Raw genomic sequence first — 57671 nt, forward strand, 5'->3', positions numbered from 1 at the left:
ATCGAATTCAGCCAAACAGTGAAATGCTGTTTAGTAAATTTACGATCCATCATATAACTCAATACGCACCAATCTTTACGCTTCACAGGCATTACCACTGAATCAGTATGAATGACCAATTCACCATCAACAAACTTAAATTGTTTGAGAAGTGCAATATCATCCGCAAACTGTTCAGCATCTAAAAACTCATAAACTTTTGTTGTTGGTGTCGCGACAATCACGCGATCAAATAAGTCAGATTCACCTGCTTCATTTTCCACATAGACTAAATCACCCTGCTCTTGTACACGAGTAATGGGCTGCCCACTTCTTAAATCGATATCTTCCAGCAATTTATCAACGAAAGCTGGCGTCCCACCTTGAATTCGAAGGAGTGCATCTCCATCCGTCAGTTGGCGTAAGAAAATCAACAATGGTTTTGCTGGCCATTCACCAATGGTTTTTGCATCACATGTACAAATGGTAAATAGGACAGGCATGACTGCCCCATTCCAAAATACTTCTTCTATTTGGTTATATTTAACGAACTCATCTAAAGTGATATCTTGATTTTTAGATTTAAAAAACTGCTTCAATGCAGATCTAAGTTGTAACATCCCTTTCACTAAACGGATGCCATATTGCTTTAATCCTTTTCGATTGTTAATGATTGGAAAGTTGCCTATGCGTGAACGTGATGTTGTCAGCCAAGTATCGATTTTATCTTCAAATAACCAGCTACATGACATATAGGTACGTACTGGAAAAGTATTGAGACCCAAATGTGTGGCAAGACTCAATGTATTTTTCCAGAGCATTGGATTCATGACACGTAATGGCGAATCAATAATCCCACCTTCATACTCAAGACTATAACTATCCATACCACGCCCTGGAAGCGCCTCGAAAACTGTGATCTGGTGACCAGCATCCTTGAGAATTCTCGCAGTTGCCAACCCTGCCATACCACTTCCAATCACTGCAATTTTCAAAATTATGATCCAAGCATTAAAAATTTTTTTAATTATGCGATAGAACACTTTGAAACTTGCTATTAAAAACTTCCAGATTTTATTTGTTTTTGATTAATTTTTAATCAAATAAATTTACGTAAAATTCTTGCGACACTATTCGTCATACGCTAAATATTTAATACACTTGTATTTTTTAAGAAATCAAAAAATATGTTTAAAAACAAAATAGATATTTTCACCAATAATTTAATTTTTTAGTTTACAGCTTAAAAAAAATGCATTATCATTGCTTTGAAAATGAGAACTACATCACATTAATAAGAAGCACAAATAGAATGTGATCTAGAAAATAAATATAAATTACAGCGTATAAGGACCTCTGTTGTGTGGGATAGAGGTCCTTTATTTTTTTAAAATGATGATCACAAAAAAAGCGGAAATGATATTTCCGCTTTTGTCGTTCCAATTAACGTGCAATTTCACCAAATTTACCATTATTGAAATCATGAAAAGCTTGAATGATTTCTTCTTTGGTGTTCATGACGAATGGTCCATGCCCTTGAATTGGCTCATTTAGTGGCTCACCTGTAAGCACTAAAAATTGTGTATCTTTATATGCTTGCAATTGAATTGCTGCCTCACCATCACGAGCAAACATCACAATTGAACTGTCTAGAACTTTTTGAGTCCCATTAATTACGAGTTCACCATTCAACACTACAACCAATACATTGTGATCTACAGGAACATGTATGAATGTTTCATACTCAGCTTTAAGCTGACCATCCCACACATTTATTGGAGTAAATGTTTCAGCAGGACCATAATGACCACCAAACTCACCCGCAATTACACGGATGTGACCAGCACCATCATCCATGGTAATTGTTGGAATATCATGAGATGTGATCGCTTGATAACGTGGTTGAGTCATTTTATCTTTGGCTGGTAGATTGACCCAAAGCTGTGCCATTTCAAGAATTCCACCTTTTTGAGCAAATTCAGGAGAATGAAACTCTTCGTGAACCAATCCAGCCCCAGCAGTCATCCATTGCACATCTCCTGCCTCGATAACACCACCACCACCACTGGAATCCTTATGTGCCAAACCACCTTGGTAGGCGATAGTCACTGTTTCAAATCCGCGATGAGGATGTGAACCAACACCTAACTGACGTGTCGTTGGCTCAAAGTGATGTGGTGCACCATAATCTAATAACAAAAAAGGACTAAGTGCTTGACCTAAGCGATCATAAGAAAATAAGTTACGCACTGGCAGACCATCACCAACCCAATGTGTATGTTGGTTACGATAAACCCCAATTACTCTTTTCATCTTTTACTCCTATATTCGATAGGATGAACATGCGCTCATTTTAGACTTTGCACAGAAAATAAAAAGAGCTTTACTGCCACACAGATTCCTATTTTTATGATTATAATAATCTAAATTAATTCATATATGTGACTATTCACTGAAATTTGAAATTCATTATTACAATATTCCTATTAATAAGACTAATTATCCTAAAAATGGTCACAAATTTATCTCATTTTCAGTCTAATATAACTAGTGACTGAATACGAGTTCATTGATACGTATTCACACTTACTAACATCATAGAGGCTAATAATAATGGGCAAACCTTACGTTCGTTTAGATAAAGATAATGCAGTAGTGCTTTTAGTCGATCACCAAACAGGTCTTCTTTCTCTTGTACGTGATATCGATCCTGATAAGTTTAAAAACAATGTTTTAGCACTCGCAGCAGCAGCAAAATACTTTAACTTGCCGACAATTTTAACAACAAGTTTTGAAGATGGTCCTAATGGTCCACTCGTTCCAGAATTAGTTGAAATGTTCCCTGATGCTCCATATATCGCGCGTCCAGGTCAAATCAATGCTTGGGATAACGAAGATTTTGTAAATGCTGTTAAAGCGACAGGTAAAAAACAACTGATCATCGCTGGTGTTGTGACTGAAGTATGTGTTGCATTCCCTACACTTTCAGCTCTTGCTGAAGACTTTGATGTATTCGTGATTACTGATGCATCTGGTACATTCAACCAAATTACGCGCGATGCTGCATGGAACCGCATGTCTCAAGCAGGTGCTCAACTTATGACATGGTTTGGTGCTGCAGGTGAGTTACATCGTGACTGGCGTAATGATATCGAAGGTTTAGGTGCTTTATTCGGTGAGCATATTCCTGACTATAAAAACTTAATGGTTAGCTATGTAAAGAACACCACTAAAAAATAATATTTAATAAAAGCGACCTTTGGGTCGCTTTTTTTTACCATATTCAAAACCCAAGATGATTTCTTGAACGGCTTAGTTTAACCTATGCTTAAACTTTATCAGATCAGGCGTCGAGGTGAAAATTGCATTCATTTGATGACTATTACTATTTTTATTTGGTCGTTAAATACGGCGGTTTCAGTGCTGCTAGTGACGCGTCAAATATAACTAAATCAAAGCTTAGTCGACGTATTTTAGAACTCGAAGCAAAATTTAATGTCACACTCATTCAACGTTCTACTCGCCATTTCAAAGTAACGCCTTTAGGTCAAGAATTTTTTCAAGAATGTGAAAAAGTAATCAACCAAGTTGATTGCGCTCATAATGTTTTACTTAAACAGAAAAGTGAACCTCAGGGTCTAGTTAAAATTAGTTGCCCACCCGTAATGATGCGTTATCAAATTCGCTCTTTACTCAATGATTTTTTGAAGCGCTATCCACAAGTTCAAGTCGAGATGGAATTAACCAGCCGACGCGTAGATGTATTGCACGATGATATTGACTTGGCGATCAGAACTAATTTTTCTGCCAATGAAGACTCCACCATCGTGGTTCGTGATGTCATCAAAACCACTCATTGTTTAGTGGCAACCCCTGAGCTTTTACAGGGTCGCGTTTTAGAATATCCAACTGAAATCAATGATTTTCCAACAATTGTTTTAGGAACTCAAAAAACTCATTATCAATGGAATTTGCACCGAATTGAAGGGCATGATCTCATTGAAATTCCATTACAACCACGTATTAAAAGTAATGATTTGGCTGGTGTGTATTATTCAGTAATGGATGGATTAGGTATTGCAGATCTACCTTATCTTACAGTGCAAAAGGATTTGGCAGCAGGACGGCTTATACACATCTTGCCTGACTGGTGCTCAAATATAGGGACTGTGCAACTCGTTTATGCATCACGTAAAGGACAAAGACTCGTGATGGAAAAACTCATCGACCACTTGGTTGAAGGTTTACGGCAAGCAGCACAAAATCAAGAAGGTTATGCCTCTTAATAAAAAACCAGCACATCGTGCTGGTTCTTTACTTTTCAACTTAATTTAGATCTTACCAACAAGATCGATTGATGGTGCAAGTGTAGCATCACCTTCTTTCCATTTCGCAGGACATACTTCGCCTGGGTGAGCATGAACATATTGAGCCGCTTTCACTTTGCGAAGAAGTTCTTGAGCATCACGACCAATACCACCTGCATTAATCTCTACAATTTGAATTTTTCCTTCAGGATCAATTACAAATGTACCACGATCTGCCAAACCTTCAGATTCAATCAATACATCAAAGTTTTTAGACAATGTCCACGTTGGGTCACCAATAAGTGGATACTGAATTTTACCAATCACATCTGAAGTATCATGCCAAGCTTTATGTGTGAAATGAGTATCTGTAGATACACCATAAATTTCTACACCTAACTTTTGGAATTCAGCATAGTTATCAGCAAGATCGCCTAATTCTGTTGGACATACAAATGTAAAATCTGCAGGATAGAAAAAGACAACAGACCATTTACCTTTAAAATCTTGCTCAGAAACTTCAATGAACTCACCATTTTGATAAGCAGTTGCATTGAATTGTTTGACTTCAGTATTGATTAAACTCATGTGTTTTCCTCTATTTCTTTGTGAGAGTGTTGCTTCGTTGAAATAGAGAATACAAAATATGATTGGATTGGTAAAACCGAAAGTATTTATAAAAACAATCGAATTTCTAGATTTAAAAGTTAATATATTTCTTTAAGAGAATAAATTAAATATAAAACACTGATTATTTTTTTTAAAACTTATTTAATTGGTTTCAATTTTTTGAAAATAATACTTTTCTTTTTTCATCCCAAAGAGAAAGATCATTCACTCTGTATGACCATAAACGATTCGAGTAATATCCATTGGGTTTAACCTCACACTATGAAAGCTCACTGTTCGAGGCTTACGATTCACCATCTTTCCCCAGATCATTAATCAAACGCTGATCTATTTCTATAATCATTATAAGAAACGATTGAAAATCTTGCTGCTCTAGCTCATTAAACTTCCTCTTCTGCACTCACCTGATGATAAGATCGATTAAAATAGACAAGACTTTCCTCTTGCGAGCTTTGTTGAATGGCTACAACTCGGCAAATAAAAATACTGTGTGTGCCCACTCGTTGAATTTGCTCAATCTCACAATCAAAACTGACTAAAGCATCCTTTAAGACCGGGCAACCTGTTTTCAATTTACCCCATTGGGCTAATCCAAAACGTTGTTCTGCACTCAATTGACTCGATGCAAAAGCATTTGAAAGAGACTCATGTTGAGAACTGAGCACATTGACAGATAAAACTTTGTTCTCAATAAAATACTGATGAGATCGGGATGATTGATTCATACACACCAAAAGCGTAGCAGGTGAATCAGTAACGCTACATACAGCAGAAGCCGTGAAACCATGCTGTCCTGTTTCACCAGCTGTTGTAATAATATTGACTGCAGTGGTTAATAAAGACATTGCGTTTCTGTAGTCTGAAGCTTCAACCATTTTTCTCTTCTCAAATATAAATTGCTAAACTCGTGCGAACCTAGGATATAGGTGATTGCACAGATGATCCATCTTGAATGTAGAAAATAAACTCAGCTAAAGCACTAACTTCTTAGTTTAAGATCGCTGAACCCATACTTAAGGCTTCAAGTTTGTCACGTCCCACGTGACGAGACAGTGGTATCATTCCACAGTGGGTTGAAGGGTATAGCTTATCAGCATCGACAAATTGCAAAACTTTACGCAAAGTGTTCACCATTTCGTCAAGTGTTTCAATTTGATTGGTTGCTACATCGATTACACCGATCATGACTTTCTTCCACGAATCAGTTCAATAAGATCCATGGATATATGTGAGTTTTGCACTCTAAAGAAATGATACCCCAACTTAGATTTTTGTAGTATCGGGAGTGACGTTTCAAAAGGACACCGTTCATTACTCAAAGTTTGTTTCCCATTTTTATTATCTTTCATAGAATTACTTTTACAAATATGTATGGCGGTTTCACATTTCAAATTTTCAAGCGCTAGCTCAAGAATAGCAATTCTCTAGACAAATCAAAATTAACTTTGTATCAAATTACTCAAGGTCATCAATAGAAATAAATCAAGTAGCGATCTAACGTCGCTCGAATTACGAGTCTAAAAGCTCTATGATGAACTGTGCTCAGATTATTCACGGTATATTTACTTAAGACCAATCAAAATAATTCGATCAATAAACCTATCATGACTACCTAAAAAAAGAGCCTAGATAGTGAATCTAGGCTTCTCTTATTTTTATGCTGGGATACTTGCTACTATATCCTCTCGAGACCAGAGTCTGTGATTTTGTATCGCTTTCTTAAATTTATCTTGATGATCTTTAAAGGTTTTACTACTAAAAATAGCATCATTTATGAAAAATATTTTTAAATCATAATCTTATATAGATTATTAAATCCCAAGAAAAAAGATCGGCCATCTAAGTTTATTTCAAATACTTCACCTGATTCGACTTCAACTTGTTTAGAAACTTCTACAAGAATTTGCCCTCTCATCGTATTTTGAACTTTATGAAATGGGATAATGTTAATTCGAATGGTTTCACCATTCACTGCTTTTGCTGTAGTCCAGCCATTAGAGATATTCATTTTCACTTACTCATTAATGAGCTCATGTAAAATTAAAAATAATATTAAATATTTAAATCGAGAGTATGGATTCTGATATCGAAGAGGCTCAAGCCTATAATTCAAATTACAATTTTACATTAGCATGTATTTAATTATAAAAAGCCCACAATGAGATTGTGGACTTCTAAGATCGGCATGGTGCGAGTTCATGCTCTGCGTTAACTGTTTAGACATCATAGATATTAAAATCTATAAATTGAGAATACGCAATTCTAAGTTCTATCTAAACACTTCCGTTTCGCTTACGGATTCGATCAACAATGATTATACCATAAAAAATACTTTATGGTTTAATTTTAATATTTAAATGAGCTGGTAAATTTTACCAGTATTTAAACTATGAAAATTTAAATCAAAACTAGGTCTTATATTTTCATTATCAACAGTGATAAATTTAATATTTATTTGAGATAAGTTCGAAGCATGCTGCGAAGTATTAAATGTACCTATCACTGCATATTTAACTTCAAACTGATCTTTCACCTCAATTAATGAGGTATTCATGAAATAGCTACAATATCACTTGCTTGTAAGCCACGCTGACCTTGTTGTACAACAAATTGAACTCGCTGTCCTTCGACTAGATTCTTGAAACCATTTGCTCGAATTTCACTAAAATGAGCAAATACATCTTGACCATTATCTACAGCGATAAATCCGAAACCCTTAGTTTCGTTGAACCACTTAACTGTACCAGTTGTTAAATTAGACATCATTTATTTCCTATATTATGTAATGAATAATTAGAAAATAATTTTGAAGATAGACTTTTAATAGAATGAAAGATGTAATTAATATCAGATCAAAATAAAATTAGTAAACAATAAAATTATAATTCTAGAAAACCAATATAACACATATTTAATTGATTTATTGATTTAATTTTCTTTAATAAAAAAACCTAACTACAGATCGACCGCAATTAGGTTGTAAACTTTTAAATTAGTTTTTAATTGGTAGCGGGAGCTGGATTTGAACCAACGACCTTCGGGTTATGAGCCCGACGAGCTACCAGACTGCTCCATCCCGCATCAACAAGTGCATTTGTACGCTAATTTGAGATATATAGCAATCTAAATAATTTATTTTTATCAAAAACTATAAAATCATTATCGTTACTAGATAAATTATTCAGATAATTCTGTTTTAAATTTTTGATGTAAAGACCTATACAAATTGAGTTTAAATTTTTCATTATTTAGTAATAATGTCGACTCTTCAGCCCAAGTAGCCTTTCCCACATCTAAACCAGAATGATTCAATGCCCAATCAGATATATACCCATAGATAAAAGAGTTATCAGCAAAGACCCATTTTACGATCTTATTTTGTTCATTCAGAAACACCTTATATGTAGGTAATGAACCAAAAAAACTAAATTTAGTGTATATATATTTGTAATGTTCGTTCATAGAATTATTTTAAAAAAAAAGATGAACCATAATAGCAGTTTTATGTGTTTTAACTCATAAAAAAAATATCGCTTGTAAAATCAATTCGAGATTGATTTTAAAATACGGATTCACTTTTTTTCAAAAAAAATTAATGATCACATGAAGGTCTTCTCGATCACTTTTTCAAGAATAATTTTAGAATTAATGTTGGCTATGCCTTTAATTTTGTTTAACTTATTAATAATAAACTGGGAAAACCCATTTAAATCTTTGGTGGCCACAAAGAGAACGTAATTCGAATCCCCTGTAATGATAAAAGCATTGATCACTTCATCAAAATTACGAATCTGGCTCAGAAAATGCTGATGATCTGATTCGGTCAGCTGATTGAGTTTAATTTCGACAATCGCCTCAACCTGAATACCCAATTTTTCATAATTAATTTTTGCTTGGTATTTTTCGATGACTCCATTGTTTTCTAAAATTTTGACACGGCGATGGCAAGCTGAAGCAGAAAGATTCACTAAATCTGCCAATTCCTGATGACTTAGTCGTGCATTTTGTTGTAACAGTCTTAAAATTTTATGATCAATGAGGTCTAAATTCATTCCTAAATATCATCCTGATTTTTTATATTTAATTCGAATACTATCCAGTTTTCATGCAATTTCAAGCATAATTATCGGATAAATATGAAAAAATGCCGTGATAAAATCGAATGAAATAACACGGACCGAGTTAGGATAAAAATGATTACCTTAGATCAATGCAAAGCATGGGATGCTGAAGACGAACTGAAACATTTAAAAAATGAATTTGCTTTACCTGAGAATACTATCTATCTAGATGGAAATTCCCTTGGTGCACGCCCTAAATCTGCTTTAACACGTGCTCAAGAAGTGGTGAGCCAAGAGTGGGGGGAAGATCTCATCAATAGCTGGAACAAAGCGGATTGGTGGGGATTATCGACTCGGTTAGGTGATAAGGTGGCTCAGCTCATTGGGGCAAATCCAGGCGAAACGGTGATCTCTGATTCAACCACACTCAACTTATTTAAAGCACTCTCTGCTGCTGTCAAAATCCAAGCTGAAATCGCTCCTGAACGTAAAGTGATTATTGCGGAAAAGGACGTCTTCCCGACTGACCTCTATATTATTGAAGGTTATATTGACCTTGTTCAAAAAGGCTACCAACTGGTTTTAATCGAACATCCTGATGAATTAGAAACCATTCTGAAAGCCCATCAAACGGCAGTTGTGGTGTTGTCACATATCAATTACCGCTCAGGATATTTCTATGACATGGAACAGGTCAACCAAACGATTCATCAATATAACGCTTTGGTCATCTGGGATTTATGTCACTCTGCAGGTGCTGTGCCAATCGATTTAAACAAGACCCAAAGTGATTTTGCCGTAAGTTGCACATATAAATACCTTAATGGTGGACCAGGTTCTCCTGCTCTCATCTGGGTAAATGCAAAACACCAAAATAAATTTTGGCAACCTCTTTCAGGATGGTGGGGGCATCAACGTCCTTTTGATATGGCTGATCACTACGAGCCAGCTCAAGGCATTCGTCGTTTTTTATGTGGCACACAAAGTATTTTGTCCATGAGTTTGATCGAATGTGGTTTAGATGTGTTCTTAAAAACTGACATGCAAAAGATCCGAGAAAAATCTCTAAATTTAACAGATCTCTTTATTCAATTGGTTGAACAGGAATGTGCTGAATTTGGTTTTGAGTTAATTACACCAATCGATCATTTACAGCGTGGTAGTCATGTGAGTTATTGCCATGAACACGGTTATGCCATTGTCCAAGCGCTTGTTGCACGTGGTGTGATTGGAGATTACCGAGAGCCAGCCGTGCTCAGATTTGGGGTCACACCTTTGTACCTAAGCCATGAAGACATTTGGCATGCTGTTCAACATCTTAAACAAGTGATGCTGAATGAAGAATGGAAAAATGAAAAATATTCGGTGCGAGGTCAAGTAACTTAATTCAGTTACTCACTTTATATCACCATGGCCAGGAGGGCTTATGAGTAACTTCGATAAAATTCAAACACGCGAAGCAGGATTACATAAAAAATTAACCGCTAAACAAATGGGCATGATTGCAATAGGCGGTGCCATTGGCACCGGTCTATTCATGGGTAGTAAATTTGCCATTAGTTTTGCAGGACCTGCTGTCATTCTAAGCTATGCGATCGGCGGATTAATTGCTTTTGCACTAATGGCTTGCTTGGCAGAAATGACTGTACAACACCCCACTTCAGGCTCGTTTGGTGCTTACGCTGAACATTATATAAATCCACTTTCTGGTTTCTTAGTTCGTTATAGCTACTGGGCATGTATCGTGTTGGCTGTAGGCACAGAAATTACCGCCGTGGCTGACTATATGAAACTTTGGTTTCCTCATGTCGGTTCAGGTATTTGGATCGTGTTTTTTTCAACCGTACTTCTCGCAGTAAATGCTTATAGTGTCAAGGCATTTGGCTTAGTTGAATATTGGTTTTCGACGATCAAAGTGTTTGCCATCATTGTGTTTATTCTGTTGGCAATAGGTATTTTGACGCAAGATCCAAATCCTCATCAAGCGCTAACTCACAATCTCACTGCACATGATGGCTTTATGCCAAATGGATTTAAAGGTGTTTGGATTGGTGTCATTATTTCTATTTTTAGTTATCTCAGTATCGAAATGATCGCGGTTGCTGCAGGTGAAGCCAATGATCCTGAAAAAGCAGTTAAATACGCTTTCAAAAGCACTGCGATTCGCTTATTTCTATTTTATTTACTATCGCTGAGTTTAATTGTCACTCTCGTTCCATGGACTCAATTGATAGCACCAGGTGCAACCAGTCCTTTCGTGTCTGTTATGCAAATTGTCGGCATTCCTTTTGCTGATCATATTTTAAACTTCATTGTGATTGTGGCAGCACTGTCCGCAATGAACAGCATGTTATATATCTCAACGCGTATGTTATTCAGTTTGTCACGTTCAGGAGATGCACCTAAGCTGTTTGGTAAAATTCGTAAAAATGGGGTGCCCATCAATGCCTTGCTACTTTCGGCAACAGGTATTGCCGTGGCGAGTATTGTTTATAGCATTAATCCCGAATCAGCATTTCCAATCATGATTGCACTGTCCATGTTTGGAGCTTTATTTACTTGGGGGGCGATCTTTGCCACACACTATTTCTTTAGAAAGAACTTAGCAAAAAATAATATCCACCTCAAATACAGCATTCCTGGTAGTCGTTATATTTCCTTTATTGGTTTGTTTGCAATTCTTGCAATCACGCTTACCACATGGTTTACGCAAGAATTTAAATCAACTCTCCAGTTTGGCGTGCCTTTTATCGTGATGTTAATCATTTTCTATCAAATGAAGAAATCATCGTTAAAGCATCAATTAACTGAAAATGAACAAGCCTAGTAAAGGAGCTGTAAATCATGCTCTATGACAACTCGAAAACTGTGGTGGATGAAAATCAGATCTTGTCTGATTTTAAAAAAATGAGCCAAGCAACTTATGAACAACACCATCATATTGCCGATTTACAGTATGACTTTCAGCGAAGATCTACACTGGATTTTTTCCCCACGCCTGTTGCCACCAATACTACTGTTATTTTTATACATGGTGGTTATTGGCAATGGTGTGAAAAAAGGGATTTTGCCTTTGTTGCTGAATTTGTTTTAAAGCAAAATGCTCAATGTGTGTTGGTTGAATATGATTTAGCACCTCTAAGTAGTTTAAATCTGATTAATCTACAAATTCGCAAAGCGCTCGATTATATCCACAAACAAACTTGGATCAGCTCCAATGTCATTGTGGTTGGGCATTCTGCCGGTGCCCATTTAGCTGCTTTAAATTTAGATCACCCCCTGATTGGTTCAGCAGTATTACTCAGTGGGATCTATGACCTAAAACCGATTCAAGAAACACATTTAAACAAGGCGCTAAATTTATCTGAGCTAGACATTAAAAACTTAAGTCCAGTTGAACATTCTACGCACTTTGCTAAGCCCTGTACGATTGCGTATGGACTCGATGAGTTACCAGAACTGAAATGGCAGAGCCAAAAATATTATCAAATTCGACAGCAACTAGAGCCTGAATTCACGCATCTATTGAGTTTTGTAGACACTAACCACTACTCCATTTTGGAACGATATTTTAAATCGACAATGACCACCTAATTTCTACTCAGCTTTAATCAGCAGAATCACCAGCTTAATTTATATTTAGTCACACGGATGTTACTATGTCAAAACCATGCTTTTACAAGCTATTGCTTTCCTGCACCTTTATTTTTTCAAATCTTACATTTGCCGAGATAACACTCATTGATGAACAGCAAATTGTGAGTGAATCCGATCGTTTAAAACTCACCACGTCTGGTAGTATTCGCCTACAAGCCTTAAATTTCGATCATTACGATAAATCTAACGAAAATCAGAAATATCGCAGAGATGGCTATAGCTCAAATAGCCGTATGTATGCCAATGCTGATTATGCATGGAATGAACGTTTGCATTTAATTGCAGGCTATCAAAACTATATCAATCTTCCCAAGATGCTGGATTGGGACGGTCATTACCGTTCCTCTGATGAAAACATCACCACCGAACAGGCGTATATTGGTCTGCGTGATTCAGCGTACGGTACCGTTAAATTTGGAAAAATCTATAGTATTTATTACGACATTGTAGGTGCCAAAACTGACCTATGGAATTACTCAACCTTGGCTCAGCCCCAAACGTGGAGCCCTGTCGCTTATACAGATGGTACGCAAGCAGCTCATAAAACTTTACGTTATGAGCTCAAAACGGATAAAGCAAACTTATATGCCAGCTATTTGTTCAAGGATAGTACGACGGTCGCAGATACGGATGTGCAATATCAACGTAAAAATGGTGCCGAATTGGCAGTTGATGTGCATTTAAATAAAAATTTAAGTTGGGCGACCTCATGGAAGTACAACGATGCTAGTCTGAATAATCAACAAGATAAACATGATTTAAAGCAAGAAATTTGGGCAAGTTCATTATTTTATTTTGATGGAAAATGGATGCTTAGCTTTGGCGCTGGTTGGTATAAAAATCTAGTTCCAAATTTTGATGCTTACAGTGAATCGAGCGATTTTCAACTTCAATCATTGCTGAATACTGAGGCTTATGGCGTTGAATTTTATGCGGGACAGCACTTCAAGATTGAAGAATACGGTATCAAATTCATTCAGCCCTATATCATGGGAAATCAACTTGAATATACCAGTGGCTCAGAGTTTAAACGCCGTGATCTCGGTGTTGGTATAGCAGCTAGATTTAACCATGGTTTTGGATTTGATTATGAACGTTTATATACACATGATACGTTCCAAACCCCAGATATGCATTTATTCCGTTTACGTTATGAATGGTAAATTCTAATTTTAGGTTAACTATCCTTCAAAGCCTTGTTATTTAAAAAGGCTTTGAAGGATCACTCATGGATTCGCATCAAATCTCAATAAGTTGTAGCGTTATACAAAGTCTTTAATAAATTTTATTTAATGCATAACATTTCAATTAACTTAATATTTTTAGAAAGTTGCATTGACATGGGTTCAAAATAAATCGTATCGAATGAATTATTATCATCTACGGCTTTACCTTGCGGCGTAAAACGCTGGCTTTTGACATAGGCTCTGGCTTTATTTTGACAATCAATTTGATGAACGGCTTGTATGTAGCCCTTGGGTTTGATGTTTAATGAGGGTACGCCATGTTCATACACATATTTATAGTCAATTTCAAAAATATGCGAGGCTTGATCGAGTGATTTAATAGTCGTTTTATCAATATATGACCAGCCCCCATCATCCCGATCAAACATGGTCCATTGTGGTGATTGTGCTAAGCTCATGCTGCTACACAGCACACAAGTTAAAAATATAATCCCGTCTTTCATTCAACTATCCCTAATTCAACTATGAACAAACGTTTTACTATATCACCATAAAAACAAAAAACCCTTTGTTATACAAAGGGTTTTTAACTATTTGATCCATTGTTAAATAATAAAAAACATTAAAATTTAACAAAAACTACTCTCAGGTATGTGTCAGAACGGTAAATCATCATCTAAATCAGATGGTGCTGTCGCCATTGGCTTCGGCGCTGGTTGATTTTGTGGCTTTTGGAAGCCTTGGTTAACGTTGTTATTACCATAACCAGCTTGGTTACCATAACCGCTACCTTGATTATTATTGTTATAACCACCTTGGTTGCCATAACCACCGCCTTGGTTGTTATTAAAACGTGGTTGATTATAACCTTCACCACCATTTTCACTTTGCTGACGATTATTAGAATCTAACATCTGCATTTGTTCGCCACGAATTTCAGTCGTGTAACGTTCTTGACCATTTTGGTCTGTCCACTGACGGGTACGTAAAGAGCCTTCAATATAAACTTTTGAACCTTTACGTAAATATTGCTGTGCAATTTCACCTAAACGATTATGTAAGACGATACGGTGCCATTCTGTTTGTTCTTTGCGTTCACCTGAGTTTTTATCTGTCCAAGATTCACTTGTCGCAATTGAAAACTGCGTTAATGAACCACCATTGGGAAATGTTTTTGTCTCAGGATCTTTACCTAAAGTACCAACTAAAATAACTTTATTCACGCCGCGCATGTGCTCTAATCTTCCTATTCGATTCTATGTTTTACTTTATAAGAGTTATGATTAAATGGCTACCTCTTTACCCAACAAGTGCGTTAAATGTTGTCGCGCAGTGTCATCTAACTGCTGCTTATCAACTTTGACATAGACCACTTGTTGATCAGTCATCACCACGACCTCTTCAATACCACGAATTGCCAGTAACTGAGAAGTCCATTCATCTGTTTCTTGGACTTTGGGCAAACTCAAAATCAGTGATGATAAATAACGTGGCTGCTTTAATCCAAAGCTAATCAACAGCCAAAGAATGGCAATTCCTGTCAGTACCCCCCAGCCTAGAGCAGTGTTATTTAACATCAGCAATTGCCCACCCAGTATACCGCCAAAAAAAGCACCTAAGAATTGACCACTGGCATTCACACCCATTGCTGTCGCTTTGGATTGGATAGGTGCTGCCTTCGATAACCAAGATGGCAGTAGTGCTTCCATCACATTAAAGGCAATAAAGAAAAGACCTAAACCAAGCAACAAAATGTATTTCGATTCAAATCCAAAAATCATCACGATCAAACCGGCGATGATCCCAGCAATCGCAGTCAGAAAAATACCTCGCATTTTTCGATATTTTTCAGCAAGAATGATACTAGGAAAAGCAAAAAATAAACTGATTACCAATAAGGGAAGATAGATCAAACCATGCTGAGCTAAAGGAATATCTGCAAAGTCAATCAATTGAGAAGGCACATAGATGAACATCGCCGTCAGCAATAAATGCAAAGCAAACACAGAAACATGTAAGCGATTTAAATCGCCCATTTTCAAAACTTGTTTTAGCTGAGTGAGATAACCTTGCTGAAAATTTTTATGATGACGTGTTGTTTTGGGAACAAGAAATAGCATTGCAATGGCAAGTAATCCCATGAGTGTGGTCACCCAGAATAAGCCTGAAATACCCACCACGCTGGTCAACCATGGCCCTAAACTAAATGCAATAACGAAAGAGAGACCAATACTCATCCCCATCATTGCCATCGCCTTCATACGATTTTCTTCACGCGTAACATCTGCCAATAACGCCATGACGACAGCAGAGACAGCTCCACCCCCAGCTATTGCACGACCTATAATCACACCATAGATTGTGTCTGACATTGCGGCGATTGCACCACCCAAGGCAAACAGCAATAAACCCAATACGATCAGCGGCTTTCGGCTATAACGGTCTGCAATCAAACTAAAAGGAATTTGTAGTATTGCCTGAGTCAAACCATACACACCTACGGCCAAACCAATCAAAGCAGGTGTTGCATATTCATAAGCCTGTCCCGCAACAGAAAAGACCGGGACAATCATAAACAGACCTAACATTCGCAATGCAAAAATGCTGCTCAATGCAAATGTGGAACGGCGTTCTAAGGCATTCATCATAAAATTTAGGTAATCGCGTGATTTCTATGTCTACTTTGATTATAGAATATTCGGCTGATGAACAGGCATGAATTTTATTTGAAATAAAGATCAACACCATCTGTTTTCCCTAGGGCAAAAGCCTTAAGCCAAAAAAAGCACAGCTTGTGCTGTGCTTTTTTGATTTATTCATCTAGCCTTGTAGCGCTTGACGCTTCTTATATTGAATAGATGCAATCACTGCCCAAACAATAAATGCTACACCAATCAGACCTGTAACCACTTCAGGAACATGTACGCCTGTACCACTCGCAATCATAATGAAAGCCAATGCACCAATTGCATAGTGCGCACCATGTTCTAAATAGATGTAAGCATCTAAAGTGCCTTTCTCAACGAGATAGATGGTAATAGAACGAACAAAGATAGCACCAATCGCAAGACCTAACATAATCACCACAACATCTGAGGTAATCGCAAAAGCACCAATCACACCATCAAAACTAAATGATGCATCCAATACTTCTAAATACAAGAACCCGCCGATACCTGCCTTGACTACGCCTGTTGGCACACCATTACTATCGTGACCAATTGCATTACCATTTTCATCAATTTCAGGCTCACCACCCAGCAAATGGCTCAGTACTTGTACCCCAATATAAATGACGATGCCCCAAATACCCGCCATAGTCACGACTAAGCGTTTAGCTTCATCAACATTAGCAGCCATGATCAGTAAAGCCACTAAAGCAACAAATACAGATAGTGCAGGTACAGATGCCAATTTCGCTAAACGACGCTCAATCCATTTGAACCAATGCGTGTCTTTACCATCATCCAAGAAAAAGTTAAGGAATACCATCAATAAGAATGCACCACCAAATGCTGCAATTTCAGGATGATGATTCATCAGTCGTGCCGAATATTCTTTAGGGTCATTTAATGCCAAATTGACAACTTCCATCATGCCCATATCCGCTGTGACCGCGACGATCACAATTGGGAAGATTAAACGCATACCAAATACTGCAATGAGAATACCCACAGTCAGGAAAAGCATTTTCCAAAAGTGATCCCAATGACGAAGCACTGAAGCATTGACGACAGCATTATCAAAAGAAAGTGAAACCTCCATCACAGCTAAAATTGCAGTGATGGTCAGTACGGTGAACATGGTCTTGAGGCCAGCTTCTGGACCATGGGTATAACCCCAATAGGCAGACAGCGCAAGACACACGATCGTGAATACGATAGAGAAACCAAAATGTTTCCACATAATCTAGCGACCTTATAAAAAATGAGGTGAATCAATAAAAATTTTACAAAACATAAACTTAGGATTTTTATATGACGAATATTAAGTGAAGTCTGTGCTTAGTGATTTGTAAAAATTCTATAAATTGAATGTCTGATCTCTAGCGCTAAAAGACACTCAATTAAACTGTGCTAATTATGACGAGTTTTCAAAATTTATCCAAAGTTCTTCGTATGATTTTTTTGTTGAAGATGATGTATCGCTCAAGCTAGTTTTGTAACGACAAATTGATATGATCTTAGCTGATACCTAGAGATGATTTTATTCAGGATGGATTTATGCGTTTTTCAGAAGCCGTTTGGCAACGAAACTACGATTTATATCAAAAAACATTAGCACTCCCTTTTAACCAAGAACTGGCGCTTGGAACACTGAATCAAGAAGCTTTTTGCCATTACGTCATTCAGGATGCGCATTATTTGGTTGCCTATGGTCGAGCATTGGCTATTTGTGGTGCTAAAGCATATGACTCCGATGCCATTATTCAATTTACGCAAGGTGCTAATGAAGCAATTGTGGTTGAGCGTGAACTGCACAATGGTTTTATGCACGAATTTGGCATCACTAAAGCTGATTTTGAAAATACACCTTTGACTGCTGCTTGCCATCATTACACCTCATTTCTGACAGCTACTGCATGGTCAGAGAGTTATCCTGTCGTTTTAGCTTCATTACTGCCGTGCTATTGGATTTATGCGGAAGTGGGCAAAGACATTCTTAAACGTAATATTGCAAATAATCCTTATCAAGCGTGGATTGACACTTATGCTGGCGAGCATTTCAACGAAGAAGTACGCAAAGTCATTGAAATTATTGACCGTGTTGCGGCAGAAAGCGATCAACATACCATTGAAAAAATGCATCAAGCTTACACACGGGGAGCTGAACTCGAATATTTATTCTGGGATAGTGCCTATCATCAACGTCAATGGTTAAGCCTAGATCACTCATGATGCTATCACCTGCATAACCAAATTAAAGGTCGGTGATCTAAACTGCATTGCCGACTTTCAAGCTCATTTCGATTTAAATGGATTTAAGACTGGATTTTAAAGCAAACTTCAAGCACAATTATTATTGATAATAATTCTCATTATCATAAATAAAATTTACTTGAGGTTTTCTATGCAACATTCACTGGGAACAGAAGCAATCCGTGCATATTTCACTTTACAATGCTGTTGGTTAAATAATGAAGAAGTTTATTTAGAAAAAGGATGTATACACTGTGGATCTGCTGCCACATATCTCATTTATTTTACCAATCATCATATTCAAAATTTAATGCTCGACTTCATTGCACAATACTCTTGTTCAAGCTCTATACGTTTTGATTTTCTAGATTTACAACATTTCGAAACCGAATATAATGATTTTCTTCAACACTTAGAAAAAGAAGTAAATTTTTACGCACGTCAACATCATGCTATTGAAAGACATATATGTTTTGAACAGGTGGACTCTATTTTCGAACGTCACTATTCACGTGCTTGCTGATCAATATTCACCCGAAATTCACTTATATTTAACATCCTATGGCTCATCATGACATCAAATTTGCGAATTGATTATGTCTTGTTCATCTATTTAAAATCAGATTACAGGAGCTCTCAAAGCACTTTACATTGGACTTTTGCTGTTCAATGAAATTTTACCGACATAATTTGTCGTGTTTTATTTTTCATTTGTGCTTGAACAAAATTAAATCGCTATCATATATCACCTTCACTCAGCATATTTTCGAGATGTTTTATGAGCCAAAGTCATATCCGTATTCGAGGCGCACGCACCCATAACTTAAAAAATGTGAACCTTGATATTCCACGCGATAAGTTCGTGGTGATTACGGGACTTTCAGGTTCAGGTAAATCTTCACTGGCTTTCGACACCTTATATGCAGAAGGTCAACGTCGCTATGTTGAATCTTTATCTGCCTATGCACGCCAATTCCTATCCCAAATGGAAAAACCTGAAGTCGATTCGATTGAAGGTTTAAGCCCAGCTATTGCCATCGAGCAGAAATCAACCAGTCATAACCCACGTTCAACGGTCGGTACGATTACTGAAATTTATGACTATTTACGTTTGTTGTATGCTCGAGTGGGTACACCCTACTGCCCTGAGCATGACTTGCCGATGGTGGCACAAACTGTGTCGGAAATGGTTGATGCGGTTAAAGCACTTGAAGAAGGTACAGCTTTATTGTTACTTGCTCCTGTTGTACGTGAGCGCAAAGGTGAATACACCAATTTATTTGAGCAATTACAAAGCCAAGGTTTCGTCCGTGCACGTGTAGACGGTGAAATCATGGAAATTGATCCACCGCCTGAACTGGATAAGAAGAAAAAACATACCATTGAAGTCGTGGTCGACCGTTTTAAAGTCCGCGATGACCTAGGCAACCGTATTGCAGAAAGTTTTGAAACCGCACTGCGTTTAGGTGGCGATATTGCGATTTTGTCATGGATGAAAGGCGAACAATCTGATCGTGTGTTTTCAGCAAAACACTCATGTCCTGAATGTGACCGTGCCGTTGCCGAATTAGAACCTCGTCTGTTTTCTTTTAACAACCCATTTGGTGCTTGCCCAGTCTGTGATGGTTTAGGGACACGCAGCCATTTTAGTTCTGACAAACTCATTCCAAACCCTGAAGTCAGCATTAGCCAAGGGGCAATTCGTGGTTGGGATCGTCAGCGTCCATACTATTACAGCATGATTGAAAAAGTCGCTGCACATTTCGACTTTTCTCTTGATACGCCGTGGAATGAACTTGATGCGGAAACCAAAAAGAAATTCCTTTACGGTACAGGCAAAGAAAAAATTGATTTAAGCTATATCGATGAACGTGGTCGCCGTCATAACCGTGTGATGGCTTTCGAAGGGGTTTTACCACATTTAGAACGTCGTTACCGTGAAACTGAATCAAACTATGTACGTGATGATTTAGCTCAGTATTTATCGAATGCTGCATGTGACGCTTGTGGCGGTTCACGTCTCAATGAAATTTCACGTCATGTGCGTGTCAAAGACAAAACCATTGCCGAAATCACCAAAATGTCGATTGGCGATGCTGAAAGCTATTATCAAGATCTCAATCTTGAAGGCGCCAAAGGTGAAATTGCCGATAAGATTTTTAAAGAAATTCGTGAGCGTTTGCACTTCCTTGTATCAGTCGGCTTGAACTATTTAAGTCTATCTCGTTCAGCCGAAACCTTATCAGGCGGTGAAGCACAGCGTATTCGTTTAGCTTCGCAAATTGGTGCTGGCTTAATGGGCGTGATGTATGTGCTGGATGAGCCATCGATTGGTTTGCATCAACGTGACAATGACCGTTTGCTTGAGACTTTGGTTCGTTTACGTGATCTCGGCAATACCGTTTTAGTGGTTGAGCATGATGAAGATGCCATTCGCGCAGCGGATCATATTATTGATATTGGTCCGGGTGCAGGTGTGCATGGCGGTCATGTCATTGCCGAGGGGACTTATGATGAATTGGCAGCCAATGAAGACTCTCTGACCGGTAAATACCTTTCAGGTAAGTTAAAAATTGAAGTGCCAAAAACGCGTGTGCAACCGCCAAAACCTGATGAGCAAATTAAACTGATGGGTGCATGTGGTCACAACTTAAAGAATGTTGATCTCACCATTCCTTTAGGTGTGATGACCTGTGTGACGGGTGTATCGGGTTCAGGTAAATCGACTTTAATTAACCGTACTTTATTGCCACTTGCTGCAACACAATTGAATGGTGCAACGACGTTAACGGCAGAAAAATTTGATTCGATTGATGGCTTACAATTCCTCGATAAAGTCGTGGATATTGACCAAAGCCCAATTGGACGTACACCGCGCTCAAACCCTGCAACCTATACAGGTTTGTTTACGCCAATTCGTGAACTCTTTGCTCAAACCCCAGAAGCCAAAGCACGTGGGTATGCCGCAGGTCGTTTCTCGTTTAACGTGAAAGGTGGTCGCTGTGAAGCCTGTGAAGGCGACGGCATGATTAAAGTGGCGATGCATTTCTTACCGGATATGTATGTGCCATGCGATGCCTGCCACGGCAAGCGTTATAACCGTGAAACATTGGAAGTCGGCTATAAAGGCAAAAACATTTCTGACGTGTTAGAGATGACGGTTGAAGACGCCATGCATTTCTTTGATGCGATTCCTGTTATTCATCGTCGTTTAGAAACTTTACATCAAGTTGGTTTAGGCTATATCCGTTTAGGTCAGTCTGCAACCACGCTTTCAGGTGGTGAAGCACAGCGTGTGAAACTTGCACGTGAGTTGGCGAAGCGTGATACAGGTAAAACCCTGTATGTGCTTGATGAGCCGACTACAGGTTTACATTTCCACGATATTGCCAAACTTTTAGATATTCTTCATGAGCTACGCAATAAAGGTAATACCATTGTGGTGATTGAGCATAACTTAGATGTGATTAAAACTGCCGACTGGATTGTGGACTTAGGTCCTGAAGGTGGTGCTGGTGGCGGTATGATTATTGCTGAAGGTACGCCTGAAGAAGTAGCGAAAAATAAGGTTTCGCATACTGCACGTTTCTTAAAACCAATGTTGAAATAATCTCCCCCCTTACGGATTAATGCTCCTCATCTTTGAAAAGGAGGGTTAGGGAGGTTTCAAAATAATAATTTATTATGCTAATACGGTGATTCATTCACCGTTTTTTATTCTTATGACTTTATTAGAAATATTAGATACAGCTATTAAAATTGGTTTAGGTGCGCTCATTACAGGGATCATTACTTATTTCAATCAAAAGGCAAATTTGAAGGCACAACAAAATAAGGAAAACAAAGAATTTAATCGTAATCTTTTAACAAAAATTTCTTCTGATATAGAGGAAATAAATCATTTAATTTTAAAAATTTGGGCTATATTTGATTTTGAAATTAAAAAGCCTGTATTAGATAAAGAAGTAATTAGCGACAGACTCTCTCCTCTGCGAGAAAACCTATTTGATGACTTTAATCTATTAAGTAAAAATGAAGGGCTTTTACTTTTATATGACTATAAAGATCAACAAGAAATATTGAGAAGATACGGTGAACTTGTAGGTGCTTTTAATTCCTATACATGTTTTCGTAAAGAATCTGTTTCAATTGAGAAAACTGCTGAATATAAAGCAAGTATATTAGAGACTAGAAAACAACTTTATCAAAGTTTAAATAAAGCCATTCCTAAATAATTTTTAACTGAAATCCAATCACATGAAAGCGACCTGGATGTCGCCCGTTTGATTAAGATATAAGGATGTATCCTCAATCAAACAAAAGCATTTTGCCTACTTTTTTCTTTCAAAAGTAGGAAACTACTACGCAAATTTAATAAAAAATCTAACTGACAATTGAGGACGTGATTACAGCCAATATTCACATAATCTTAGCTTGAAACCGTATTGCGTCCCTGCGCTTTTGCCCTAAACAAAGCTCGATCCGCTTTCGCAAATAATGCTTTCCAAGAATCAGCACCTACCGCAACACCCACACTGATCGAAACCGTAAATGATTGACCTTGCTCATCTGTAAATTGTAAATCACCAATACCCTTACGCATCTTTTCTGCAGCACGTAACCCATGTTCAAGGTCTAAATTTTCAATCAACACCAAAAATTCATCCCCACCAAAGCGAACGACTAAATCAGTTGATCGAACATTATGACTTAAACAATTTGCCACCTGCTGAATCACTTGATCCCCTGCCACATGACCATACTGATCATTAACCTGTTTAAAATAATCAATATCTACAATCATCAAACACGTTTGGGTAAACTTATTGGGCTGAGCTTCCATAAGTTTGGTATAGGCTTCTAAAGCAAAACGATTTGAAACACCTGTTAATTTATCGGTATTAGCAATATTCTTTAATTCAAATTCAAACTCATCACGTTGATGCAACATTTTCTGAAGCTTTTGCATCGCTTCGTGTAATGAATGTACTTGCTTCTGCTGATCTTCAATAAAATGACTATCGACCAAAGCATTGGCATACGACAATTCAACTAATTTATCTCTCACCATGATAAGCGGCGAAATAACTTTACGTTGAACATAGATCATCGTAAATAAAGCAGCCAATAGTGAAATTAAAGAGACTATCAACGTGAGTAGGAAGTTCAATTGATTCGCGTCTTTTTCTGACTTTGCGATTTCAACGCTCTTATTGAGCAAATAGTCTTGTAAATCGATAACTGTTAAGAATTTACCAGATACAGCTACACTTAATTCAGTCCCTGATAAAAAATAAGGTTGTCCCTTTCGGCTTTCATCAATTAATCGCATGATGATAGGTAAACCTTGATCAATAAACTGAGTTTTCACTTCTTGGTGTAAGCGAGCGAATTCAGCTGTACGATGGCGTTCGGGTTGGATGGTATTCACTAAATCCCACAAATAGCGAACTTGTTTTTGCGTTTGTAATGCGCGTGCAATATTGTCACTTGGTAACGGCTGCTGAAATGTCACATGTGCAGTTACATTTGAAGCAACACGTCCAGCCTGATCTCGCAAATCAGCCAACACCAAAATCATGGTGTAATAATGCCCCATCGAACTGTCTTTACTTTTAGACTGCATTACCAGTTTCTTCAGTAAATCATGACTGCTATCCCACGCATTAAACATTGTAAGAATAGCTTGATCTAAAGCTTCAGGCGTACGCTCTGCAAATGGCAACGAAATATAGTGATCGACTTGTTTGCGACCTTCCGCTAATTTTGGATTTAGGTATTGAGCGACGTACTCTTCTAACCCATCATATCCAGACTGATCTAATCGATGAATCGAGACCTTAATTTGTTCATCTACTCCCGCGCGATACTCAATAAGCGCTTGTTTATTTTTTTCAAACTCTTCTTGTGAACTCGACATTGCCATGTTCGCAGGGCCACGCTCGCGTGAAATACGATTCGCTAGAGCAGCAACGGCACGAAGATTTTCTATTTCAATCAATGCTGTTTGTGATTTCTGATATTCGCGATAATGGCTAATGACCAATGGGATTGAAATACAGAGGATAGATAAGACGATAATCATCACGAACACAAATAGGCGGCGACCAATTTGCTCGGAATGTGATTTTAACATCCAAACTACCTCTAAAATAAAAGACCGTATAAAGCGGTGAGATTTATAAAATTTCTTTGAACTTAGTTATATTTTACAATATAACCATGCTTAAAAAGCACTTAAAGCACAAGTTTTTATTTAAGAAACAATGTGATAAATATCACACTATTGTAATGCCGTAAATTTTTTTTGTTCAATATTTAAATTATTTTTCCACCAATATACAAGTGACATATTTGGTAGTATTTACTTTTTTTGAATTAAAATCAGATGATTATTTTGATCACTTAATCAGCATCGAAAAAATAGATCATGCGCATAATTTTTAATCATTATACAAACCTCATCCTTTAAACCATAATGCTTACATCGCAAAGACACTGATTCATATCAGATTTGCTTAATGAATTTTGTTCTACCCTCGGATGTTTCTCCCACATACAGAACATCCTTTTTCAGCCCAGCCATCCCAATCGGCTGGGTTTTTTTATCTTTTATATGACTTTTAACGTAAATAATGAAATAAACCGAGTCGATCTAAAATATCTAAAGTGATTTCCTTCCGTTGCTGAATTTTATCACCATTTTTCATTTCTAAATTTAATGCAAAGGCAGTGACTTGACCGCTGGCTTGTTCTACAAAACCCACATACCAGCCCACCTGAGGCTCAATATCCATTCCCCAACCACTTTTGGCATATAGCTTATTCGCACCACGTGATTCGACATACATCATGTCTCTTACATCTTGTTGTACATCTCTACGAAACGGCAATGACAACTGTGCCAATCTATAAACAAATTTAACTTGTTGATCAGGTGTAATCTCTAGAGGACCTTTTAACCAAAATTGATCTATCTCATCCCCGACTTTTGCATTTCCATACTGAATTCGACTTAATTCCTGTTGCATCAATGATGGTCCAATACGGTGTGCTAAGGCTTGATACACAGGTACAACAGATGCTTGTAAGGCTTCACCAAGCGTAAAATCACGTTGCCAACTATCAAATGAACGTTTATTTCCATCCCATTTAAACACTTCATACCGAGTTGATTTATGATTTTCTAATCCAATCAAAGCATTCACTATTTTAAAAGTAGATGCAGGGATAAAATTTTCTTTTGCTCTTGTTCGATCAGAACCATAGGTTTTAACGTGTTCGCCATCATAGGTGATAAATACACCTTGAATATTTTGCTGATTAAATAGGGTCTTTATATGATGCTGATTTTTTGATTCATAGCTATTCAGCATTGTATCTTCTTTCAAATCGTATGCTTTTATTCTCGGATTAATGTGGTCTAAGGTCTGACAGGCAGATAAAAAAACAGACGTAAAAACAAGTGCAACAATAAAGAATCCTTTCAATTCAATGTTCCAATTTGACCAATGCATTTAAATCAATTTTGACAGATTATTTCCAATTTTTTTGTCTATTTTTAACACTTTTTTTAAAAATAATATTTACATGTGCAATATGCTGGTGCATAATGCCCCACATTAGGGCGAGATAGAAATATACCTCAGCAGAATTTCTGTATTTCCCTCAAGTTTTGGCGAAAAAACCTAGTTTTCTATGAAAACTAGGTTTTTTTTTGCTCAGTATTGATAAAGAATACACCCAGTTATGCACTATAATGGTGCAAATAAATATAAGTAAAAAAAACCCAGCCTTGGGGAAAGCTGGGCATATAAGAGAAATAACCACTATAATATTTAGTAAATCTAAAAGGCAGAACTCAATTTATTTAAATATAAAAAAAAACTTAGTTAACGAGCATGTAATTATGTGAAAATTAACTTAAATTGCAAACATCGCAACCCTTTGAAATTCCGAATAGACCTAACACTTTACTACCAAGTAGGTGAAAAAAGTCACATTATTTATTTTCAAATGAGTTAAAATTAAACGAAAATCTTAAATTTCATGTAAATTAACATTTTCTTTATACGTTTTATCCGATTCTAATAATCTTTTTTTTGTATAATTTCGATGCAATTTTTTAAGCTTAATCGACGTTGAAAATCTCCTTATCACATTGTTATTTTTGAATAAAATGTTCAAAAATTCATGTTCTTAATCTTCTTGTATCAAGACATAACACACAAAATAAATTTAGACCAGCAGACTATTACCTTAAAGATCATTGACTTAATACATTGTTACAATACAATATTTACTGCATATTCATTCGACATTTATTTGGTAACTATTATGAAAAAAATTAGTTTAGCCACTGCTTTATTAGTAGCAATGACTGGGGCACACGCATATCAAGTTGAAGTACAAGGGGCTGCTGAATACTTTGATGACTCATTGAACAATGATAACTACACTGGTTCTGTACAAGGTACTTATTACTTCAAGAATGTTGACTCAACTAAAGGTCCTTTAGCTGAAGCGGCTTTCTTAAATCAGGCATCTAATGTATCTGTGGCTTATAACTTCGGTGAATATTCTGCTGATATTAAAGTACCTGCTTACAGTATTAATGAAGAAGTTAAAGCAGAACAACATAACTACGGTGCTAAAGCTGAAGCTTACATCCCAACTAAACTTATTCCTTTATATGCAAGCGCGTCATATAGCCACTCAAAAACTGATGCTAAAAATGATTTCACTGCAAACAACCCATTAAACCACCCACAAGTTGCTAAATTAGCAGATGGTAACGGCGATCGTTATGCTTTAGAACTTGGTGCAATGTTACTTCCAAACTTCTTAGTTGCTGTAGGTTATACAAGCGTTGCTGATCAATACTCTTTTGATGTCTTTAAAGCAATCAACAACGGCAGCGTATTCTCAGCACTTGAAACAGGTACTATTGCTGAAGATCAAGATGCGATCACAGCTCGTACTAAATATGTAGGCGGCATCACTGATACAAATATGTCTGTTGGCTTTGAAGCTGGTTTAGTATACGGTGAAGACACACTTTACCAATTAAAATCTGACCTTTACTTCAATCCACAGTTAAGCGCAGGCGTTTCTTATACTGAATCAAGCTTTAATGACACTCCAAGCTCAGCTATCGGTGCTAACGTAAACTACTTCATCACTCCAGCTGTAGCTGTTGGTGCAAGTTATGTAAATGCTAACGCTGAAAATGGTTCTAGCCGTGATACTGAAACTGTTGGCTTAAATGCTAAATTCCGTTTCTAATAAATTATTATATACAGAATCAAAAAAGGACGCATAATGCGTCCTTTTTTAATCATTCACTATTTACTCAGGGCTACGAATTACACTTAAGAAATGTAAATGTCTTTCGTATTGATCAATGACATCTTGAATTAAGTCTTCTTGTGTCCAGTCCATTACATCATAGGCCTGTCCACCCTCTCTTAAAAACACTTCCGCCTGATAATAATCCTGCTCAGTCACCATTGTATCTGGCATAAAGCTCGGTGGCGTTGTTCTTTGTGACATCACTTGATATACGAAATTCAACTCAGCATGATGATCTACCCTCAACTCTACACCTTCACCCAATCGATTTACACTAACCTTAAACTGTCTTCTCTTGAACTCTTTCTGCACTTGCTCTAATGCTTGAGATACTTGAGATTCAATAAATACATCAACCTCTTCCTTAGAATGAGGATAGTGCATAATCAATCCTAAGCGTTTTTGCCAACTCCGTGGTTGATGAATCGCTCGAGGTGTAATTCTCGCTTCTTGCAAAGCATTCATTTTAATTAAATCTACTTTTAAGGCTTTGAGTAATCCCCAACAAATAAAGAGCATAATGACGGAGAATGGCAATGCACTCATGATGGTTGCAGATTGTAAAGCACCGAGCCCACCGACCAATAATAATACAATTGCCAATACCGCCATAAGCACAGTCCAAAAGAGTCGTTGCCATGTCGGTGAACCTTCACCTTTGGCCGTCAAATAGTCTGTAACTAATGCACCTGAATCCGCTGAAGTGACAAAGAATAAAATAACCAGCGATGTTGCCACCACACTCATGATTGAAGCGAGTGGTAAGCTATTTAAAAATTCGAATAATGCAACGGAAGAATCCTTCTGTACTGCTAGCATCAGTGCTTCATTGCCTTCTTGCATAATACTGAAGAGCGCAGCATTCCCCATAAAGCCCATCCAAATGAGTGTAAATCCAGTAGGAATCAACATAACTCCAACGATAAACTCTCGAATAGTTCTTCCATGTGACACACGTGCGATAAACATCCCGACAAATGGTGACCATGAGATCCACCATGCCCAATACATAATCGTCCAACCACCAATCCAACCATTCGGTTGATAAGCATATAAATTAAATGTCATGGTAAAGAGATTAGAAATATACTGACCCATGTTCTGAATTGTGGTTTGCAAAAGATAAATGGTAGAACTCGCGAAGAATACAAAGAGCAATAAACTTATTGCCAATACCAAATTCAACTCAGACAACCGTTTAATTCCTTTTTCTAAACCTAGAAAAACGGACAATGATGCCAATGAACTGACGATAATGATCAGTATCACTTGAGTACTTGCTGATTGAGGAACATCAAATAAATAATTCAAGCCTGAATTAATTTGCGTTACACCAAAACCCAATGTTGTCGCCACACCAAATACTGTTCCAATCGTGGCAAATGTGTCTACAGCATCCCCCATTGGACCATGAATTTTTTTTCCAATGATCGGATAAAGCGCGGAACGTACTTTTAAAGGCAATTGATGTCGATAAGCAAAATAGGCCAAGGACAATCCAATCAATGCATAGATTCCCCATGCATGAAGTCCCCAGTGGAAGAAAGTCACTCGCATCGCTTGCTGCGCTGCCATAACCGTTTCTCCATCACCGACTGGCGGAGAGACATAATGCATTACAGGTTCTGCTACCCCAAAAAACATCAGGCCAATCCCCATACCTGCGGTAAAGAGCATGGCAAACCAAGAGCCATTACTGTAACTCGGTTGGCTATGATCTGGACCGAGCCTGATTTTGCCGTAGTCAGAAATTGCGATATAAGCCAGCACGATCAGAAATATGGCAACTGCTAAAACATAGAACCAACTAAAAGAATCCGTAATCCATTGGTTCAGTTGCTGAGTAACTAATTCAAAACCATTAGGAGATAACACCACAGTGGCCAAAAATACAAAAATGATGAGTACCGTGCTGATAAAAACACGTGGATTTACATTTGAATACCATGAAGGATGCTGAGAAGACATAATTCCCCTATATATTTATTTTTGGTGAAACGCTTCAAACTGGATAAAACGCTATATGAATTGAGATCATTTATCCTCAACCTCATATAAAGCCGGGTTAGTTTCATCAAAAACAGAATAGAAAATCGACTCAATATCGAGGGTTGGAGATTATTTTTTGATCTAAGTACTTATTATTCATGATTTTGCAGATGAATGCCGTTAGCAAGATGTAACGTTCTGTTTTAATCATCCTGATGCTTTGGCAAATGAGCAATGTATTGCAGTGCAACTAAGCGCGAAACAATCAAAGCCAGATACATGACACCACTAACATTTGAATCATGGCAATCAGTCTCGCCAGCGGACTCAAGGGCATAATATCTGAAAGACCTGTTGCCGACTGAATACTAAAACTGAGAAACAACAAATCTAACCAACTATGTTGAACAGATTGTTCAGGCGTTATGCTAAAACTCAGTGGGTCATATAGCTGGCAGATGCTATATAAAAATGCGAAGCTCCATGCAATTAAAGTAAAAACAGCTGCTGCCGCAAATAATTCATCTTTGGTCAAATAGCGGTCTTCGAACATATATCGAACCAAACCATAAGCCGCTGTCGTATACGCGATAACTTCAAATGCATGCGCTGTAATTTGAATATAGGCTTGATGATATCCAATCAGAATCAAGAAAGAAAAAATGAGAGCTCCTAATACCCCAAATAAACCTACAGCACTAAAAATTGGGGTCATTTTGATGACTTTAGCAATAATAAGAAGGACTAAAGCGCCGAGAATCCAAGTCATGGAGCGATAAGCCAAATCATGACTTGATATCACTGCGAGGAATAAAATCAGCAGCTGTAAAATCAGTAGACACGCGGATGGTAAACGTACGAGATCACGTATCACGCGGCATATTAAACTCATCTCAACTCCAACTATTTTTATTGTTTTGTTTGAATGAAAGCATAGCGGACAGTTGATGACTTGTATGTCATTTAAAATAGAAATTTGGTAAAAAAAAAAGCCCCTTAAAGGGGCTTTTTATCATGATCAGTATGGTTTAGTGGTCTGACGCACCAGAAATACCAATACCTGTTTGTGAACGTACAAACTGTGCATCAAATGCTTTACGTTCTGCTTGCGCTTGTGCAGAATTGTCTGTCACAGAGAACAACCAGCAGAAGAAGAATGCTAAAGGCATCGCAAATAATGCAGGACCGTTATATGGATTAATTGGTGTATCAGAAATACCAAGCGTATCTACCCAAACTGCTTTAGAAAGTACGATGAGTACAACCGCTAAAACTAATCCAACAACACCACCGGCAACTGCACCACGCGTTGTTAAACCTTTCCAGAACATTGAAAGTACAAGCACTGGGAAGTTTGCACATGCAGCAACAGAGAATGCTAAACCTACCATGAAGGCAACGTTTTGTTTCTCGAACAAGATACCCAAGATCATCGCAAAGATCGCAAGACCTAAAGTCGCGATTTTAGACATACGAAGTTCAGATTCAGGTGTAGTTTGTCCTTTTTTCAATACGTTCGCATATAAGTCATGTGAAATTGCTGAAGCACCTGACAACGTTAAACCTGCAACAACTGCTAGAATCGTGGCAAATGCAACCGCTGAAATGAAGCCCATGAACAAGTCACCGCCTAAAGCATCAGACAAGTGAACCGCAGCCATGTTATTACCACCAACAAGCTCTAGCTTGCCAGTTACTGCCATTTTCGCAATATCAAGGAATTGTGGGTTGTTCGATACATAGAGAATCGCACCGAAACCAATGATGAAAGTTAAAAGATAGAAGTAACCGATAAAGCCTGTTGCAACAACAACTGATTTACGTGCTTCTTTCGCATCTTTTACTGTGAAGAAACGCATGAGGATATGTGGTAAACCAGCTGTACCAAACATCAATGCTAAACCAAGAGAAATCGCATCAATTGGGTTTGATGCCAGACTACCTGGTCCCATGATTTTGGTTGCATCATCTAAGGTTAAATCATGTACTTTAGAGAAGACTTGAATCGATTGCTCGAACATATTGGTGAAGCTAAAGCCAACGCCTTTCATCACCATAAATGCCATGAAGGTAGCACCTGACAACAACATCACTGCCTTAATGATTTGCACCCATGTTGTCGCTAACATACCGCCAAACATAACGTATGCCATCATGAGCAGACCGACGATGACGACAGCAATGTTATAGTTCAAGCCAAACAGAAGCTTGATCAACTGACCAGCGCCGACCATTTGGGCAATCAAGTAGAATGCAACAACAACAAGAGAGCTTAACGCTGCCAGTGTGCGTACAGGTTTTTCTTGTAAACGGAATGATACAACGTCAGATAAATTGTATTTACCCAAGTTACGCAAACGCTCTGCTATCAAGAAAAGTACGATAGGCCAACCTACCATGAAACCAAGTGAATAGAGTAAGCCATCGAAACCTGACAGGAAAACCATCGCAGAAATACCAAGGAACGATGCTGCGGACATATAGTCACCAGCAATGGCTAAACCATTTTGGAAACCAGAAATTCCACCGCCTGCGGTATAGAAATCTTTGGTGTTAGTGGTTTGTTTAGCTGCCCATTTGGTAATCCCCAGCGTTGCACCGACGAAAATCAAGAACATGATAATCGCAGGCCAATTTGTTGCTTGTTGTTCTGCTGCACCTAAATCAGGACCTGCGAATGCCAATCCAGATAACATTGCAGTCCCTGCAAATGTGAGTAAAGAATTCCATTTCATCTTAGTGTAGTCCCTTCTCGTGAGTGATGGCTTCAACTTCGCGCATAGCTTCTTCGTTTAATTGATCGAGCTTATTGTTGGCAATGTACGAATACACACCACATAACAAGAAAGACAGCACGATGATGCCTAATCCTAGAGGGATACCCCAAGTGGTTACACCACCTGAAAGCGATGACAATAAAAACTCTTTGTTATAGCCAACTAAAAGCATAAAACCAACGTAGACAAACAGCATAATGCCTGTCAATGTCCAGCTCAGTGTGCTTTTCTTTTTGACCATTTCTTTGAATTTGGGATTCTGTAGAATTTGCTCTACTTGTCTCTCATCCATAAACAAGACTCCATATGAGACCCAAACGTAGGTCATTTTTTTTATTTAAATTATTCCGATTTTTAAATTAGCAAGATTTTGCATTGGTTGTAATTTAGACTTTGGTCGCTAAATTTTGATCAATTTGAACGTGACAGTTCATGGATGCGTTATCATTACACGAGATTCTCAAGTGTAAGTCCTATGAACAGTTGGTTGATTATTGGGGTACTCGCCCTCTACATCCTCATCCTTTTTATTTGCGCCTTTTTTGGTGAAAAACATGCCAGTCGGCTCAGCCCACGTGGACGCATGTTATTGTTTAGTTTGACCTTAGGCGTATACTGTTCGTCTTGGACATTCTACGGCGCAACGGGTGCTGCTGTTCGTGAAGGGATCATTTTCCTTCCAATCTACTTAGGCCCACTTCTGTTTGTCTGGTTTGGTTATGATATTTGGCGTCGCTTAGGTCGGGTACGTCAGCACCATGCTATTTCCTCAATTGCTGACTTTGTGGCAGCACGTTATGGCAAAAGCGGACCTCTCGCCTCACTCGTCACCATTTTAGCCGTGATCGCCATCATTCCTTATCTTGCCTTACAACTGAGAGCCATTGCACTCAGTGCATCCGTGATGTTGCAACAAGATTCAGAAGTGATGAATCTGACCACCAATGGTGTTCTTGCACTTACAGGGGTTCTCGCAATTTTGGCTATGATGTTTGGTACACGTCAGATTGCCAACACCGAACAGCATGGTGGTTTAATGCTGGCAGTCGCTTTTGAATCCTTTGTTAAATTATTTGCACTCCTCTGTGTCGCTTTTTTCTTTTTATTTGAACGCCCCGAAAACCTCATTCAAGTTTCCGCAGACGTATCCAAAACCTTCCATGAAATTCAACTGATGGGCGTGCCAGATACCTTTTGGATTCAAACACTTTTAGCAGCATTAGCGATTATATGTTTGCCACGCCAGTTTCATGTTGCTGTAGTTGAATTACGTGATGAAAAACATATTCGTGGTGCGCGCAGATGGTTTGCCGCTTACATCATTTTAACCGTTGTCGCGATTATTCCGATTGCAAGTTGGGCACTTCATGCTGCACCAGAATACATGGCAGTCCCTGATGTTGCCGTGCTGTCACTGCCTTTGAGCTATAACCAAGAATGGCTGACGCTCTTAGCATTCCTTGGAGGATTTTCGGCTTCAACTGGTATGCTTTTAGTCTCTTCAGTCGCACTCTCAATCATGCTCAGTAACGACTTGATTATGCCTGCGCTATGGCGCTTGGGTTGGATTTCTCGTCATGACAAGCGTTTACCTCGAATGCTGAAATTCACACGTCGCGTATGTATTTTGGCGGTCATGCTACTTGGATTCTTATTCTTCCATTTCTTTAATGACATTGATCAGCTGTCAGTATTTGGTCTTTTGGCATTTAGTGCAGTTGCACAGTTTGCACCTGCACTTATTGGGGGGTTGTACTGGCGTGGTGGAAGTAAGCAAGGGGTCTATGCAGGTCTCATCGTTGGTTTTGTGATGTGGAGTTACACACTGCTCTTACCAACAATTTTAAGAAGTTTACCAGATGAATATTATCAATTTACTTATTCGTTTCTGATGTTTGGCCCTCTGGGATTTGACTTATTAAAGCCTGAAGCATTACTTGGTTTTGAATCATTTGCGCCATTAACACATGGTGTAATTTGGTCACTTGGCTTAAATATCGTGCTCTACATCTGGATCTCACGAATTTATCGTCCAAGTATTGCTGAGCAAATACAGGCAGAAAGTTTCTTCTATTACGAAACTAAACCCCTACAAACGCAACAAACCTCAAATGAAGTTAATTATTTACATCATGATGTCGCACGATTAAAAGTGGGTGACCTGATCACGCTTGCCAAACGGATTACGGGTGAAGGTCCGACCATGCATGCGTTTAATCAATTCTGCTTATCCAATAATGTGATATTAAACGAAAACAGCAGTGCCAATGGGATGTGGTGGCGTTTCACTGAACAATATCTTGCTGGCACAATTGGAGCTGCATCGGCACGTACCCTACTCACTACAGCCATGGTTAACAATGGATTAGCACTTGGACAGGTCGCTAATATTCTAGACCAAGCATCACAATGGCAACGCTTTAACCAAAATCTAATTATGACCATGATCGACCACATGACCCAAGGGGTAAGTGTTGTCGATGAAAACATGTGTTTAGTCGCATGGAATAATCAATATCTCGTTTTATTCGATTATCCAAAAGATTTGGTATATGTGGGCTGCCCGATTGCAGACTTGATCCGATATAACGCAGAGCGCGGTGAATGTGGACCTGGTTCCGTTGAAGAGCACGTACGTAAACGTATTCATTGGATGAAAGTAGGTAGCGCTCATGAGTTTGAACGTATTCGTAAAGATGGTCGTGTTATCCAAATGCGAGGAAATCCAATCGAAGGCGGTGGCTTCGTGACGACATTTGCTGATATTACGGCATTCCGAGAAACTGAAGCACTACTTGAAGGACGCGTTCAAGATCGCACTCAACAACTTGCCAATGCCTTGGCAGAACAACAATTGGCACGTGAACAAGCTGACAAAGCCAATATGTCAAAAAGTCGATTCATTGCTGCAGCAAGTCATGATTTACTTCAACCTATGCACGCTGCACGGTTATTCAGTACGGCATTAGAACAAAGCATTCAAAATGAAGAAGATGCTAAAACGCTACAGCAACTCGATCGTGCCTTACATGGTGCAGAGAGTATGCTTTCTGCATTATTAGACATTGCACGTTTAGAAGGTGGAACAATACAACCTAAACGACAAGCCTATCCATTACATGACCTATTGAGTGACTTAGAACTACAATTTAAATCAATTGCAGCACAACGAGCGATCTCCTTCCGAGTGCATGACGTGAAATTCTGGATTGATACAGATCCTCAATGGATTCGCCGTATTATTCAAAACTTTGTCAGTAATGCCCTAAGATACACAGCAAAAGGTCGTGTAATTGTTGGGGTGTTACGTTCAGCAGAAAGAGCAAACCATATTCGTATTGGTGTTTGGGATACTGGTCCAGGGATTGCTGAACAACAACGTATTAAACTCTTCCAAGAGTTTGAACGTTGTGGACATACCTCGCCATGGGGTGAACAAGGTTTAGGTCTTGGACTCGCCATCGTTCAGAGAATGACCAGCATGTTGGGTTATCCTGTGCATGTGTATTCCGAGTTGGGTAAGGGTTCATGTTTTATGATTGAAGTCCCACTCATCGATGCACCAAAGGTTGTGACCGCACCAGTTCAAGCCACACCATTAAAATCTGCAGCGTATAAAATTTTATGTTTAGACAATGATGAAACTATTTTAGAAGGCATGGCAACTTTGCTTACTAAATGGGGTTATCAAGTGTTTAAAGCCACAGAACCTGAACAAGCGCTTGAGATTATTCAACAAGAGAACATTCAAGTTTGGTTGGTCGATCAACACCTGAATTCAAATAAAATAGGATTAGATTTTATTGTAGAACATCGTCAAGAAAATGTGCCTGTGGCATTGATTACAGCTGATTCAGATCCTGAGCTTCCGCAAAGACTCAAAGAGCTGAATATTGTCCTATTGAAAAAACCTCTCAAACCTGCCTCTCTACGTTCATGGTTATCAGGTTTAAAAATTTCAAAATAAGATTCGAAATAGTCACATTTTGATACATTCTTCACCCAGTTTTTCCACGAAAAGCTGGGTGATTTTTATACATATTCACACCGTACTTTACAATGATTGGCAGATCTCAGCTTTAGAGGTGGCAAAAGAGAACAAAATAAAGCTAAAAAGAGCATTGGCAATTGACCAAAAAAATCAAAGTCCGATTTTCTATGGCAAAACACATCAAAAGTTGAAATATCATTTAAAACAAATAGTTACAAGTTTACTAACATCATGTTTTTAGATGACAAATTTACTCATCAAATAAAAATTAATACTTTAGTCTTATTCTTATTGCAATCAACATAATTCTAAATCTAGCCATCAGCACATCTTCGTTCGATTAAAGAAATCAAAGTGCCTCAAATTTTCTCGAGAATAAAAGTATCAAATGGAGTCTTGCAATGAACATTTCAGAAGCTATGCCACATGGTTTAGATCGTAATCACGAATTTCATCGCCAATATGGTGCCAATGCAATTTTGCCTGAAATCAAGTGGCAAGAAATTTTTCCATCTACATCCTTAAAAAATGTACATGTACGTGCCTTGGAACAGATTTACCAAACTGCAGTACCTTTGGCTTTACAGGTTTTTGAACAATTAAAATTTGATGTATTTACACCAGCAGCTTATCACCCTCAAGGCTTAGGTTTATTTGATAAATTGGCACAACAAGAAAATCAACTTATTCAACGTTTAGCATCAGAATGCCGAGATTTAGATGAACATACGCGTCATCAAGTGTGGAGTATGTTGTTGCGTGGTGGTGCCGTTTTGGTCTTTAAAGCTTGGCTTGGTAAAGTGAAAACTGGTGAAAATACGCTTGATACCACGCAGTTTGATGAAATTTCAGATTTACTCTTTATCAAAACACCGCCGCTTGCACTCGCAGAACAATTAGGCATCGATGCATATGCAGATTTCGATCATATTTTTCTCATGTATGGCAATGAGGTGTTTTTAGATCGTTTTAATGGACTTGAAACGGCTGCACTCTTTGTTGATCTGAAAGTTTATGATGCCGCTTTTTTAAGTCTTAGAGATGATCGCGTTGCAGAATATTTAAAACGCAAGGGCTATGTAACACAAGATCAAATTGATGAACTTCAATGTGCACTCAATCCTCTATATTGTAATGAGTTGACACCTAAACAGGACTGTTTAGCCTAAAGTAGATACGCATCGAAAAAAAGACCTTTGATTAGGTCTTTTTTTTCAAATCTAAGAATCATTTAAACACGTTTTTCTTCGATGTTTAATGCATTAATCGCTAATACAGCCTGAGTACGATTTTGAACGCCTAATTTACGGAAAATCGCGGTCACATGCGCTTTAATCGTTGCTTCAGAAACATCAAGTTCGTATGCGATCTGTTTATTCAACAAACCTTCCGCAACCATCATTAACACTCGGAATTGTTGTGGTGTTAGAGATTGAATACGTTCTGCTAAAGCTGTTTCATCTGCAGCACGTGGATCAAAGTTTAAATTCGCAGGCAGGTTTGGTGGTAACCACATATCCCCTTCTAATACCTGACGAATCGCTTCACCAATGTGACTTGGATGCGCTGATTTTGGAATATAGCCCATTGCACCATGTGCAATCGAGCGTTGAATAATTGAAACTTCTTCATGCGCCGATACGACAATAATTGGTAACGATGGATACTGTGCACGCACATGCACCAACGCTGAGAAGCCTGATGCACCTGGAAGATTCAAATCTAAAAGCACTAAATCTGGTTCAGGACCTTTTTCTAAACGTTCATAAAATTCATTAACAGCAGCTGTTTCATGGATTTGGGCTTGCGGTAAGCTGTAACGAACTGCTTGAATTAAAGCATGACGAAACAGTGGATGATCATCAACGATTAAAATATTCATAAGCGAGGCGAGAGATCTCAAACACAATCAATATACTAACTGTGCTATAGCTGTTAAGGATATATAAATATTAACGAATTTTTGCAGAAAATGTCGGGCTAAATCTTACAAACGCGATTTTTTTATGTAATTTTGAAAATTCGATAAGCACATCACTTTTAAATATAAAATTTATTCAAATATTGAAATAGCTTATTCATAATCATAAATATACGTTTATTCAGTTATTTATCACTTATTTATATCTCAAAAAGATTAAATTATCGCTATATACGCAAAAATGATATTTATTCTTATTTTGCTTATTTTACAGAATAAGCATAAATCCACATAAATAGTGCATCCGAGATTAATTTTAAATTTTTAGGTTTGTACTATGTCTACTGCTCAACAAAAACCATTAAATATCGTTGCTGTCTCTGGCGGTCTAAATAATCCTTCAAAAACTGAAGCGCTTGTTCAAGCGATTTTGGATGAGTTAGGTGAAGCAACACCAATTCATGTGCATTTTATTAAATTTAGCGAAATCGGTCATTTATTAGGTGGTGCCATTTATCGCAATCAGCTGCCGCAACGTGTTCAAGATGATCTTGCTGCTGTTGAAGCCGCGGATGCATTGATTGTGGGAACGCCCGTATATCGCGCATCTTTCACAGGTTTATTTAAACATTTCTTTGACTTTGTAGAACAAACTGCGCTGGTTGATGTGCCTGTATTACTAGCTGCATCAGGGGGCAGTGATCGCCATGCCTTAGTACTTGAGCATCAATTGCGTCCTTTATTTAGCTTCTTCCAAGCACAGACTTTGCCAATTGGCGTTTATGCAACTGATCGTGATTTTACGCCTGAATACACCATTCACAGTGAACTATTACGTGCGCGCATTACCTTAGCCATTGCTCGTGCTTTACCAATTTTAGAGTGGGCACCAGCCAAAGGTAAACGTGCTGAGGTTGTGAAAGATAAAACCCAACAAGCCAATCAAAACTTGGGCATTAACAAACAAATTGAACAAGAAGAAGTATTACCTTCAGCAGCAGTACCAAGTTTAGATGCAGCAGAGTCACGCTTGCATCACAAGAATAATGCTGCCCCAAAAATTGAAGTGGCATAAATATAATTGAATCAATGAGGGTATAAGCCATGTCTAATGCAGAAAAACAAGCGATTAAATTTGCCTATTGGGTTCCAAATGTCAGTGGTGGTCTTGTCGTCAGTAATGTTGAACAACGAACAGACTGGAGCTACGACTACAATGTTCGACTCGCGCAAGCTGCTGAAAAAAGTGGATTTGAATATGCTTTGACACAGATTCGATTCACGGCAGGATACGGTGCGGAGAATCAGCATGAATCTGTAAGCTTTAGTCATGGCTTATTGGCAAAAACTGAAAAGTTACGTGTAATCGCAGCAATTTTACCAGGCCCTTGGAAACCCGCGCTGGCGGCTAAACAGCTCGCGACAATTGATCATTTAACCAATGGTCGTATCGCTATTAATGTTGTGAGCGGATGGTTCCGTGGTGAATTTGATGCCATCGGTGAAGAATGGCCTGAACACGATCAACGATATGCACGTTCAGAGGAGTTTATTCGTAGCTTAAAAGGTATTTGGACGCAGGATAACTTTAGTTTTGATGGAAAATATTATCAATTTAAAGACTACACCTTGAAGCCAAAACCTGTTCAAAGCCCACATATTGAAATTTTCCAAGGGGGTAGCTCGCGTGCCGCACGTGATATGGCATCTCGTGTTTCTGATTGGTATTTCACCAATGGAAACACGCCTGCTGAAATTAAAAAGCAGATTGATGACATCCGTGAAAAAGCCAAGCTGAATCACCATCAAGTCAAAATTGGGGTGAATGCCTTTATCATTGCTCGTGATACTGAAGAGGAAGCAAAAGCTGTACTTCAAGAAATCATTGACAATGCAAATGTAGAAGCAGTCAATGCTTTTGGTGATGCAACTCGTGAAGCAGGTGCCGCAACTCAAGAAGGTGAAGGTAACTGGGCAAAATCAACATTTGAAGATCTTGTCCAATACAACGACGGGTTCAGAACAAATCTCATCGGTACACCGCAACAAATTGCTGAACGTATCGTTGAATTAAAATCAGTTGGTGTGGATCTGATCTTATCTGGCTTCTTACATTTTATAGAGGAAGTTGAATATTTTGGTGAAAAAGTACTGCCTTTAGTTCGAAAACTCGAAGCTGAACAGCAACAACACATTACCGCTAAATCAGCTTAATTTGTCTTCGATTATTCAACAACGATCTGAATGAAATCAGCGCTTTGTTCAATCTTGTTTTGACCCTGATAACTATAATAATAGCGTCATGCAGTAGCAACTTAACCCCCAAGGCTCGGCTTGGGGGGCTTTTTATTGGATAGTTCATATAATCTGATCAGCAACAGTACATCGAAAATTGAATAAATCGTACATTGTTCCGCTGTTACACGGTTATAATCACCTCAAAAATGAAGACAGCACAGCCTTATGGGTTCAATTCAATCAATAGAACATTCAAATAATTCCTCTAGTATTTCAGCAAATAAAATGGCGGTTCATATTATTTTCGCTATTGCATTAGCGCATGGATTACATGATCTGATCCAGTCTTGCTTACCAGCCATTTATCCCATGCTGAAACTCAATTTTGACTTGAGCTTTACCCAAATCGGGATTATTTCTTTGGTCTATCAAATGACTGCATCTATTCTGCAACCTTGGGTTGGACTCTACACTGATAAGCATCCTAAGCCCTACCTCCTCCCTTTGGGTATGTGCGTTACACTGCTAGGTATCGTTTTGCTGGCATTTGCATGGACTTTTCCAATCTTACTGATTTCAGCAGCACTCATCGGTGTGGGCTCATCTGCCTTTCACCCAGAAGCCTCACGAGTAGCGAGAACAGCATCAGGTGGTCGCTTCGGAACTGCTCAATCCGCTTTTCAAGTGGGTGGTAATAGCGGCTCTGCCGTTGGGCCACTGTTGGCCGCAGCAATCATTGTACCGAACGGCCAAGCCTCAGTTGCTTGGCTCATGATATTTGCCATTTTCGCTATTTATCTGCTTTACAGAATAAGTCGATGGACCATTCAATATGGTGTTCAAGCTGCTTCAGCAGTAAAAGCCAAGCAATCAACACCGTTGAAAGGTTCTAAACTTGTACAGGGAATTGTGATTATCTGTGCGTTAATGTTTGCAAAATTCACGTACATTGCAAGTATTGGAAATTACTATACCTTCTATTTGATCGAAAAGTTTCAGGTCAGTATTCAACAAGCTCAGCTTTATTTATTTGCTTTTTTAGCCGCAGTAGCAATCGGTACTTTTGCTGGTGGCCCTATCGGTGACAAAATAGGTCGTAAAGCTGTCATTTGGATTTCCTTTATTGGCATGGCACCCTTTGCATTACTCATGCCACATGTGAATTTGATGTGGACGTGTATCTTTGCGATTCTTGCTGGATTGATTATGTCTTCCGCATTTTCAGCAATGGTTGTATATGCACAAGAAGCGATGCCAGGTCGTGTCGGCATGGTCTCTGGTTTGATGTTTGGTTTGATGTTTGGGATCAGCGGTATCGCGGCAGCAGCTTTGGGCTATGTAGCAGATCATCAAGGTATTCGTTGGGTATTTCACTTTAGCTCATACTTACCACTACTGGGTGTATTGACCTTCTTTTTACCTAGAACCAATTGATCTGCGTAAGATGATCATCTCTACGATCTCAGGTAGGATTAAAAGCAATTAAGATTTATTTTTAGGCAAAGGTTTATTATGTATACAGGTATCGTGCAAGGGTTAGAAAAAGTATTAGATATACAGCATAAAGAGGGATATCGGACTTTTGTTATTTCTAATGCGCTCAATCTTTTTCATGATGTATTTATCGGCGCCAGTGTTGCGATTAATGGTGTTTGCTTAACCGCTACACAAATTGATTTGATCGCTGGTCAAGTGCATTTTGATGTTTCAAATCTAACACTTGAATTAACCACTTTAGGTCAACTCAACGTCGGTGATGAGGTCAACATTGAACGCTCCGCTAAAGTAGGTGCTGAGAATGGTGGGCATAATTTATATGGTCATATTGAAGGCACTGCAACCGTAAAGCATTTAACCAAAAATGGTGAAACGTTTCATATCGACCTTGAAATTCCAAATGGCAATATCAAATATTTCTTCTTAAAGGGCTTTATCGGTTTAAATGGCTGCAGTTTGACAGTCAATCGAGTTGATCGTGCAAACAATCAAATCTCAATCGATCTTATTCCAGAAACTTTACGCCTAACCACATGGAAATATGTTCAAGTCGGCGATCAAGTCAATTACGAAATTGATCAGATGACACGTACGCTTGTCGATACTTTAGAAAATATTCATCAAAAATAAATAAAAGCCTCTACGATAGAGGCTTTTTTCATAATCAATTGGATCTAAGAGTAGAAACTTGGATCTGGAATTTTTCCAGTTAATGCCCACTCTCCGACTTCCTGATATTTATAATCAATTGGATCATGCAGGGTTTGGGTTCGTACATTACGCCAGAATCGATCTAAATTCAGTTTTGCAGTAGTCGCGCGTGCACCCATCACTTGAAAAATATTTTGTGTCACATAAAGTGAAGTATGAGTCGCTGCGATTTTGGCGGTGGCGATTGCAATTGAGGCTTCACCACGTTGCTCCGCAGTTAATGTTTCCCCTTCATCCCACGCCTTTTGTAATGTATTGATCGCTTTTTCCGCGAGCAAGCGCACACCTTCAAGTTGCACATAAAATTCGGCGAAATGCTTTTGGGTAAATGGATCATTCACCGCTTGTTCAACCAGTGATTTCGACCAAGCTTTTTGTGTTTGAACTGTCTCTTTCGCAACATTGAACGCTCCCTCAGCAACACCTAAAAATAAATGCACGAAAATCAATTGAGCAATTAGCGGTCTCAAACTTGAATAAGGTGTACTTAAAGGACCGGGATTGAGGAGTAATTCATCCTTGCGAATTTTGACCTGTTCAAAATGACTGGTACCACTATCCGTTTGACGTTGCCCCATATTATTCCAATCTCCAAGAAAGCTCACGCCCTCTCGTGCTGTTGGAATCACGCCAATCAGTAACTTTCCATCTTCATTAAATCCTGAACAGAGCAAGATATCTGAATCAATTGATCCAGAACAAAAACTTTTATCACCATGGAAGATAAATTCTTCGTCAGAAACTTGTTTCGCGGTTGTTCTACGATCTAATGGATTTAACGTATTTCCCCAAAATAAGTTGTGTTTGGCGGTTTGTCTAAACCAATCTCCATATTGAGCTGGCTGTGCAAAAAGTTGTACCGTCGCTATAAGCAAATGATGAAAGCCATATACATGCGCAAGCGAACTATCGACTTGAGCAATGGTTTGAATGGTTTTAAAAATCGTGCTCCATGTTGCACCTTGCCCACCAAATTCTTTTGGAATAGATAAAGACAATAAACCACTTTGTCGAATTAGATCTCGCTGAGCCTTTGGATTTCCACCCTGTTTGTCGCGTTCTGCTGCGGTCTTCGCAAACTCAGATGCAAGTATTTGCGCAGTCTCAAGTGGCGTTTCAGGGTTAAAATTTAGGGGAGAATTCATTGTTATATTCCGTATCGCATCTGCTGATAAGCTTAGCAGATCAACATGATTTGACTTATCACAATGCCTGCTTTTCTTATCACTGAACTAAAAATACCGCTAGTTGAACTAACGGTATTTAAAACATGACTTCGTCTGTTTAATCTGGATTACTGCTGTGATTTCACTTCAGCAATTAATTGATCCACGACCTGTGGATCTGCCAAAGTTGAGGTATCCCCCAAACTATCTAGCTCATTAGCAGCAATTTTTCTCAAAATTCGGCGCATAATCTTGCCTGAACGTGTTTTTGGTAATGCTGGCGCCCAATAAATTGCATCTGGTGTAGCCACAGGTCCTAAAACTTTTCTTACCCAACCTACTAGCTCTTTCCTGAGTTCTGCTGACTCTGGCGTATCTGCCTGTAAAGTTACATAGGCTGCAATCCCTTGACCTTTGATGTCATGTGGCATACCCACAACGGCTGCTTCTGCAACATGTTCATGTGCAACCAATGCACTTTCAATCTCTGCAGTCCCCAAGCGGTGTCCCGAAACGTTCAGAACATCATCCACTCGCCCCGTAATCCAGTAATAACCATCTTTATCACGGCGTGCACCATCTCCCGTGAAATAATTCCCTGGATAAGTTGAGAAATATGCCTCGATAAAACGATCTGGATCACCCCAAATGGTACGCATTTGTCCTGGCCAAGAATCTTTGATCACCAAATTACCTTCAGCCTCTCCTTCTAGCTCTTTACCATCAGCATCAACCAAAGCAGGTTGTACACCAAAGAATGGGCGTGTTGCAGAACCAGGTTTAAGTGCAGTTGCGCCCGGTAAAGGCGAAATCATGAAGCCACCTGTTTCAGTTTGCCACCATGTATCTACAATTGGACAACGACTTTCACCAACTACGGTGTAGTACCAGTTCCAAGCTTCAGGATTAATTGGCTCACCGACGGAGCCCAACAAGCGTAAGCTACTACGGTCACTTTCACGGATAAATGCATCACCTTCACGCATCATCGCTCGGATCGCCGTTGGTGCCGTATATAAAATTGTGACGTTGTGCTTATCTACAATATGTCCAGTGCGTGCCCAAGTTGGGTATTGTGGAACACCCTCAAACATCAATGTTGTCGTCCCATTTGAAAGTGGACCATACAACACATAAGAATGACCAGTAATCCAACCGACATCAGCGGTACACCAGAAAATATCATCTTGTTTTAAATCAAATACTTCCCTAAAGGTAAAGTTCGCGTAAGTCAGATAACCGCCTGTAGTATGTAGCACACCTTTAGGTTTACCCGTTGAGCCTGAAGTATATAAAATAAACAGCGGATCCTCTGAATTCATTGGTTCAGGTGGACAGATATCTGTGACTGTCATGATTTCCATGTGATACCACAGGTCACGACCTTCATGCATTGTGATTGGGTTACCAGTACGATGCACCACAATGACATTTTGTACAGAGCTCGTCCCTTCAAGCTCCATCGCTGCATCAACGTTTTCTTTCAGTGGAATTGGCTTACCACCCCGCATGCCCGAGTCTGCTGTAATGATGACTTTTGCTTGGCTATCATCAATACGACTTGCTAAAGAATCTGGTGAAAAACCTCCAAACACCACGCAATGTACCGCACCAATACGTGTACATGCCAACATCGCAATGGCTGCTTCAGGGACCATTGGCATATACAGAACAACACGGTCGCCTTTGGTCACGCCATGCTTCTTGAGAACATTGGCAAAACGACAAACTTCATCGTGTAATTCTTCAAATGAAATAATTTTATGGCGTGATGGATGATCACCTTCCCAAATAATCGCAGGTTTATGTGGGTGTTCTTTTAAATGTCGATCGAGACAGTTTTCACTGACATTTAATTGGCCATCTGCAAACCATTCAACTTTGTAATTCTCTTTATCAAAGTTGGTATTTTTGACTTGTGTAAAAGGCTTAATCCAGTCTAGTTTCTTGGCTGCTTCGGTCCAAAATGCTTCGGGGTTTTCAATAGATGCTTTATACCGCTCGAAATATTGCTCTTCATTGGTTCGTGCAGTTTTTTTAAAAACTTCGGGTACTGGATATATTTCATTCATAATTCGCATCCTTGATTTATGTTTCTCATCTCGAGAGTTGTCTTGATCATACTGATCATTTTTTGTCTTATATCTTGAGTATGACTATACTTTAAAATTTCAAACAATCATGCTTTGGTCGTAGACTGAGCATTCATTTATTTCAAAAGTTATCCGTATCTTCTTGCCAATTGAACAACCTAAAAAATCTAACAATCAATGATCCGAATCATTGCTGATCATCATTCCTAAGCAAGTAAAATCTGTCGTTGTCAAAAAACTCCATTTTTTTATCAATAAATACCATTTCGATTTTTTTGTTGGACAAGGTGCTGAATGTTTATAAAAACATGCAATTTTTTTGTTATTTTCAGTTTATTCAATGAATAAAAATGACGATAAAACCTGCGAACGTGATTTTTATTCACTGTATTTTCAGGCAAAATGTAAACATTCAATACATTTGGAACACTCGTGGCTGAACAACAAAATTCTTTGAGTCAGGTGGCTCAAGGTACGACTCAACTTCTACAAGATGCAAGTGAGAAAACGGCTCAAACCGTCATTGCACATACTGCGAAATACAATGATGCATATACCACCATTGATAAAATCATGGATGGCTTTTGGGAACGAATCCCTTATATCTGTATTGCTTTGATTGTATTTACCTTATTTTGGTTGTTGTCTAAGCTGTTCAAATTATTTGTCAGAAAAGCACTTTCAGAGCGTTCATATACCAAACAAAATTTAGTGCTCGTCCTCAACCGCGTCGGTAGCTCTTTTATTATTTTCTTTGGCTTCTTAATTGCGATGGTTATTGCAATTCCAGGGTTTACACCTGGACAGCTGATGAGTGCACTGGGGATCGGCTCTGTCGCAATTGGTTTTGCATTTAAAGATATTTTTCAAAACCTGCTCTCTGGTATTTTAATTCTACTCGGTGAACCCTTCAAAATTGGCGACGATATTATTGTGAATGGTTTAGAAGGTACCGTTGAAGATATTCAAATTCGTGCGACCTACTTACGTTCACCTGATGGTCGCCGTATCGTCATTCCCAACGCAACGGTCTATACCAATGCAGTGACCGTCAATACGGCATATCCACGTCGTCGTTGTGAATTCGTGGTTGGTATTGGTTATGAAGATAATGTTCAAAAAGCGAAAGATATTATTTTAAGTATTTTAGACCGCGATCAACAGATTCTCAGTCAACCCGGATTTAGCGTGAATGTCTCTGCCTTAGCTGATTTCTCAATCAACCTCACTGTACGTTGGTGGGTGAATACGGGTGAAACTGCGACATCTACATCTATTAGTTTAGTTCAAGAAAAAGTGATTCAAGCTTTTGCTGAACATGAAATCTCGATTCCATATCCAGTTCAAGAGGTTAAAGTCTATCGCGGAGATTCTTCACAAGAAGATGAATCACCACGTGCTAAACAGACGACCTAACACATAAGGAATCACCGTCTCAGTACGAATAATTCGGTTGCCTAAGCTGACAGCTTGGCAGCCGTTTTTTATGAGTAAATCAATCTCATAAGGAATATAACCACCTTCAGGCCCAATCAATATCGTACACGGGTGCTCAATCGCATGAGGCATACTGTGGGTTGCATAAGGATGTGCTACATAAGCTGGTCGTTCAACGGAAATCATTTGAGGAAGAACATCTTCCACAAAAGGTTTAAAGCGTTTATACATTTCGATTTCAGGTGGAAATGTATCACCCGCTTGTTCTAAGCCCAGTTGAACATAGTGATCAATTTGTTGTAAAAATGGTGTTTGCCAATAGCTTTTATCGACCCGATAGCTGTGCAGCAAAATGATTTTTTCTACGCCTAAAGTTACAGCATCTTGAATCAATCGTCTCAATACTTTCGGTCTAGGCATAGCAACGATTAACGTTACAGGTAATTTCTTCGGTACAGGCTCTTCATAAAGTGGCTGAATTAAGATTTTCCTTTCAGAAATTTCTATGACCTCAGCTGTATATCGACCAGCACCTCTAATACCAACCTTTAAAGTATCTCCAATTTTAATATCAAGTTGATGCTTCAGATGCTCAATTTGGCGTGCAGATTGAATCGTCCAGAGGTCATCCTGTGCTGATGCAGGATCAAGCAATACAATATTCATATACTTAAAAACTAAAGGTATTGATTCAGGACATGAATATGTTTTTGCAATGACCCTGTATTCCGTTGCATGATCTTTTGAGCCTGATTTTGTACTGCTAAAATCGTTTCATCCTGAGATAAGCACTGAATAAGATGATTCACCACCTCTTCCGTAGTCTGACCGATTAGAATCCCTTTTTCTTCCACAAATTCATCGACAATGGTTTGAAAGTTAAAGTAGTTCGGTCCAATCACAGTCGGGACATTGAGTGATATTGGCTCTAAGATATTATGCCCACCGCCAGGTTCATTTAATGATCCACCCACAAAACTTGCTTGGCTCAATGCATACCAAATCCACATTTCACCCATACTATCAGCAAGATAAACTTGTGTATCAGCCTCAATGATTTCACCTAAACTACGTCGATGCATTTTTAATTCATGACTTTGAATGGCTTGTGCAACCTCATCAAAACGTTCTGGATGACGCGGTACAATAATCAACAAGACGGCAGGATGATCATTTAAATAATCTTTAAACTTAGATAACAGATTTTTCTCTTCAGGATGATGTGTGCTTGCAATCGTAATAATTTGGCGTGCTTGCAAATCCCAATCTTGATGAATTTGTTGCGCTTTCAATAGCATTTCTTCGGGCGCATGAATATCAAACTTAATACTACCCACTGTTTGACTATGCGCTGTAGCAGCACCTAAAGCCCTAAATCGATTCAGTGAAGCTTCATCTTGAGCCAAAAGTTGAGTCAGACCGCTGAGCATAGGCTGAGTAATACTTGGTACTTTGGCGTATCCTTTTGCTGACTTTTTAGATAAACGTGCGTTCACCAAAAAAGTGGGTATTTTACTAATTTTCGCCTGATCAATTAAATTGGGCCATAGTTCTGTTTCAACCAAAACCAACATTTTAGGTTGATATTTTTTAAAAAAAGCACTGACTAATTTTTTTTGATCTGCAGGTAAATATACTGCTTGAAAAAGATCTACATATGGTGCTTTTGCAAATAAGGATTTAGCTCGTGCCTGACCTGTTTTGGTGGTATTCGAAACCAACACAGCATACCCAAGCTTTAAATAATGTTCTATCAGAGGTTGTGCAGCATTGGTTTCTCCAACTGAAACCACATGAAACCATATCGCATTAAGATTTTTTGGAGATTGAAACGGACCGAAGCGCTCTAAGCACTCTTGATGAAATTGCTCAATATTGTCTGCTCGCTTTTTTATACGCCATTTATAAATTGGCTTTAATAAAGCCAATGCTGCGTTATACCAAAGTGGAGTTGTCAAAACGTAAGACCTCGAGCTTTCTTAAAAAAATAGGGCATGACCACGAAGTTGAGATCATACCCTGCGAATTTTTTCGGTTCAAATACTTATCTTAAATTTCAATTTCCTTGTAAAAAAGGATAATCGATATAGCCTTCAGCCACATTCGTCCCGATCATATTTTCTAACTTTAATTCATTCAAAGGAGCATTGTGTACCAAACGCTCATATAAATCAGGATTGGCGATATAATCTTTACCAAAAGACACTGCATCAGCTTGACCTGAAGTGAGAAGTTGTAAAGCATCCTCTCGACTTAAACGCATATTGGCAATAAAAGGAATACCTTGTCCACGCGCTTTTAATTCTTGACTAATACTGTCTTCTGCCAAATATTCACGTGTAAAGAAAAATGCAATGTGTCTTTGACCGAGTTGTTCTAACACATAACCGAAAGTTTCACGTGGATCATCATCACCCATATCGTGTTCATCACCACGAGGAGCTAAATGTACACCTACTCGACCAGCACCCCAAACTTCAATTAGCTCATCCACGACTTCTAACAAGAAACGCGCACGATTTTCCACCGAGCCGCCATATTCATCTTCACGCTGATTGGTTTTCGATTGCAAGAATTGATCAATTAAATAACCATTCGCCGCATGCAATTCCACACCATCAAATCCTGCCTCTTTAGCACGAATTGCTGCTTGTTTATATTGCGCTGTAATCGCGTGAATTTCAGAAATTTCTAATGGACGTGGCAAGACATAAGGACGTTTCGGACGCAACAAACTGACATGTCCGGCTTGTTGAACAGCACTCGCCGAAACGGGTATATCACCCTTCAGTAAATCTGGATGTGACACACGTCCAACATGCCAAAGCTGAGCGACAATTAAGCCATCTTTGTCATGAACAGCTTGGGTTACTTTCTTCCACCCTTCCACTTGAGCATCAGTGAATAATCCTGGCGTATTTAAATAGCCATTCGCCTCCTCAGAAATTACGGTCGCTTCTGAGATAATTAATCCACTACTTGCACGTTGCGCATAATACTCAGCCATCATTTCTGTTGGTACACGATCATCTGTCGCACGACTACGCGTTAAAGGTGCCATAACCACGCGATTTTTGAGCTTTAATTCACCAAAGACTACTGGGCTACTAAAATCAGTCATTCATTTATCCTCTTCACTCATTATCGTTAGAGTGATTGTTGAAGGTGTTCTGCAAAACTTTTTATCAGTGCTTCATTACGAGAAAAATAAGACCATTGACCATGCTTAGTAACATGAACCAAACCTGCTTGTTGTAAAACAGATAAATGATTAGACATGGTTGACTGAGATACATCTGCAATTTTTTCAATCTGTCCTGCACATACGCCACGACTAAAATCTTGCACGCACTCATCTTGTGGAATAAAGCGCTCTGGATCTTTTAAACATTGTAAAATTTGGCGGCGTATCGGGTTCGATAAGGCTTTAAAAATTGCTTCAGTATCCATCTCATTTCACTCAAGTTAATGATCTGCACTGTGCTGAACTCATTATATCGATTTTTATAGATATTAATATCGAATTATTACGATATTTAACAAATCGAGTTTATGAATGACTGTGCCGAATAATTCTGATTCTAACATTGAACTGATTTAATCTAGCAAGCTTCGTGCTAGAACAAAAAAAAGCAGGGCTTTTGCCCTGCTTTTTTTTAAAAATGATTAAAGCCCTTGTTTCAAACTAGCTTCAATAAATTTATCAAGATCACCATCTAACACGGCACCCGTGTTTGAGTTTTCAACGCCAGTACGTAAGTCCTTAATACGTGAATCATCCAACACATAAGATCGAATTTGGCTCCCCCACCCAATATCCGATTTAGAATCTTCTAGTGCTTGAGCTGCTTCATTACGCTTATTCATTTCCAATTCGTACAATTTAGCACGAAGCTGTTTCCAAGCATGATCACGGTTAGCATGTTGTGAACGCTGGTTCTGACAAGCCACCACAATTCCAGTTGGTGCATGGGTTAAACGCACTGCAGAATCTGTTTTGTTAATGTGCTGACCACCTGCACCTGAAGCGCGGTATGTATCCGTACGGACATCTGCTGGATTGATCTCAATTTCAATGTTGTCATCAATTTCTGGAGACACAAAAACCGCTGAGAATGAAGTGTGACGACGGTTGCCTGAGTCAAAAGGTGATTTACGGACTAAGCGATGTACACCTGATTCAGTACGTAACCAACCATAAGCATATTCGCCTTCTACACGAATAGTTGCCGATTTAATCCCAGCTACATCACCGTCAGATTCTTCCATTAACTCAGCTTTAAAGCCATGACGCTCAATCCAACGTAAGTACATACGTAATAGCATAGATGCCCAATCTTGAGCTTCAGTACCACCTGACCCCGCTTGAATTTCGACATAGCAAGGATTTGGATCCATTGGATTACTAAACATACGTCTGAATTCAAGTTTAGCCAGTTCAGCCTCAGCTGAATCAAGTTCTGCTTGAACATCTGCAAGCATTTCTTCTTCATCCGCTTCTACAGCAAGATCAAGCATCGCTTGTGCATCATCAAGTTGTGTTGCTAAACCATCTAAAACATTTAAAACGTTTTCGAGTTCACCTTTTTCTTTTGCCATCGCTTGAGCACGATTTTGATCATTCCAAATTGCTGGATCTTCAAGTTCGCGGAGAACCTCCTCTAAACGCTCTTTCTTTAGATCGTAGTCAAAGATACCCCCGTAGTGTTTGACCACGTTCGTTCAAGTCTTTCAGCTGGAGAAGATAAGGATTAATTTCCACGGTGTAGATCCTAAATATGTCTATATCAAAATTGGCAATATTTTAACACAGCCAAGTAAAACTTGAGAGTTTGCTTTTTTATTCAATATTCTCTTGACCATTGTTTAGTTATTATTAACAATACATTTAATTATTAAAAAATACTTACTTTATTTTTACAACAATAAGCAGAGACTTATGAAAATGAACAAAACCTATTTGGCTTTGGCCATCCTCCCTTTGACAACTTCAGCTATGGCCTACCAAGCTCAAATTGATGCTGAATATACCTATTTTGACCATGATAGTCTCAAGGTTGATTATCACGGTGTATTTGAAACAGAAGGTACTTATTACTTCAAAGCAGTTGATACTGAAAATAAACCACTTAATGAGGCTGCATTTCTTGGCCACCATAATCGCGTTTCAGCGAAATATAGTTTTCAGCATATTAAAGACGATAAAGTGTATATAAATGAAACAGTTGCACAAAGCAAACAAGAGCTGCACGGCTATTCAATAGGGGGAGAATATTATATTGATCAACTGTACTTCACAGGTGAGGTCGGTCGTCAACATTATAAAGTGGAGTCACGCTCAAGCTCACTAAACGGTTCATCTCATGCTAAGCAGCGTTTCGATCTAACCACCTATAGAGCTCTCGTTGGTTATACTCCTATTCAAAATTTACTGATAGCAGTAGGTATTAATGCTTATAAAGGTGAAGGCTTTGATGAAAATGCTTTTGCTTTAAAAGCCAAATATGTCACCCCATTAGGCCAAAATGGTCAATATCTCAATTTAGAATTGGATGGTAGTTTTGGACATGATATTGATTCGATTACATTTGGTGGGGATTATTATTTAACTCAACGCTTAAGCCTAGGTAGTGCTTATACACGAGATACGAATAGCACTAGTAAAATTCATAAAGACGAATACCAATTACGTGGCAAATACTTTATCAATAATAACCTCTCTCTTGGGAGTATTTTAAGATTCAGTGATGATGAAGATAAGTTTAATATAAACGGAACATATCGATTCTAATTCCATTCAACATGGGGAAGTAGCAGTTCCAAAACTGCTACTTTCGTTCAAATTGCATACAATTCATATTCAAAAGCAACATAAAATGACTAAAACACCTTATCTTTCACATGAATTAACATGTTTTTTTATTTTTTAAAATCAATAACTTAAATTTTTATTTTTACATAAAAATTACACAAGATACATTACTGTTACTTTTGCTTGATTGATCCTTCATGATTTTCCCCTACACTGAACTTGTAACAAAAAATGTATTAACAACTAACTCTATTGAGGGGAAGTATCCATGAAAAAATTAGCAATCGCGTCTGCACTTCTTTCTGCTTTAGCTGTAACTGGAACTGCAAATGCATATCAAGCTGAAGTAGGTGCTTCTGCAGGTCTTATCGATCCTGATAATGGTAGTACAAGTGGTTCATTTGGTGTTGATGGTACTTATTATTTCCAACCAGTTCAAACACGCAATGCTCCACTAGCTGAAGCTGCATTCCTTGATCGTGCAAGTAATGTAAATGCGAAATACCAATACAGCGAAGTTGGTGATGATGAAAGACATCAATACGGCGTAGGTGTTGAATACTTCGTACCTAATTCTGATTTTTATGTAAGCGGTAATGTTGGTCGTGATGATCGTAAATTTGATATTGGACCTGATTTTGATGAGACAGTTTATGGTGCTGAAGTAGGTTATTTGCCTGCACCTGGCTTATTAATTGCAGCAGGTCTTAAGGGTTACGATAACGACTATGATGATGGTGTTGACCCAACATTACGTGCTAAATATGTAACTACATTGTCTAACGGTAAAGATATCAACTTAGAAGCTGGCGCTGCATTCGGTGACCTTGATGAATATAATCTAGCTGCTGATTACTTCATCGATAAAACTTTAAGTGTTGGTGTGGATTACTATAGTAAAGATACTGGTCCTGCAGATACAAACGAGTTTGGTGTAAGCGCACGTAAATTCTTCACACCTCAAGTCAGCTTAGAAGGTCGTGTAGGTTTCGGTGAACTTGCAAATAATGATTACAACAAGTTCGGTTTAGCTGCTAAATATCGCTTCTAATATCTTAATTAAAATTTAGTGTTTCTTAAAAGCCCATCTTAATGATGGGCTTTTTTTGTGCAAAATCCCGATGGAATGTCATTTTTTGTGCATTGACTCATCCCCTTTTGTTCTTACAATAGAAATCAGCTGTCACAAAACAGTCATATTTCTATAACAAAGAGAGTCAATATATGTTTAAAAAAATTACACTTGCGACTGCACTTATTGCAAGCTTAGGAACTGCACATGCGTATCAAGCTGAAGTTGGGGCTACAGCCAAATTGATCGATCCTGATAATGGTAGCAATTCTGCAGGTTTTGCGCTTGATGGCACATATTATTTTAATCCTGTTCAAATCAAGAACTCTCCATTGAACGAAGCTGCATTTTTAAATCGTTCGAGCAACGTGAATGCAAAAGTATCTTATGACGACTTTGATGTGGTCGAATACTGGAATTATGGTGTTGGAATTGAATACTTTGTTCCAAATACTGATTTCTATCTAAATGCCAATCTTTCTCAGGAAACTCAAAAAATACCTAACACCCCTGATAATGATGTCACAAACTATAAAATTGAAGCTGGTTATTTCTTAGCACCATCTTTATTGGTCGCAGCTGGTTTACGTGGTTGGGATGATGACAACGATGATGGTATTGACCCTACTATTCGAGCAAAATATGTCACTCAAATTGGCACAAATGATGTGAATTTAGAGGCTGGAGCTGCATTTGGTGATCTAGACGAGTTCTCGTTAAGAGGCGATTATTATATTGATAAAACACTCAGCGTGGGTGTTGACTATTTCAATCAAGATTTCAATGGCGGATCTTTTGATGAGTTTGGTGTAAATGCTAAAAAATTCTTCAATCAGCAAGTAAGTGTCGAAGGTCGAATTGGTTTCGCAGATGACGGTAATACCTTTGCTGTACGTGGTGCATACCGCTTCTAATCTTTGAGTGCTAAAAACCGCTCTAATGAGCGGTTTTTTATTGATGCATATGTACAATGCGCATTTGTAAACTGGTATTGCCATTAAAGGTATTTTTATCCAGCTCATAGACCAAGCGAATTTCATTGAGCATCGGATCAAACTGATATTTATCTGCTGCGTTAAAGGCGATTGCCTCTACCACTTGACCATTTTCTAAAGCTACACGCAGTTTCAAGTGCACATCCTTAAGCCAGCGATAATCCAAAATTTTAAATACTCCCTCGAATACAGGCGCAGGAAACATTTGCCCCCAAGGACTTAAATTTTGTAATACGTCCACCGTTTCAATTTGGAAAGCTGAAGCTGGCAACTCCCCATCCGTCCATAAGGTTGCAGTAAACAGACTTTCATCTTGACTGGCAATCAACTGCTCAAATACCTGCTTAAATTCAGCAAAATGTTCTTTTTTAATGGTTAGACCTGCAGCTGCAGCATGCCCACCAAAGTGACTGACAATATGTGGATATTGCTCAGCCACACGCTCAATCGCATCCCGAATATGAATTCCCTCAATTGAACGCGCTGAACCTTTGATATGAATGCCATCTTCATCACGGGCAAAAACGATACTCGGACGATGGAACTGCTCTTTTAAGCGTCCTGCCACAATTCCAATCACACCTTGATGCCAATGTGGCTCAAACATAATTAACGCTGCAGGTATTGCATCCTTATCTAGCTGAATTTGATCTAATGCAGTCAATGCTTCTTGTTTAATTTTACCTTCTACCTGACGACGTTCCACATTGAGTTGATTCAGCTGTTCCGCTAAAGGATATGCTGTAGCCAAGTCGGATGCCAAGAGACATTCGATGCCAATATCCATGGTTTCCATACGCCCTGCCGCATTAATTCGCGGTCCAATCACAAAACCTAAGTCTTGCGCTTTCAGTCCTGCAGGATCACGTTTGGCAATATCTAATAAGGCTGAAATCCCAGGGCGACATAATCCTTGTTGAATCCGCTTTAGACCACTGTCGATTAAGATTCGGTTGTTATAGTCCAAACTGGCAACATCGGCATAGGTCCCAAGCGCAACCAAATCCAAATAGCTGATCATTTGTGCAAAAGACTTGCCCATTTTTTTACGATGACTGGATAGGTTCGCCAACACATAAAAGGCAACTCCTACTCCTGCCAAAGCTTTACTTGGAAACTCACAACCGAGTTGATTCGGATTCACCACTGCCTCAGCCATAGGCGTTGGCTTGGTTGTGAGATGGTGATCGGTAATAATTACTTGCATCCCATGATCTTGAGCTTGCTTAACTCCATCATGACTTGAAATGCCATTGTCGACCGTAATCAACAAATCAGGCGTAAAGTTGGCAAACGCAAGATCTGCAATAGCAGGTGTCAAACCATAGCCATACTTAAAGCGATCAGGGACTAAATAATCAACATCTGCCCCCATGTCACGTAGTGCAAGCATCATCAGTGCTGTACTGGTCGCACCGTCAGCATCATAGTCACCGACAATCACAATTTTTTTGTGTTGATCAATGGCTTGGTCGATCAACTGAATTGCAGCATCTAACCCCTTCATAGTTGGCGCTAATAAGTATTTTAATTTCAGTTCTAGTTCTTGTTCAGATTCAACGCCTCTACGTGCCAAAATTTCGGCAATAAATGAAGGCACGCCCTGAAAATTTTCAGGGCGTGTTAAAAATGGACGTTGCTTGATTTCAAATTTTGGCATTTATGGCATCAATCGTTGTAATTTCCACGCACCGTCGATTTTTTCATAACACAAACGGTCATGCAAACGGTTTGGGCGACCTTGCCAGAACTCATAATAATCTGGCTCTATACGGTAACCACCCCAGAAGCCAGGCTTATCTAAAGTTTGTTGATCTGCCACACGCTCATGCAAATCATTAAAGCGTTGCTGTAGCTCGTCACGGCTCGCAATCACACCAC

48 protein-coding genes, 1 tRNA gene and 2 pseudogenes (2 of these 51 cut by a window edge) are annotated in these 57671 nt (G+C 38.6%); 21 read left to right on the plus strand and 30 right to left on the minus strand.

Going from position 1 to position 57671, the window contains the following annotated elements; translation table 11 throughout:
* Positions 1-974 carry the 5' portion of an FAD-dependent oxidoreductase gene (locus AC1M9E_RS13310; protein ID WP_481607227.1) on the minus strand. It extends 325 nt beyond the left edge of the window, so the window shows 974 of its 1299 coding nt (coding positions 1-974); the start codon lies at positions 972-974; its stop codon lies off the left edge, out of view.
* Positions 975-1422: 448 nt separating this feature from the next.
* A complete protein-coding gene (locus AC1M9E_RS13315; RefSeq protein WP_481607226.1) occupies positions 1423-2292 on the minus strand; it encodes a pirin family protein in 870 nt (289 codons plus the stop codon).
* Between the two features lie 300 nt (positions 2293-2592).
* Between AC1M9E_RS13315 and ycaC the strand changes: the two genes are divergently transcribed.
* Together ycaC and AC1M9E_RS13325 are read left to right on the plus strand one after the other, a co-directional pair.
* On the plus strand, positions 2593-3219 hold the full coding sequence (gene ycaC, locus AC1M9E_RS13320) for an isochorismate family cysteine hydrolase YcaC (RefSeq protein ID WP_035267592.1): 627 nt from the start codon (positions 2593-2595) through the stop codon (positions 3217-3219).
* 122 nt (positions 3220-3341) lie between these two features.
* Positions 3342-4265 (plus strand): LysR substrate-binding domain-containing protein, encoded by a 924-nt coding sequence (locus tag AC1M9E_RS13325; protein ID WP_092766475.1) that lies wholly within the window; start codon positions 3342-3344, stop codon positions 4263-4265.
* A 45-nt stretch (positions 4266-4310) separates the two neighbouring features.
* On the opposite strand, the gene ahpC is transcribed toward AC1M9E_RS13325, so the two are convergent.
* The 8 genes and pseudogenes from ahpC to gigD form a co-directional block, all read right to left on the minus strand.
* Complete coding sequence (gene ahpC / locus AC1M9E_RS13330) at positions 4311-4874, minus strand: alkyl hydroperoxide reductase subunit C (protein ID WP_481607225.1); 564 nt, start codon at positions 4872-4874, stop codon at positions 4311-4313.
* 422 nt (positions 4875-5296) lie between these two features.
* Positions 5297-5791, minus strand: a complete 495-nt coding sequence (locus tag AC1M9E_RS13335; RefSeq protein ID WP_035267597.1) for a flavin reductase family protein — start codon at positions 5789-5791, stop codon at positions 5297-5299.
* A gap of 112 nt (positions 5792-5903) precedes the next feature.
* Positions 5904-6337 (minus strand): annotated as a pseudogene (locus AC1M9E_RS13340) (uroporphyrinogen decarboxylase/cobalamine-independent methonine synthase family protein); the annotation flags it as partial.
* A gap of 365 nt (positions 6338-6702) precedes the next feature.
* Complete coding sequence (locus AC1M9E_RS13345; protein ID WP_035267598.1) at positions 6703-6924, minus strand: hypothetical protein; 222 nt, start codon at positions 6922-6924, stop codon at positions 6703-6705.
* A 345-nt stretch (positions 6925-7269) separates the two neighbouring features.
* The gene (locus tag AC1M9E_RS13350; protein WP_092766478.1) at positions 7270-7470 is read right to left on the minus strand and encodes a hypothetical protein; all 201 of its coding nucleotides are present in this window, start codon (positions 7468-7470) and stop codon (positions 7270-7272) included.
* Positions 7467-7679 (minus strand): cold-shock protein, encoded by a 213-nt coding sequence (locus AC1M9E_RS13355; protein WP_035267602.1) that lies wholly within the window; start codon positions 7677-7679, stop codon positions 7467-7469. The genes AC1M9E_RS13350 and AC1M9E_RS13355 overlap by 4 nt, the downstream gene beginning before the upstream one ends.
* A 241-nt stretch (positions 7680-7920) precedes the next feature.
* Positions 7921-7997 (minus strand) — tRNA-Met (locus AC1M9E_RS13360).
* Between the two features lie 518 nt (positions 7998-8515).
* Positions 8516-8968: an Lrp/AsnC family transcriptional regulator GigD gene (gigD, locus tag AC1M9E_RS13365; RefSeq protein WP_092766480.1), complete on the minus strand. Its 453-nt coding sequence runs from the start codon at positions 8966-8968 to the stop codon at positions 8516-8518.
* Positions 8969-9109: 141 nt separating this feature from the next.
* Here gigD and kynU point away from each other — a divergent pair, with 141 nt between their 5' ends.
* The 4 genes from kynU to AC1M9E_RS13385 all read left to right on the plus strand — a co-directional run bounded on the left by kynU (position 9110) and on the right by AC1M9E_RS13385 (position 13797).
* Positions 9110-10363 carry a kynureninase gene (kynU, locus tag AC1M9E_RS13370; protein ID WP_481607224.1) on the plus strand — a complete coding sequence of 418 codons (1254 nt, stop codon included), beginning with the start codon at positions 9110-9112 and terminating at the stop codon, positions 10361-10363.
* Positions 10364-10403: 40 nt separating this feature from the next.
* Positions 10404-11804: an amino acid permease gene (locus AC1M9E_RS13375; RefSeq protein WP_180028467.1), complete on the plus strand. Its 1401-nt coding sequence runs from the start codon at positions 10404-10406 to the stop codon at positions 11802-11804.
* Positions 11805-11821: 17 nt separating this feature from the next.
* Positions 11822-12571, plus strand: a complete 750-nt coding sequence (locus tag AC1M9E_RS13380; protein ID WP_481607223.1) for an alpha/beta hydrolase — start codon at positions 11822-11824, stop codon at positions 12569-12571.
* 65 nt (positions 12572-12636) lie between these two features.
* Complete coding sequence (locus tag AC1M9E_RS13385; protein ID WP_488213386.1) at positions 12637-13797, plus strand: porin; 1161 nt, start codon at positions 12637-12639, stop codon at positions 13795-13797.
* A 122-nt stretch (positions 13798-13919) separates the two neighbouring features.
* On the opposite strand, the gene AC1M9E_RS13390 is transcribed toward AC1M9E_RS13385, so the two are convergent.
* From AC1M9E_RS13390 to AC1M9E_RS13405, 4 genes are all read right to left on the minus strand, one after another.
* Positions 13920-14324, minus strand: a complete 405-nt coding sequence (locus AC1M9E_RS13390) for a hypothetical protein (RefSeq protein ID WP_143047394.1) — start codon at positions 14322-14324, stop codon at positions 13920-13922.
* Positions 14325-14477: 153 nt separating this feature from the next.
* Positions 14478-15053, minus strand: a complete 576-nt coding sequence (ssb, locus tag AC1M9E_RS13395; RefSeq protein WP_092766486.1) for a single-stranded DNA-binding protein — start codon at positions 15051-15053, stop codon at positions 14478-14480.
* A gap of 51 nt (positions 15054-15104) precedes the next feature.
* Entirely contained in the window at positions 15105-16469 is a 1365-nt protein-coding gene (locus tag AC1M9E_RS13400) for an MFS transporter (protein WP_035265762.1), read from the minus strand.
* Between the two features lie 172 nt (positions 16470-16641).
* Positions 16642-17727 carry a DUF475 domain-containing protein gene (locus tag AC1M9E_RS13405; RefSeq protein WP_179999088.1) on the minus strand — a complete coding sequence of 362 codons (1086 nt, stop codon included), beginning with the start codon at positions 17725-17727 and terminating at the stop codon, positions 16642-16644.
* A gap of 317 nt (positions 17728-18044) precedes the next feature.
* Here AC1M9E_RS13405 and tenA point away from each other — a divergent pair, with 317 nt between their 5' ends.
* From tenA to AC1M9E_RS13425, 4 genes are all read left to right on the plus strand, one after another.
* Positions 18045-18719: a thiaminase II gene (gene tenA / locus AC1M9E_RS13410; protein WP_035265765.1), complete on the plus strand. Its 675-nt coding sequence runs from the start codon at positions 18045-18047 to the stop codon at positions 18717-18719.
* 172 nt (positions 18720-18891) lie between these two features.
* Positions 18892-19263 carry a hypothetical protein gene (locus AC1M9E_RS13415; RefSeq protein ID WP_481607220.1) on the plus strand — a complete coding sequence of 124 codons (372 nt, stop codon included), beginning with the start codon at positions 18892-18894 and terminating at the stop codon, positions 19261-19263.
* 255 nt (positions 19264-19518) lie between these two features.
* The gene (gene uvrA, locus AC1M9E_RS13420) at positions 19519-22350 is read left to right on the plus strand and encodes an excinuclease ABC subunit UvrA (RefSeq protein ID WP_035265769.1); all 2832 of its coding nucleotides are present in this window, start codon (positions 19519-19521) and stop codon (positions 22348-22350) included.
* A 112-nt stretch (positions 22351-22462) separates the two neighbouring features.
* Positions 22463-22975 carry a hypothetical protein gene (locus AC1M9E_RS13425; protein ID WP_035265770.1) on the plus strand — a complete coding sequence of 171 codons (513 nt, stop codon included), beginning with the start codon at positions 22463-22465 and terminating at the stop codon, positions 22973-22975.
* A gap of 194 nt (positions 22976-23169) precedes the next feature.
* Here AC1M9E_RS13425 and AC1M9E_RS13430 read toward each other — a convergent pair whose 3' ends face one another.
* On the minus strand, positions 23170-24876 hold the full coding sequence (locus AC1M9E_RS13430; RefSeq protein ID WP_488224858.1) for a GGDEF domain-containing protein: 1707 nt from the start codon (positions 24874-24876) through the stop codon (positions 23170-23172).
* Between the two features lie 487 nt (positions 24877-25363).
* Positions 25364-26230 carry a class D beta-lactamase gene (blaOXA, locus tag AC1M9E_RS13435; RefSeq protein ID WP_481607316.1) on the minus strand — a complete coding sequence of 289 codons (867 nt, stop codon included), beginning with the start codon at positions 26228-26230 and terminating at the stop codon, positions 25364-25366.
* 847 nt (positions 26231-27077) lie between these two features.
* Here blaOXA and omp33-36 point away from each other — a divergent pair.
* Positions 27078-28025: a porin Omp33-36 gene (gene omp33-36 / locus AC1M9E_RS13440; RefSeq protein WP_481607218.1), complete on the plus strand. Its 948-nt coding sequence runs from the start codon at positions 27078-27080 to the stop codon at positions 28023-28025.
* 63 nt (positions 28026-28088) lie between these two features.
* Here the strand turns inward: omp33-36 and AC1M9E_RS13445 are convergent, their stop codons facing one another.
* The 4 genes and pseudogenes from AC1M9E_RS13445 to AC1M9E_RS13460 form a co-directional block, all read right to left on the minus strand.
* Positions 28089-30059, minus strand: a complete 1971-nt coding sequence (locus AC1M9E_RS13445) for a BCCT family transporter (protein WP_481607217.1) — start codon at positions 30057-30059, stop codon at positions 28089-28091.
* A gap of 224 nt (positions 30060-30283) precedes the next feature.
* A pseudogene (locus tag AC1M9E_RS13450) lies at positions 30284-30972 on the minus strand (ion channel).
* A 136-nt stretch (positions 30973-31108) separates the two neighbouring features.
* Complete coding sequence (locus tag AC1M9E_RS13455; protein WP_180028478.1) at positions 31109-32815, minus strand: cation acetate symporter; 1707 nt, start codon at positions 32813-32815, stop codon at positions 31109-31111.
* Between the two features lies 1 nt (position 32816).
* Positions 32817-33149 carry a DUF485 domain-containing protein gene (locus AC1M9E_RS13460; RefSeq protein WP_035265779.1) on the minus strand — a complete coding sequence of 111 codons (333 nt, stop codon included), beginning with the start codon at positions 33147-33149 and terminating at the stop codon, positions 32817-32819.
* A 183-nt stretch (positions 33150-33332) separates the two neighbouring features.
* Between AC1M9E_RS13460 and AC1M9E_RS13465 the strand changes: the two genes are divergently transcribed.
* The gene (locus tag AC1M9E_RS13465) at positions 33333-36824 is read left to right on the plus strand and encodes a hybrid sensor histidine kinase/response regulator (RefSeq protein ID WP_481586858.1); all 3492 of its coding nucleotides are present in this window, start codon (positions 33333-33335) and stop codon (positions 36822-36824) included.
* 425 nt (positions 36825-37249) lie between these two features.
* Positions 37250-38017 carry a hypothetical protein gene (locus AC1M9E_RS13470; RefSeq protein WP_035265786.1) on the plus strand — a complete coding sequence of 256 codons (768 nt, stop codon included), beginning with the start codon at positions 37250-37252 and terminating at the stop codon, positions 38015-38017.
* Between the two features lie 62 nt (positions 38018-38079).
* Here AC1M9E_RS13470 and AC1M9E_RS13475 read toward each other — a convergent pair whose 3' ends face one another.
* On the minus strand, positions 38080-38730 hold the full coding sequence (locus AC1M9E_RS13475; protein ID WP_035265788.1) for a response regulator: 651 nt from the start codon (positions 38728-38730) through the stop codon (positions 38080-38082).
* Positions 38731-39106: 376 nt separating this feature from the next.
* Between AC1M9E_RS13475 and msuE the strand changes: the two genes are divergently transcribed.
* The 4 genes from msuE (at position 39107) to AC1M9E_RS13495 (ending at position 43134) form a co-directional block, all read left to right on the plus strand.
* Positions 39107-39844 carry an FMN reductase gene (msuE, locus tag AC1M9E_RS13480; RefSeq protein WP_481594495.1) on the plus strand — a complete coding sequence of 246 codons (738 nt, stop codon included), beginning with the start codon at positions 39107-39109 and terminating at the stop codon, positions 39842-39844.
* A gap of 29 nt (positions 39845-39873) precedes the next feature.
* Positions 39874-40983 (plus strand): dimethylsulfone monooxygenase SfnG, encoded by a 1110-nt coding sequence (gene sfnG / locus AC1M9E_RS13485; protein WP_035265790.1) that lies wholly within the window; start codon positions 39874-39876, stop codon positions 40981-40983.
* 309 nt (positions 40984-41292) lie between these two features.
* A complete protein-coding gene (locus AC1M9E_RS13490; RefSeq protein ID WP_306669939.1) occupies positions 41293-42441 on the plus strand; it encodes an MFS transporter in 1149 nt (382 codons plus the stop codon).
* A 78-nt stretch (positions 42442-42519) separates the two neighbouring features.
* Positions 42520-43134, plus strand: a complete 615-nt coding sequence (locus AC1M9E_RS13495) for a riboflavin synthase subunit alpha (protein ID WP_092766502.1) — start codon at positions 42520-42522, stop codon at positions 43132-43134.
* Positions 43135-43178: 44 nt separating this feature from the next.
* Here the strand turns inward: AC1M9E_RS13495 and AC1M9E_RS13500 are convergent, their stop codons facing one another.
* Both AC1M9E_RS13500 and acs read right to left on the minus strand, forming a co-directional pair.
* Positions 43179-44360 (minus strand): acyl-CoA dehydrogenase family protein, encoded by a 1182-nt coding sequence (locus AC1M9E_RS13500; RefSeq protein ID WP_481607216.1) that lies wholly within the window; start codon positions 44358-44360, stop codon positions 43179-43181.
* Positions 44361-44509: 149 nt separating this feature from the next.
* Positions 44510-46453, minus strand: coding sequence for an acetate--CoA ligase (gene acs / locus AC1M9E_RS13505; protein ID WP_035265794.1), 1944 nt, complete (start codon positions 46451-46453; stop codon positions 44510-44512).
* Positions 46454-46906: 453 nt separating this feature from the next.
* Between acs and AC1M9E_RS13510 the strand changes: the two genes are divergently transcribed.
* Positions 46907-47890, plus strand: coding sequence for a mechanosensitive ion channel family protein (locus AC1M9E_RS13510; RefSeq protein WP_180028484.1), 984 nt, complete (start codon positions 46907-46909; stop codon positions 47888-47890).
* Here AC1M9E_RS13510 and AC1M9E_RS13515 read toward each other — a convergent pair.
* The 5 genes from AC1M9E_RS13515 to prfB form a co-directional block, all read right to left on the minus strand.
* Entirely contained in the window at positions 47864-48577 is a 714-nt protein-coding gene (locus AC1M9E_RS13515) for a 16S rRNA (uracil(1498)-N(3))-methyltransferase (RefSeq protein ID WP_481586864.1), read from the minus strand. The genes AC1M9E_RS13510 and AC1M9E_RS13515 overlap by 27 nt on opposite strands.
* An 11-nt stretch (positions 48578-48588) precedes the next feature.
* A complete protein-coding gene (locus AC1M9E_RS13520) occupies positions 48589-49869 on the minus strand; it encodes a 3-deoxy-D-manno-octulosonic acid transferase (protein WP_481607215.1) in 1281 nt (426 codons plus the stop codon).
* Between the two features lie 98 nt (positions 49870-49967).
* A complete protein-coding gene (locus AC1M9E_RS13525) occupies positions 49968-51032 on the minus strand; it encodes an alkene reductase (protein WP_481588808.1) in 1065 nt (354 codons plus the stop codon).
* A gap of 26 nt (positions 51033-51058) precedes the next feature.
* Positions 51059-51361, minus strand: a complete 303-nt coding sequence (locus AC1M9E_RS13530) for an ArsR/SmtB family transcription factor (RefSeq protein ID WP_035265803.1) — start codon at positions 51359-51361, stop codon at positions 51059-51061.
* A gap of 216 nt (positions 51362-51577) precedes the next feature.
* Positions 51578-52673, minus strand: a protein-coding gene (prfB, locus tag AC1M9E_RS13535; protein WP_481591851.1) for a peptide chain release factor 2 whose coding sequence is annotated in 2 segments (ribosomal slippage) — positions 51578-52600 and positions 52602-52673 — 1095 coding nt in all. Because the reading frame shifts where the segments join, the coding sequence is not laid out codon by codon here.
* Positions 52674-52850: 177 nt separating this feature from the next.
* On the opposite strand from prfB, the gene AC1M9E_RS13540 reads away from it, so the two are divergent.
* From AC1M9E_RS13540 to AC1M9E_RS13550, 3 genes are all read left to right on the plus strand, one after another.
* Entirely contained in the window at positions 52851-53702 is an 852-nt protein-coding gene (locus AC1M9E_RS13540) for a putative porin (protein ID WP_481595748.1), read from the plus strand.
* 289 nt (positions 53703-53991) lie between these two features.
* On the plus strand, positions 53992-54774 hold the full coding sequence (locus AC1M9E_RS13545; RefSeq protein ID WP_035265806.1) for a putative porin: 783 nt from the start codon (positions 53992-53994) through the stop codon (positions 54772-54774).
* Between the two features lie 173 nt (positions 54775-54947).
* Positions 54948-55709 carry a putative porin gene (locus AC1M9E_RS13550; RefSeq protein WP_481595747.1) on the plus strand — a complete coding sequence of 254 codons (762 nt, stop codon included), beginning with the start codon at positions 54948-54950 and terminating at the stop codon, positions 55707-55709.
* Positions 55710-55746: 37 nt separating this feature from the next.
* On the opposite strand, the gene recJ is transcribed toward AC1M9E_RS13550, so the two are convergent.
* Positions 55747-57450 (minus strand): single-stranded-DNA-specific exonuclease RecJ, encoded by a 1704-nt coding sequence (gene recJ, locus AC1M9E_RS13555; protein ID WP_481595746.1) that lies wholly within the window; start codon positions 57448-57450, stop codon positions 55747-55749.
* Positions 57451-57671, minus strand: partial view of a pyridoxamine 5'-phosphate oxidase gene (pdxH, locus tag AC1M9E_RS13560; RefSeq protein ID WP_481607213.1) — the end only. 436 nt of this gene lie beyond the right edge of the window; only the last 221 of its 657 coding nucleotides appear in the window; the start codon falls outside the window, past its right edge; its stop codon occupies positions 57451-57453.

Source organism: Acinetobacter sp. 24-47-47, from assembly GCF_057737035.1.

Coding starts and splice junctions, on each gene's coding strand:
- AC1M9E_RS13315 (WP_481607226.1), bottom strand. CDS start 2,292: ATGAAAAGAGTAATTGGGGTTTATCGTAACCAACATACACATTGGGTT.
- ycaC (WP_035267592.1), top strand. CDS start 2,593: ATGGGCAAACCTTACGTTCGTTTAGATAAAGATAATGCAGTAGTGCTT.
- ahpC (WP_481607225.1), bottom strand. CDS start 4,874: ATGAGTTTAATCAATACTGAAGTCAAACAATTCAATGCAACTGCTTAT.
- AC1M9E_RS13335 (WP_035267597.1), bottom strand. CDS start 5,791: ATGGTTGAAGCTTCAGACTACAGAAACGCAATGTCTTTATTAACCACT.
- AC1M9E_RS13345 (WP_035267598.1), bottom strand. CDS start 6,924: ATGAATATCTCTAATGGCTGGACTACAGCAAAAGCAGTGAATGGTGAA.
- AC1M9E_RS13350 (WP_092766478.1), bottom strand. CDS start 7,470: ATGAATACCTCATTAATTGAGGTGAAAGATCAGTTTGAAGTTAAATAT.
- AC1M9E_RS13355 (WP_035267602.1), bottom strand. CDS start 7,679: ATGTCTAATTTAACAACTGGTACAGTTAAGTGGTTCAACGAAACTAAG.
- gigD (WP_092766480.1), bottom strand. CDS start 8,968: ATGAATTTAGACCTCATTGATCATAAAATTTTAAGACTGTTACAACAA.
- kynU (WP_481607224.1), top strand. CDS start 9,110: ATGATTACCTTAGATCAATGCAAAGCATGGGATGCTGAAGACGAACTG.
- AC1M9E_RS13375 (WP_180028467.1), top strand. CDS start 10,404: ATGAGTAACTTCGATAAAATTCAAACACGCGAAGCAGGATTACATAAA.
- AC1M9E_RS13380 (WP_481607223.1), top strand. CDS start 11,822: ATGCTCTATGACAACTCGAAAACTGTGGTGGATGAAAATCAGATCTTG.
- AC1M9E_RS13385 (WP_488213386.1), top strand. CDS start 12,637: ATGTCAAAACCATGCTTTTACAAGCTATTGCTTTCCTGCACCTTTATT.
- AC1M9E_RS13390 (WP_143047394.1), bottom strand. CDS start 14,324: ATGAAAGACGGGATTATATTTTTAACTTGTGTGCTGTGTAGCAGCATG.
- ssb (WP_092766486.1), bottom strand. CDS start 15,053: ATGCGCGGCGTGAATAAAGTTATTTTAGTTGGTACTTTAGGTAAAGAT.
- AC1M9E_RS13400 (WP_035265762.1), bottom strand. CDS start 16,469: ATGATGAATGCCTTAGAACGCCGTTCCACATTTGCATTGAGCAGCATT.
- AC1M9E_RS13405 (WP_179999088.1), bottom strand. CDS start 17,727: ATGTGGAAACATTTTGGTTTCTCTATCGTATTCACGATCGTGTGTCTT.
- tenA (WP_035265765.1), top strand. CDS start 18,045: ATGCGTTTTTCAGAAGCCGTTTGGCAACGAAACTACGATTTATATCAA.
- AC1M9E_RS13415 (WP_481607220.1), top strand. CDS start 18,892: ATGCAACATTCACTGGGAACAGAAGCAATCCGTGCATATTTCACTTTA.
- uvrA (WP_035265769.1), top strand. CDS start 19,519: ATGAGCCAAAGTCATATCCGTATTCGAGGCGCACGCACCCATAACTTA.
- AC1M9E_RS13425 (WP_035265770.1), top strand. CDS start 22,463: ATGACTTTATTAGAAATATTAGATACAGCTATTAAAATTGGTTTAGGT.
- AC1M9E_RS13430 (WP_488224858.1), bottom strand. CDS start 24,876: ATGTTAAAATCACATTCCGAGCAAATTGGTCGCCGCCTATTTGTGTTC.
- omp33-36 (WP_481607218.1), top strand. CDS start 27,078: ATGAAAAAAATTAGTTTAGCCACTGCTTTATTAGTAGCAATGACTGGG.
- AC1M9E_RS13445 (WP_481607217.1), bottom strand. CDS start 30,059: ATGTCTTCTCAGCATCCTTCATGGTATTCAAATGTAAATCCACGTGTT.
- AC1M9E_RS13455 (WP_180028478.1), bottom strand. CDS start 32,815: ATGAAATGGAATTCTTTACTCACATTTGCAGGGACTGCAATGTTATCT.
- AC1M9E_RS13460 (WP_035265779.1), bottom strand. CDS start 33,149: ATGGATGAGAGACAAGTAGAGCAAATTCTACAGAATCCCAAATTCAAA.
- AC1M9E_RS13465 (WP_481586858.1), top strand. CDS start 33,333: ATGAACAGTTGGTTGATTATTGGGGTACTCGCCCTCTACATCCTCATC.
- AC1M9E_RS13470 (WP_035265786.1), top strand. CDS start 37,250: ATGAACATTTCAGAAGCTATGCCACATGGTTTAGATCGTAATCACGAA.
- AC1M9E_RS13475 (WP_035265788.1), bottom strand. CDS start 38,730: ATGAATATTTTAATCGTTGATGATCATCCACTGTTTCGTCATGCTTTA.
- msuE (WP_481594495.1), top strand. CDS start 39,107: ATGTCTACTGCTCAACAAAAACCATTAAATATCGTTGCTGTCTCTGGC.
- sfnG (WP_035265790.1), top strand. CDS start 39,874: ATGTCTAATGCAGAAAAACAAGCGATTAAATTTGCCTATTGGGTTCCA.
- AC1M9E_RS13490 (WP_306669939.1), top strand. CDS start 41,293: ATGGCGGTTCATATTATTTTCGCTATTGCATTAGCGCATGGATTACAT.
- AC1M9E_RS13495 (WP_092766502.1), top strand. CDS start 42,520: ATGTATACAGGTATCGTGCAAGGGTTAGAAAAAGTATTAGATATACAG.
- AC1M9E_RS13500 (WP_481607216.1), bottom strand. CDS start 44,360: ATGAATTCTCCCCTAAATTTTAACCCTGAAACGCCACTTGAGACTGCG.
- acs (WP_035265794.1), bottom strand. CDS start 46,453: ATGAATGAAATATATCCAGTACCCGAAGTTTTTAAAAAAACTGCACGA.
- AC1M9E_RS13515 (WP_481586864.1), bottom strand. CDS start 48,577: ATGAATATTGTATTGCTTGATCCTGCATCAGCACAGGATGACCTCTGG.
- AC1M9E_RS13525 (WP_481588808.1), bottom strand. CDS start 51,032: ATGACTGATTTTAGTAGCCCAGTAGTCTTTGGTGAATTAAAGCTCAAA.
- AC1M9E_RS13530 (WP_035265803.1), bottom strand. CDS start 51,361: ATGGATACTGAAGCAATTTTTAAAGCCTTATCGAACCCGATACGCCGC.
- AC1M9E_RS13540 (WP_481595748.1), top strand. CDS start 52,851: ATGAAAATGAACAAAACCTATTTGGCTTTGGCCATCCTCCCTTTGACA.
- AC1M9E_RS13545 (WP_035265806.1), top strand. CDS start 53,992: ATGAAAAAATTAGCAATCGCGTCTGCACTTCTTTCTGCTTTAGCTGTA.
- AC1M9E_RS13550 (WP_481595747.1), top strand. CDS start 54,948: ATGTTTAAAAAAATTACACTTGCGACTGCACTTATTGCAAGCTTAGGA.
- recJ (WP_481595746.1), bottom strand. CDS start 57,450: ATGCCAAAATTTGAAATCAAGCAACGTCCATTTTTAACACGCCCTGAA.